Source organism: Pseudomonas sp. GW822-FHT06B12, assembly GCF_058799675.1.
This window is the reverse complement of sequence record NZ_JBXALR010000001.1, coordinates 566,760-624,430: the sequence shown is the minus strand read 5'-3', so window position 1 is coordinate 624,430 and position 57,671 is coordinate 566,760. Positions and strand designations below refer to the sequence as shown.

At 60.0% G+C, this 57,671-nt stretch carries 41 protein-coding genes (2 of these 41 cut by a window edge); 20 read left to right on the top strand and 21 right to left on the bottom strand.

The window, feature by feature from the left end:
• On the bottom strand, nt 1-483 hold the start of the coding sequence (locus AC1RKH_RS02930; RefSeq protein WP_493061036.1) for a Zn-dependent hydrolase. 801 nt of this gene lie to the left of the window's left edge; 483 of the gene's 1,284 nt are visible here — the first part of the coding sequence; its start codon is at nt 481-483; its stop codon lies beyond the left edge, outside the window.
• Between the two features lie 153 nt (nt 484-636).
• The gene (locus AC1RKH_RS02925) at nt 637-2,121 is read right to left on the bottom strand and encodes an NCS1 family nucleobase:cation symporter-1 (RefSeq protein ID WP_493061035.1); all 1,485 of its coding nucleotides are present in this window, start codon (nt 2,119-2,121) and stop codon (nt 637-639) included.
• A gap of 622 nt (nt 2,122-2,743) precedes the next feature.
• On the opposite strand from AC1RKH_RS02925, the gene hydA reads away from it, so the two are divergent.
• The 3 genes from hydA (at nt 2,744) to preA (ending at nt 6,988) form a co-directional block, all read left to right on the top strand.
• Nucleotides 2,744-4,183, top strand: a complete 1,440-nt coding sequence (hydA, locus tag AC1RKH_RS02920; RefSeq protein ID WP_493061034.1) for a dihydropyrimidinase — start codon at nt 2,744-2,746, stop codon at nt 4,181-4,183.
• Nucleotides 4,184-4,345: 162 nt separating this feature from the next.
• Nucleotides 4,346-5,713 (top strand): NAD(P)-dependent oxidoreductase, encoded by a 1,368-nt coding sequence (locus AC1RKH_RS02915; protein WP_493061033.1) that lies wholly within the window; start codon nt 4,346-4,348, stop codon nt 5,711-5,713.
• On the top strand, nt 5,714-6,988 hold the full coding sequence (gene preA / locus AC1RKH_RS02910) for an NAD-dependent dihydropyrimidine dehydrogenase subunit PreA (RefSeq protein WP_493061032.1): 1,275 nt from the start codon (nt 5,714-5,716) through the stop codon (nt 6,986-6,988).
• Nucleotides 6,989-7,113: 125 nt separating this feature from the next.
• Here the strand turns inward: preA and AC1RKH_RS02905 are convergent, their stop codons facing one another.
• Entirely contained in the window at nt 7,114-7,734 is a 621-nt protein-coding gene (locus tag AC1RKH_RS02905) for a TetR/AcrR family transcriptional regulator (RefSeq protein ID WP_477766819.1), read from the bottom strand.
• Nucleotides 7,735-7,859: 125 nt separating this feature from the next.
• Here AC1RKH_RS02905 and copC point away from each other — a divergent pair, with 125 nt between their 5' ends.
• Nucleotides 7,860-8,225, top strand: a complete 366-nt coding sequence (copC, locus tag AC1RKH_RS02900; RefSeq protein WP_493061031.1) for a copper homeostasis periplasmic binding protein CopC — start codon at nt 7,860-7,862, stop codon at nt 8,223-8,225.
• Between the two features lie 3 nt (nt 8,226-8,228).
• Nucleotides 8,229-9,107, top strand: a complete 879-nt coding sequence (gene copD, locus AC1RKH_RS02895; protein ID WP_493061030.1) for a copper homeostasis membrane protein CopD — start codon at nt 8,229-8,231, stop codon at nt 9,105-9,107.
• Nucleotides 9,108-9,172: 65 nt separating this feature from the next.
• On the opposite strand, the gene AC1RKH_RS02890 is transcribed toward copD, so the two are convergent.
• From AC1RKH_RS02890 to AC1RKH_RS02870, 5 genes are all read right to left on the bottom strand, one after another.
• The gene (locus tag AC1RKH_RS02890) at nt 9,173-10,324 is read right to left on the bottom strand and encodes an HlyD family secretion protein (RefSeq protein ID WP_493061029.1); all 1,152 of its coding nucleotides are present in this window, start codon (nt 10,322-10,324) and stop codon (nt 9,173-9,175) included.
• Nucleotides 10,321-11,988: an MFS transporter gene (locus AC1RKH_RS02885; protein ID WP_493061028.1), complete on the bottom strand. Its 1,668-nt coding sequence runs from the start codon at nt 11,986-11,988 to the stop codon at nt 10,321-10,323. Before AC1RKH_RS02885 ends, AC1RKH_RS02890 begins: the two co-directional genes overlap by 4 nt.
• 83 nt (nt 11,989-12,071) lie before the next feature.
• Complete coding sequence (locus AC1RKH_RS02880) at nt 12,072-12,872, bottom strand: sulfite exporter TauE/SafE family protein (RefSeq protein ID WP_493061027.1); 801 nt, start codon at nt 12,870-12,872, stop codon at nt 12,072-12,074.
• A 9-nt stretch (nt 12,873-12,881) separates the two neighbouring features.
• Nucleotides 12,882-14,126, bottom strand: a complete 1,245-nt coding sequence (locus AC1RKH_RS02875) for an NAD(P)/FAD-dependent oxidoreductase (RefSeq protein ID WP_493061026.1) — start codon at nt 14,124-14,126, stop codon at nt 12,882-12,884.
• Nucleotides 14,127-14,175: 49 nt separating this feature from the next.
• Nucleotides 14,176-14,511 (bottom strand): ArsR/SmtB family transcription factor, encoded by a 336-nt coding sequence (locus tag AC1RKH_RS02870; protein WP_123424882.1) that lies wholly within the window; start codon nt 14,509-14,511, stop codon nt 14,176-14,178.
• A 103-nt stretch (nt 14,512-14,614) separates the two neighbouring features.
• Between AC1RKH_RS02870 and AC1RKH_RS02865 the strand changes: the two genes are divergently transcribed.
• The 10 genes from AC1RKH_RS02865 (at nt 14,615) to AC1RKH_RS02820 (ending at nt 30,182) form a co-directional block, all read left to right on the top strand.
• Complete coding sequence (locus AC1RKH_RS02865) at nt 14,615-15,478, top strand: MBL fold metallo-hydrolase (RefSeq protein WP_493061025.1); 864 nt, start codon at nt 14,615-14,617, stop codon at nt 15,476-15,478.
• Nucleotides 15,479-16,033: 555 nt separating this feature from the next.
• Complete coding sequence (gene glgA / locus AC1RKH_RS02860) at nt 16,034-17,602, top strand: glycogen synthase GlgA (RefSeq protein WP_493061024.1); 1,569 nt, start codon at nt 16,034-16,036, stop codon at nt 17,600-17,602.
• Nucleotides 17,603-17,615: 13 nt separating this feature from the next.
• Nucleotides 17,616-19,421: a malto-oligosyltrehalose trehalohydrolase gene (gene treZ, locus AC1RKH_RS02855; protein WP_493061023.1), complete on the top strand. Its 1,806-nt coding sequence runs from the start codon at nt 17,616-17,618 to the stop codon at nt 19,419-19,421.
• Nucleotides 19,418-21,499 (top strand): 4-alpha-glucanotransferase, encoded by a 2,082-nt coding sequence (malQ, locus tag AC1RKH_RS02850; RefSeq protein WP_493061022.1) that lies wholly within the window; start codon nt 19,418-19,420, stop codon nt 21,497-21,499. The genes treZ and malQ overlap by 4 nt, the downstream gene beginning before the upstream one ends.
• On the top strand, nt 21,496-24,282 hold the full coding sequence (locus AC1RKH_RS02845; protein ID WP_493061021.1) for a malto-oligosyltrehalose synthase: 2,787 nt from the start codon (nt 21,496-21,498) through the stop codon (nt 24,280-24,282). Before malQ ends, AC1RKH_RS02845 begins: the two co-directional genes overlap by 4 nt.
• Nucleotides 24,283-24,303: 21 nt before the next feature.
• A complete protein-coding gene (locus tag AC1RKH_RS02840; RefSeq protein ID WP_493061020.1) occupies nt 24,304-24,618 on the top strand; it encodes a DUF2934 domain-containing protein in 315 nt (104 codons plus the stop codon).
• Nucleotides 24,619-24,740: 122 nt separating this feature from the next.
• The gene (glgX, locus tag AC1RKH_RS02835; protein WP_493061019.1) at nt 24,741-26,900 is read left to right on the top strand and encodes a glycogen debranching protein GlgX; all 2,160 of its coding nucleotides are present in this window, start codon (nt 24,741-24,743) and stop codon (nt 26,898-26,900) included.
• Nucleotides 26,901-27,143: 243 nt separating this feature from the next.
• On the top strand, nt 27,144-27,902 hold the full coding sequence (locus AC1RKH_RS02830; protein WP_493061018.1) for a PIG-L deacetylase family protein: 759 nt from the start codon (nt 27,144-27,146) through the stop codon (nt 27,900-27,902).
• Between the two features lie 97 nt (nt 27,903-27,999).
• On the top strand, nt 28,000-28,800 hold the full coding sequence (locus AC1RKH_RS02825) for an endonuclease/exonuclease/phosphatase family protein (RefSeq protein ID WP_404942516.1): 801 nt from the start codon (nt 28,000-28,002) through the stop codon (nt 28,798-28,800).
• A gap of 317 nt (nt 28,801-29,117) precedes the next feature.
• Nucleotides 29,118-30,182: an autotransporter domain-containing protein gene (locus tag AC1RKH_RS02820; RefSeq protein WP_493061017.1), complete on the top strand. Its 1,065-nt coding sequence runs from the start codon at nt 29,118-29,120 to the stop codon at nt 30,180-30,182.
• 47 nt (nt 30,183-30,229) lie between these two features.
• On the opposite strand, the gene glgB is transcribed toward AC1RKH_RS02820, so the two are convergent.
• Genes glgB through AC1RKH_RS02805 form a run of 3 tightly spaced genes read right to left on the bottom strand, consistent with a single transcriptional unit; the run spans nt 30,230 to nt 37,834 of the window.
• Nucleotides 30,230-32,449, bottom strand: coding sequence for a 1,4-alpha-glucan branching protein GlgB (gene glgB, locus AC1RKH_RS02815; RefSeq protein ID WP_493061016.1), 2,220 nt, complete (start codon nt 32,447-32,449; stop codon nt 30,230-30,232).
• Nucleotides 32,450-32,459: 10 nt separating this feature from the next.
• Nucleotides 32,460-35,801, bottom strand: coding sequence for a maltose alpha-D-glucosyltransferase (gene treS / locus AC1RKH_RS02810; RefSeq protein ID WP_493061015.1), 3,342 nt, complete (start codon nt 35,799-35,801; stop codon nt 32,460-32,462).
• A 38-nt stretch (nt 35,802-35,839) separates the two neighbouring features.
• Nucleotides 35,840-37,834, bottom strand: coding sequence for an alpha-1,4-glucan--maltose-1-phosphate maltosyltransferase (locus AC1RKH_RS02805; protein ID WP_493061014.1), 1,995 nt, complete (start codon nt 37,832-37,834; stop codon nt 35,840-35,842).
• A gap of 222 nt (nt 37,835-38,056) precedes the next feature.
• On the opposite strand from AC1RKH_RS02805, the gene AC1RKH_RS02800 reads away from it, so the two are divergent.
• The 3 genes from AC1RKH_RS02800 (at nt 38,057) to mapR (ending at nt 41,405) form a co-directional block, all read left to right on the top strand.
• Nucleotides 38,057-38,290 carry a DUF3203 family protein gene (locus tag AC1RKH_RS02800; protein ID WP_493061013.1) on the top strand — a complete coding sequence of 78 codons (234 nt, stop codon included), beginning with the start codon at nt 38,057-38,059 and terminating at the stop codon, nt 38,288-38,290.
• Nucleotides 38,291-38,485: 195 nt separating this feature from the next.
• Nucleotides 38,486-39,898, top strand: coding sequence for a cytochrome c oxidase accessory protein CcoG (gene ccoG, locus AC1RKH_RS02795; protein WP_493061012.1), 1,413 nt, complete (start codon nt 38,486-38,488; stop codon nt 39,896-39,898).
• 97 nt (nt 39,899-39,995) lie between these two features.
• The gene (gene mapR / locus AC1RKH_RS02790; protein WP_493061011.1) at nt 39,996-41,405 is read left to right on the top strand and encodes a GntR family transcriptional regulator MpaR; all 1,410 of its coding nucleotides are present in this window, start codon (nt 39,996-39,998) and stop codon (nt 41,403-41,405) included.
• Nucleotides 41,406-41,538: 133 nt separating this feature from the next.
• Here the strand turns inward: mapR and AC1RKH_RS02785 are convergent, their stop codons facing one another.
• The 8 genes from AC1RKH_RS02785 to AC1RKH_RS02750 all read right to left on the bottom strand — a co-directional run bounded on the left by AC1RKH_RS02785 (nt 41,539) and on the right by AC1RKH_RS02750 (nt 55,227).
• Nucleotides 41,539-42,285, bottom strand: a complete 747-nt coding sequence (locus tag AC1RKH_RS02785) for an SDR family oxidoreductase (RefSeq protein WP_123424448.1) — start codon at nt 42,283-42,285, stop codon at nt 41,539-41,541.
• Between the two features lie 250 nt (nt 42,286-42,535).
• Nucleotides 42,536-44,617: a putative bifunctional diguanylate cyclase/phosphodiesterase gene (locus AC1RKH_RS02780; protein WP_493061010.1), complete on the bottom strand. Its 2,082-nt coding sequence runs from the start codon at nt 44,615-44,617 to the stop codon at nt 42,536-42,538.
• Nucleotides 44,618-44,855: 238 nt separating this feature from the next.
• The gene (locus tag AC1RKH_RS02775) at nt 44,856-46,337 is read right to left on the bottom strand and encodes an efflux transporter outer membrane subunit (protein WP_493061009.1); all 1,482 of its coding nucleotides are present in this window, start codon (nt 46,335-46,337) and stop codon (nt 44,856-44,858) included.
• Entirely contained in the window at nt 46,334-49,441 is a 3,108-nt protein-coding gene (locus AC1RKH_RS02770) for an efflux RND transporter permease subunit (RefSeq protein ID WP_493061008.1), read from the bottom strand. The genes AC1RKH_RS02775 and AC1RKH_RS02770 overlap by 4 nt, the downstream gene beginning before the upstream one ends.
• Entirely contained in the window at nt 49,438-52,542 is a 3,105-nt protein-coding gene (locus AC1RKH_RS02765; protein ID WP_493061007.1) for an MdtB/MuxB family multidrug efflux RND transporter permease subunit, read from the bottom strand. The genes AC1RKH_RS02770 and AC1RKH_RS02765 overlap by 4 nt, the downstream gene beginning before the upstream one ends.
• Nucleotides 52,539-53,852 (bottom strand): MdtA/MuxA family multidrug efflux RND transporter periplasmic adaptor subunit, encoded by a 1,314-nt coding sequence (locus AC1RKH_RS02760; protein WP_493061006.1) that lies wholly within the window; start codon nt 53,850-53,852, stop codon nt 52,539-52,541. Before AC1RKH_RS02760 ends, AC1RKH_RS02765 begins: the two co-directional genes overlap by 4 nt.
• A 177-nt stretch (nt 53,853-54,029) precedes the next feature.
• Nucleotides 54,030-54,530 carry a thiol peroxidase gene (gene tpx, locus AC1RKH_RS02755; protein ID WP_007940656.1) on the bottom strand — a complete coding sequence of 167 codons (501 nt, stop codon included), beginning with the start codon at nt 54,528-54,530 and terminating at the stop codon, nt 54,030-54,032.
• Nucleotides 54,531-54,783: 253 nt separating this feature from the next.
• Nucleotides 54,784-55,227 (bottom strand): SRPBCC family protein, encoded by a 444-nt coding sequence (locus AC1RKH_RS02750; protein ID WP_493061005.1) that lies wholly within the window; start codon nt 55,225-55,227, stop codon nt 54,784-54,786.
• Nucleotides 55,228-55,380: 153 nt separating this feature from the next.
• On the opposite strand from AC1RKH_RS02750, the gene AC1RKH_RS02745 reads away from it, so the two are divergent.
• Both AC1RKH_RS02745 and AC1RKH_RS02740 read left to right on the top strand, forming a co-directional pair.
• On the top strand, nt 55,381-55,575 hold the full coding sequence (locus AC1RKH_RS02745) for a hypothetical protein (protein ID WP_493061004.1): 195 nt from the start codon (nt 55,381-55,383) through the stop codon (nt 55,573-55,575).
• Nucleotides 55,576-55,608: 33 nt separating this feature from the next.
• The gene (locus tag AC1RKH_RS02740) at nt 55,609-57,015 is read left to right on the top strand and encodes a DUF1254 domain-containing protein (protein WP_493061003.1); all 1,407 of its coding nucleotides are present in this window, start codon (nt 55,609-55,611) and stop codon (nt 57,013-57,015) included.
• A gap of 92 nt (nt 57,016-57,107) precedes the next feature.
• Here AC1RKH_RS02740 and AC1RKH_RS02735 read toward each other — a convergent pair whose 3' ends face one another.
• Together AC1RKH_RS02735 and AC1RKH_RS02730 are read right to left on the bottom strand one after the other, a co-directional pair.
• Nucleotides 57,108-57,602 (bottom strand): DUF934 domain-containing protein, encoded by a 495-nt coding sequence (locus AC1RKH_RS02735; protein ID WP_493061002.1) that lies wholly within the window; start codon nt 57,600-57,602, stop codon nt 57,108-57,110.
• Nucleotides 57,599-57,671 carry the 3' portion of a nitrite/sulfite reductase gene (locus AC1RKH_RS02730; RefSeq protein WP_493061001.1) on the bottom strand. Its footprint extends 1,601 nt past the window's final position, so only the last 73 of its 1,674 coding nucleotides appear in the window; its start codon lies beyond the right edge, outside the window; the stop codon is at nt 57,599-57,601. The genes AC1RKH_RS02735 and AC1RKH_RS02730 overlap by 4 nt, the downstream gene beginning before the upstream one ends.

Below are 57,671 nucleotides of genomic sequence, written 5' to 3'. Positions count from 1 at the left end.
GGTTTCTTCGAGGGTGAACTTCTCGGCAAATACCCCGGAGCCCATCATGCACGGAGCGAAACGCGAGCCTTCTTCGTTGGTCCAGACCACCACTTCCAGCGGCGCTTCGGTTTCCACGCCCAGATCATTGAGGGTGCGCAGTACTTCAACGCCGGCCAGCACGCCGAAGCAGCCGTCGAACTTGCCGCCAGTGGGCTGGGTATCGATGTGGCTGCCGGTCATCACCGGTGGCAGTTGCGGATTGCGCCCGGCGCGGTGGGCGAAGATGTTGCCGACCGCATCGATGCTTACCGTGCAGCCCGCCTCCTCGCACCATCTGACAAAAATGTCGCGGGCCTGGCGGTCGAGGTCGGTCAGGGCCAGGCGACAGACACCGCCCTTGACCGTGGCGCCGAGTTTGGCCAGTTCCATGAGCGACTGCCAGAGGCGGTCGCGGTTGATGTGCTGATGGCTGGACTGCAGAACGTCTACGGCTGCGTTCATGGTGATCTCCTTCAGACTAATTTTTATGGGTTTCTTCAGGCATTTCCTTGGTGTATTTGAGGCCGTCATCGCGAGCAGGCTCGCTCCCACAGTGGATCTCCAGTGTTTACAAAACCCATGTGGGAGCGAGCTTGCTCGCGATGAGGCCATCCCTCACACCGCAGATTTCGCAACAGACGGACTTGTTCGCATCGAACACAAACCGTAGTACATCAAACCGCCAAGAGCCGAGCCGGTGAACCAGCCGTAACTGTAGAACCAGCTGAAGGCATCGCTGCCCAGCGACAGCAAGGTCAACACCACCGGCACGCCGAAGGCGATAAAGCCATTCAAGTTCCACGCCGGGTACACGTCATCACGGTACAGACCCGCCAGATCCAGTTGCTGCTTCTTGATCAGAAAGTAGTCCACCACCATGATCCCGGCAATCGGCCCAAGCAGGCTCGAGTAGCCGAGCAACCAGTTGGAATAGACCGTCTCCAGGCTGACATCGGAGACGATCAACCCAAGCTTCTTCAGCAGTTCATGCCCCATCAGCGCCAGCCCAACCAGGCCGGTCAGCATCACCGCTTTGGTGCGATTGATGACTTTGGGCGCCAGGTTCTGGAAGTCGTTGGTCGGCGAAACGATGTTGGCCGCGGTGTTGGTCGACAGTGTGGCGATGATGATCAGCGCCATGGCGACCGCCACCCAGACCGGACTCTGGATATGCCCGATCAGGCTGACCGGATCAGAGACGGTCACGCCCACCAGTTTCGCCGACGCGGCAGTCATCACCACGCCGAGCGAGGCAAACAGGAACATGGTCAGCGGCAAACCGAAAATCTGTCCAAGGATTTGGTCTTTCTGGCTTTTGGCGTAGCGGCTGAAGTCCGGGATGTTCAGCGACAAGGTCGCCCAGAACCCGACCATCGCGGTCAGCCCGGCAAGGAAGTAACTGGTCACGCTGGCACCTTCAGGACGTTTCGGTGGCTGGGCCAGTAACTCGGTCAGCGACACATTCGGCATGGCCCAAACCAGCAGGCCCAGCCCCACCGCTACCAACAGCGGTGCCGAGAGCGTTTCCAGCCATTTGATCGACTCGGCGCCGCGCAGTACCACCCACAGGTTCAGCGTCCAGAACATCATGAAGCCGATCACTTCGCCGGTGCCCCCGAGGGATTTCCAGCCCTCGAAAATCGAACCGAGAAACAGGTGAATCGCCAGCCCGCCAAACATCGTCTGGATGCCGAACCAGCCGCAGGCCACCAGCGCACGGATCAGGCACGGTATGTTGGAGCCGATCACCCCAAAGGATGAACGCAGCAACACTGGAAACGGAATGCCGTATTTGGTGCCGGCGAAAGCGTTGAGGGTCAGCGGAATCAGCACAATGACGTTGGCCAGCAGAATCGCCAGCAACGCCTCGCCAACCGTCAGACCGAAATACGCGGTGAGCACCCCGCCGAGGGTGTAGGTCGGCACGCAAACCGACATGCCGATCCATAGTGCGGTGATGTGCCATTTGTTCCAGGTTCGTTCGTGCACCTTGGTCGGCGCAATGTCGTGGTTGTACCGGGGACTGTCGAGGACGTCGCTGCCGGCGTCCAGTTCGTACAAACCTTCGCGCTCGGTGACTTGCGATCTGTTCTGTTGCATGGCCGCTCCACTGTTCTTTTGATTATTTTGCTCATCGGGCTGGCCAGCGGTTGGACCGCGAGCCGGACGATGGCCGGAGAACTGACGACTTTTACCGACCGGCCAAGGTGTCAGCGGCACTAATCAATAAGCATGCCGGACACTCTGCCGCCGACCTGGGTACGTCGGTAAAATCCATGTAAACAACTGATGTGTATCAGTTTTATTTAAACAACAATCAAGCCCGCGAATACTTGCTTGGGCACTCAGGCAAAATGCCAGGCAAGTTGTCCGAACCGTCAGGACTCAATCTGGTGCGCTACATTTATTTTGTATTTTTTCTATCAACCACAGGCACACCTCAAATAGCTGATTTCACATAGGAAATCTTGACCATATTTCGATCCTGTCAAGTGCGTCAAAATGGTGAGAGGCCTCACCATTTTGGTGATTTGTACATTTATCCGTTAAATATCAATACGTTAATACAGTTATAAGCTTATAAAAAATATTCTTGCCCAATCCGATATCTCCAGCTAGCGTTTATTCCTGACAGCGCTGACAGGAATACAACTTCCTTAGCCTGCTACATATAAAACACTTAGAACCGGCACCAGCCGGTCAAGCCTGCGAGGAACTCGGAATGTCTCTGTTGATCCGTGGCGCCACCGTTATTACCCATGATGAAAGTTATCGCGCCGATGTCTTGTGCGCCGACGGCGTGATCAAAGCCATCGGTAATAATCTTGATACTCCCGCAGGCTGCGAAGTGCTCGACGGCAGTGGCCAATACCTGATGCCAGGCGGCATCGACCCGCATACGCACATGCAACTGCCCTTCATGGGCACCGTCGCCAGCGAAGACTTTTTCAGCGGCACGGCGGCAGGCTTGGCCGGTGGCACCACTTCGATCATCGACTTCGTCATTCCCAATCCGCAGCAGTCGCTGCTGGAAGCCTTCCATCAGTGGCGTGGCTGGGCTGAAAAATCAGCGTCCGACTACGGCTTTCACGTCGCCATCACCTGGTGGAGCGAACAGGTTCGCGAAGAAATGGCCGAGCTGGTACGCCTGCACGGGGTCAACAGCTTCAAACATTTCATGGCGTACAAGAATGCGATCATGGCGGCTGACGACACGCTGGTCGCGAGTTTCGAGCGCTGCCTGGAGCTCGGCGCAGTGCCGACCGTGCATGCAGAAAACGGCGAGCTGGTTTATCACCTGCAACGCAAGCTGATGGCCCAGGGCATCACCGGCCCTGAAGCGCACCCGCTGTCGCGGCCCTCCCAGGTGGAAGGCGAAGCCGCGAGCCGGGCGATCCGTATCGCGGAAACTCTCGGCACACCGCTGTACCTGGTGCACGTCTCGACCAAGGAAGCACTCGACGAAATCACTTACGCCCGCAGCAAGGGTCAACCGGTCTACGGCGAAGTATTGGCCGGGCATTTGCTGCTGGATGACAGCGTCTACCAGCATCCGGACTGGCAAACCGCTGCCGGTTACGTGATGAGCCCGCCCTTCCGTCCGCGCGGCCATCAGGAAGCACTTTGGCATGGTCTGCAATCGGGCAACCTGCACACCACCGCCACCGACCACTGCTGTTTCTGTGCCGAACAGAAAGCCGCGGGCCGTGACGATTTCAGCAAGATCCCCAACGGCACCGCCGGCATCGAAGACCGCATGGCAGTGCTCTGGGATGAAGGGGTCAACAGCGGGCGCCTGTCGATGCAGGATTTTGTCGCGCTGACCTCCACCAATACCGCAAAAATCTTCAACCTCTACCCGCGCAAAGGTGCGATCCGCGTCGGCGCCGATGCTGATCTGGTGCTGTGGGACCCACAAGGTACGCGCACCATTTCTGCCAAGACCCATCACCAAAATGTCGACTTCAACATCTTTGAAGGCAAGACCGTGCGCGGCGTGCCTAGCCACACCATCAGCCAGGGTCGGCTGGTCTGGGCCGACGGCGACCTGCGCGCCGAACGCGGTGCCGGACGCTATATCGAACGCCCGGCCTACCCGGCGGTGTTCGATTTGCTGAGCAAGCGGGCTGAGTTGCACAGGCCGATAGCTGTGAAACGCTGAAAGCGGCCTTCGGCCTATCGCGAGCAGGCTCGCTCCCACAGGGTTTTGTGAGCGCTAGAGATCCAGTGTGGGAGCGAGCTTGCTCGCGATGGCGTCATCACTGACAACAAAAAACCAATGCCCATCAGAGGCAGCACCTCAAATAACCGTGAGGCCAACACCGTGATCAAGACTCTGAACCACTTGCCCCATCCCGTTGAGGATGCGGCCACCCTCGCCGGCCATTTCACCGATCTGGCGCCACCGCTCAACGACCGTCAGGCGCATCTGGAAGCCTCGCGCTGTCTGTATTGCTACGACGCGCCGTGCGTCAACGCATGTCCGAGCGAGATCGACATCCCCTCGTTCATTCGCAACATCCATCAAGAGAACGTCCAGGGCGCCGCACAAAAAATCCTCTCGGCGAACATCCTGGGTGGCAGTTGCGCCCGGGTCTGTCCGACAGAAATCCTTTGCCAGCACGCCTGTGTACGCAACAACGCCGAGGAATGCGCGCCAGTGCTGATCGGTCTGTTGCAGCGCTACGCCATCGACAACGCGCACTTCAGCGAGCACCCGTTCAAACGCGCAGCGGCCACCGGTAAACGGATTGCCGTGGTCGGCGCCGGGCCTGCCGGTTTGTCCTGCGCGCACCGCAGTGCCATGCAGGGTCACGAGGTGGTGATTTTCGAAGCTCGGGAAAAGGCTGGCGGCCTTAATGAATACGGGATCGCCAAGTACAAACTGGTGGATGACTTTGCTCAGCATGAGCTGGATTTCCTGCTGGAAATCGGCGGAATCGAAATCCGCCATGGGCAAAAACTCGGCGAAAACCTGAGCCTCAGCGAACTGCATCAGCAGTTCGATGCGGTGTTCCTGGGCCTCGGCCTGGCCGCCAGCAAACATCTCGGGTTGACGGACGAGGACGCCCCAGGGCTGCTGGCCGCTACCGATTACATCCGCGAACTGCGCCAGGCCGACGACCTGACGCAACTGCCGCTGGCCGACCATTGCATCGTCCTCGGTGCCGGCAACACGGCGATCGACATGGCTGTGCAAATGGCCCGCCTCGGGGCACACGATGTGAACCTGGTGTATCGCCGTGGCGTTGAGGACATGGGCGCGACCGCTCATGAGCAGGACATCGCCAAGGCCAATCAGGTACGGCTGATGACCTGGGCGCAACCGCAGGAAGTTTTGCTCGACGACAAAGGCCAGGTGCGCGGTATGCGTTTCGCCCGCACGTGCATGGAAAACGGCCGACTGATCAACACCGGGGAAACTTTCGAACTGATCGCCGATGCAATCTTCAAAGCCATCGGTCAGCGCTTCGACGACAGCGCGCTGAGTGATCCGCTGGCTCGCGAGTTGAAACGCCAGGGCGAACGGATTCAGGTGGATGAGCAGATGCGTACCAGCATCCCCGGCGTGTATGCCGGAGGCGATTGCACCAGCCTCGATCAGGACCTCACCGTGCAGGCCGTGCAGCACGGCAAACTCGCGGCGCAAGCGATCCATGCCCAACTCATGCTCAACGTGGAGGCTGCGTAAATGGCCGATCTCTCGATTGTCTTTGCCGGTATAAAAGCCCCCAATCCATTCTGGCTGGCCTCCGCGCCGCCCACCGACAAGGCCTACAACGTGGTCCGCGCCTTCGAGGCCGGTTGGGGTGGTGTGGTCTGGAAAACCCTCGGCGAGGACCCGGCGGCGGTCAACGTGTCGTCGCGTTACTCCGCGCATTTTGGCGCTAACCGTGAAGTCATGGGCTTCAACAACATCGAGCTGATCACCGACCGCTCGCTGGAAATCAACCTGCGGGAAATCACTCAGGTCAAAAAGGACTGGCCGGATCGCGCAATGATCGTCTCGCTGATGGTGCCCTGCGTCGAAGAGTCCTGGAAAAACATTCTGCCGCTGGTAGAAGCCACCGGCGCCGATGGCATCGAGCTGAACTTCGGTTGTCCCCACGGCATGCCGGAACGTGGCATGGGTGCCGCTGTCGGTCAGGTGCCGGAATACGTCGAGCAGGTCACCCGCTGGTGCAAGACCTATTGCTCACTGCCGGTGATCGTCAAACTGACACCGAACATCACCGACATCCGCGTCGCTGCTCGAGCGGCCTACCGTGGCGGTGCCGATGCAGTGTCGCTGATCAACACCATCAACTCGATCACCAGCATTGACCTGGATCGCATGGTTGCGCATCCGATGGTTGGCAGCCAAAGCACCCACGGCGGCTACTGCGGTTCAGCGGTCAAACCGATTGCGTTGAACATGGTCGCCGAAATCGCCCGCGACCCGCAGACCCAAGGCCTGCCCATCTGCGGGATCGGCGGTATTGGCAGTTGGCGTGACGCGGCGGAATTCATGGCCCTGGGCAGTGGCGCGGTGCAGGTGTGCACGGCGGCGATGCTGCATGGCTTTCGGATCGTTGACGAAATGAAGGACGGGCTATCGCGCTGGATGGACAGCCAAGGCTATTCCAGCGTTCAGGATTTTTCCGGGCGTGCAGTGGGCAATACCACGGACTGGAAGTACCTGGACATCAACTATCAGGTAATCGCCAGGATCGACCAGCAAGCCTGCATCGGCTGCGGCCGTTGTCACATCGCCTGCGAAGACACCTCACACCAGGCCATCGCCAGCCTGAAACAACCGGACGGCACCCATAAATATGAAGTGATCGACGACGAATGCGTGGGCTGCAACCTGTGCCAGATCACCTGCCCGGTGCAGGACTGCATCGAGATGGTGCCGGTCGATAACGGGAAAGCGTTTCTGGACTGGGACCATGATCCGAGGAATCCCTATCACGTCGCCGGTTGAGATCCGCGTCGCCTGATCAGACGCCATCGCGAGCAAGCTCGCTCCCACATTGGATCTCCAGCGTTCACCAGATCCATGTGGGAGCGAGCTTGCTCGCGATGAGGTCGGCAGCTACATCGCAAATCTTACGGCTCCAACCCGATCCCCCGCAGAATCACGCTCGTCACCGTCTGCACAGCGCGCTCGAACTGCATGTCCGACAGCGCCTGGTGATCGTTGAGGATGTTGATCTGATGATCAAAGTCGGCGTAATGCTGGGTCGAGGCCCAGATCATGTACAGCAGGCTTGAAGGCTCAACCGGCAGGATGCGTTTGTCTTCCACCCATTGGCGAATTTTCGCTTCCTTCATCTTGGCCCAGTCGTACAGGCTGGCGTCCAGCGCCTCACCCAGGGTCGGCGCTCCGTGGATGATTTCATTGGCCCAGACCTTGGAGCCATACGGCCGGCTGCGGGAATGGTTCATCTTGGCGCGGATATAGCTGCTGAGCACCACCCGTGGGTCATCGAACATCTCGAAGCACAAAGCGTCCTGCTTCCAGACTTCGAGCAAATCGAACAGCACCGCGCTGTACAGCTCAGCTTTGGTGCTGAAGTAGTAATGCAGATTGGAGCGCGGCAGCTGCACTTCTTTAGCGATGTCGGCCATCGCGGTGCTGCCAAAACCTTTCTCGGCGAAGACCTTCTCGGCGGCCAGCAGGATTTTCTCGACGTTACTGCGGCGGATCTCGATCTTGTGATTGCCCATAAGGGCTCCCTGACAACAGCATTGACCAAGACTAGCATTCACCACCTGCGAAACGAAACGTCGTACAGCGCGCGAGGCGAAGGTAAACTGGCGCCTCTTCCAATCTGCCTGAAAGGGACTTAACGATGCAATTGAAGAAAACCCTGACCACCGTCGCCCTGCTCGGCTCGCTGTTCGCCGCCTCCTCGGTATTTGCCCACGCCCACTTGAAAAGCGCGACGCCGGCCGCCGACAGCAGCGTTGCCGCACCTGCCGAATTGCGCCTGGTGTTCTCCGAAGGGGTTGAAGCCAGTTTCACCAAAGTCGATATCAGCAAGGATGGCGCAGCCGTTGCCGTGAAAAGCATCGCCACCGAAAGCGCCGATAAAAAGACCCTGGTCGTCACCCCCGCCGCGCCTCTGACCGCCGGCACCTACAAGGTCGAATGGCATGCAGTGTCGGTCGACACCCATAAAAGCGATGGCAAGTACAGCTTCAAGGTGAGTCCGTAATCGATGTCGAGCGCGCTGGTCCTGTGCCGCTTCCTGCATTTCGCCGTCGTGCTGATGCTGTTCGGGGCCTGTATTTTCAGGCCCCTGTTGTTACGCCATGAACCGCTGACCCAAGCGCTCGCGACACTCGATCAACGCCTCGCCGGGCTGAGCCGATTGCTCGCCGGATTTGCCTTGCTCACCGGGGTTTGCTGGCTGCTGCTGATCACCGCCAGCATGGCCGGTTCGCTGCCGGCGGCGTTCGATTGGCCGACAGTGCAACTGGTGCTGAGCAACACTTTCTTCGGGCAGGTCTGGAGCTGGCACCTGCTGTTCAACGGACTGCTGGTGGCCTGTCTGCTGAGCCCGCTGAAAAACTCGTTTGTGCTGCGCCTGAGCTTGTGCAGCCTGTTGCTGATCACTCTGGCTCCGGTCGGTCACGGCGCTATGCTCGATGGCTTGAGTGGCCAATTGCTGATCCTCAATCAAGTGATTCACCTGACCTGCGTTGGCGCCTGGCTGGGCGGGTTGATGCTGCTGGTGATGATTCTGCTGCGCCCGGCCACTTATGCTGTCGGGCCGATACTGCAACGCTTCAGCGGGGTCGGTTTTGGACTGGTGGCGGGCTTGCTGGTAACCGGTCTGATCAACGTCCGGGTGTTGACCGGGGCGTTTTGGCCTACGCCGCTGCTGTCCGGGTTCGCACTGATTTTGCTGGTCAAGGTGCTGTTGGTCAGCGCGATGCTTGGCCTGGCGCTGTTCAATCGCTTGAAAATCAAGGACTGCGAACAACGCCTGTCGACGCTGCGCACCAGCGTGATGCTGGAATGGTTGCTGGGGGTAGCGGCCGTGGCGGCGGTTTCCCTGCTCGGCACCTTACCGCCAATGGTGACCGCCTCGTAGGAGCTGCCGCAGGCTGCGATCTTTTTAGAAGATCAAAAGATCGCAGCCTTCGGCAGCTCCTACATTTACGGATTGTCGGCGACGGCATCGCCTTGCCCGGAAGTATCGATACTCACCACCACCGACATCCCCGGCCGCAGGCGTTCGCTCTGCGCCTGATCCGCATCGACGGTGATGCGCACCGGCACGCGCTGGGCGATTTTGACGAAGTTGCCGGTGGCGTTGTCGGCCTGTAACAGGCTGAACTCAGAACCGGTAGCCGGTGAAATGCGTTGTACCCGACCGTGAAACTTCTGGTGGTTCAGGGCATCGACGGTGAAGGTAACCGGCTGGCCGATGTGGATGTTGTTCATCTGGGTTTCTTTCATGTTGGCGATCACCCACAACTGACTCGGCACCAATGCCATCAACTGCGCGCCAGAATTGACGTAAGCGCCGAGACGCACGCCAATCTGGCCAAGCTGGCCGTCCTGCGGAGCGATCACGCGGGTATTGGACAGATCGATCCGTGCCAGCTCAACCGCCGCTTCGGCACTGGCCACCGCGGCCTCCAGCGAACCTCGATTGACGATCACCGTTTGCAGATCCTGCCGGGCGATTTCCAGACTCGCCTGGGCCTGAGCCACCGCTGCGATGGTTTGCGCATTAGCGGCGCGGGTAACGTCCAGCTCACGCTTTGACACCGAGCCGTCGCTGATCAACGCTTCGTTACGCCGCAGATCCGCAGCACTTTTCTGCACCTGAGCCTGGCTGTCGGTCAGCGCCGCCTGACGCAGTTTGATGGTCGCCTCGGCGCTGTTGCGTTGCTGCACCGCATTGACCAGCGCGGCTTTCTGCACCGCCAGTTGCGCCAGCGACTGGTCCAGACGTTGCTTGTAGATCCGGTCATCCAGCCGCACCAGCAGGTCCCCGGTCTTGACGAACTGGAAGTCCTGCACCGGCACTTCAAACACATAGCCACTGAGTTGCGGACCGATGATCGTCACCTGGCCGCGAACCAGCGCATTTTCGGTGCTTTCAATAGCGCTGCCGAACGGCGGCAACTGCCAGGCATACAGCACGATCAGCACCCCGACGATGGCAATCGCGGCAAAGCCCAGTGACGAAATGATCCGCACCGGCAGCGAACGCGGCTCGGTGCCGGGTGTTTTAGGGGGTGCCACGCCCTCGGGCGTCGAGGCGATGGCGTTGGTGGTTGTGGTGATCGGATCGGTCATGAAGAAGAGGCACCGCTGGAGGGAACGGAAGTCGGACTGGCCGGCGCGGGAGCGACAGCTTTGGTCGTGCTCAGCAGCCACAGGCTGCGAATGAAGATCCAGAGCATGGTCAGCATCGCGATCACCGCGATCAGCATGAACACATCGTTGTAGGCCATGACATACGCCTCCCGGGTCGCGGCCGCTGCCAGGGTGCGCATGCCCTGGGTGGTGCGGGCCGACGGGTCGGCGATGCTCGACGCGTAACTTGCGCTAGTGCCTTGCAGACGGCTGAGCACTTGCGGGTCGATCAGGGTCAGGCGCTCGACGATATGGCTGGAATGAAATTTTTCCCGGGCGATCTGGAACGTCCCCAACAGCGCAGCGCCAATCAAGCCGCCGAGGTTCTGGCAAATCCCGAACAGCACTGAAAAACTCACCAGATTGCGCGGGTTGGTCAACACATTGCGGGTACCGAGTACCATCGTCGGCCCGAGGAAAAACGTCCCGCCAAAGGCCAGCAGAAACTGGCTGAGGTACATGTTTTCCGGGCGTGTCAGGTTGCTCGAGAAACTGTCCATCACCGAACCGGTGGCCATCAGCGCCAGGGAAATGATCAATGGCATCAACAGGTGCGAGGGATTGATCGTCAGCGCGCTGGTGGCAAGGCCGGCGACGCTGCCCAACAACATGACCACGTAAAGGCTGTGCATCTGCTGGCTGCCCAGGTTCAGGGTTTGCAGCAAACCCACGGCCCCGGTGGACTGTTCGGTAAGCACCATACGAATGAGGATCACCGCCAATGCCAGGCGAATCATCACCCCGCTGCCCAGCCAGCGGGTCATCAGCATCGGGTTGCTGCGGTTATGTTCGATGGCCAGACCGGCCATGATCAACACGATCGAGGCGGCCGAGGCAACGCCGATCCATGGGGCTTCGAGCCACCAGTCGATACGACCCAACGACAATACCGCGCAAAGCAGCGCCACCCCGCCCGCCAACAAAGTGAAGGTCAGGAAGTCGAGTTTTTCGAAGGTTTTGAAACGGTCGCCCGGCGGCAACTTGAGCATGAACACGCAGCCCAATGAGGCCAGCGCCAGGCCCAGTTCAAACAGATAGAGCCCGCGCCATTCGGCGATCTGCAACAAGTCTTCGGAGAACAGCCGAGCCAGTGGCAAGGCCAGTTGCGAGGTGCCAAGGCCCAGCACCAGCGCCTTCATGCGCCACTTCGCCGGAAAAGCCTGAACCATGTAATACAAACCCAGCGAACTCAGCGCCGCACCGACCATGCCGTGGGCGGCGCGCACCGCAATCGCCGAACTCAGGTCATTGACGAACAAATGGCCGAAGGTCACCAGCGCATACAGCACCAGGAATACTTCGGTGAACGCCCGCAAGCCGAACTGCTGACGAAACTTCACCAGCAGCAGGTTCATCGAGACGTTGGTCATCACGTACGCCGCCGGCAGCCAGGCCATCTCGGCGGTCGTCGCTCCCAACGCCCCTTGCAGGTAAGGCAGATTGGCGACCACCAGCGCGTTGCCCAAACCACCGGTCAACGCCACCAGCAACCCGACCAACGCATAGGCCAGCCGCTTTGGTGTCGGGTGCAAAGGGGTCGAGGGGGAACCGGGCAGGCTTGGCCGTTCGTGGGGCTGCCAGTTGCGCGGGGCGTAGTGGTCCATTCAGTGGCCTTGTCATCGATATGGAAGGCAGTAAACCTGAGCCAGAGATTTCTTGCCAGTTCGCTGCACAGCCACCACTGATTTCAAGCTTTGAGCAACATGTAACCGGCCACAATCAGGCACACGCTGGCAAACCCCACTTGAAGTGCCCGGGCCGGAACCCGAGCGCACAATCGCCGCCCCACTACCATCCCGACAATGCTGGCGACGATAAAAGCCGCGCCCAGGGCATCAATGGTCACACCGGCATGAAAGGCCCCGATCACTCCGATCGCCGAGATCAAACTGATGACCATCAGGGACGTGGCGACAATGCCGCGCATCTGTACGTCAGTCAGTTGCTTGAACGCCGGGACGATCAGGAAGCCGCCGCCGACCCCGAGCAAGCCTGAAACCACTCCGGTCACCGCGCCCAGCGCTGCCAGGGTCGCGGTGCATTTGGCGGTCCAGGAAAAGCGCCCGGTCTGTTGGTCGAGCATGCAGTTCTTCTGGCCCCAGTTGGCGTGGCCATGATCGCTCGGACCAGCTTCCTGCTTTTCTCGCCGCAGCATCCGCCAGGCCACCATGACCATCAGCTGGCTGAAGAGGATCATCAGGACTTTTTCCGGCAACTGATGGGCGAAGTAGATGCCCACCGGGGAAAACACCGCACCCAGTAACGCTATCAACAGCGCCGCGCGGTAACGCACCAGCCCATGGCGCAAGCCGTCGATGGCACCAACCGCCGCCGCACTGCCCACTGCAAACAACGCCACCGGCGCCGCGTGGGTCATGCTCCAGCCCAGCCCGAGCACCAGGGCCGGTACCGCAAGAATGCCCCCGCCCGCGCCAGTCAGCCCCAGGATCAGGCCCATTACCACACCAAACAACGTTGCCAGCAGCATAGGGTTCTCTCAATCGACCTTGGACACACGGGTCAGCCACTCGCGACCTTTGAGCATGCCGTTCCAGTAAAACCACGGCAGCAACGTCGCCTTGAGAAACCACGCCGAACGCCGTGCCACGGTCGGCTCGAGAGGAAACGTCGGCAGCAGCTTACCGGCATAGCCGAACTCGGCGAGTATCACCTTGCCCTTCTCCACCGTCAGCGGGCAGGAACCGTAACCGTCGTATTTCAGCGGCAAGGGTTGCTGCTGGCGCAAAGCCAACAGATTCTGCGCAACCACGACGATTTGCTTGCGCACTGCAGCGGCGGTCTTGGCATTGCTGGTGGAGCAGACATCGCCGAGGGCGAACACGTCCGGATAACGCACGTGCTGCAAACTGTGAACGTCCACTTCGCACCAGCCAGCGGCATCGGCCAGCGAACTTTGACGGATGAAGTCCGGCGACACCTGCGGTGGCACCACGTGCAGCAGATCGAATTTTTTCGCTTGCAGCGTTACCGCTCCGGCCGCGTCCTTGACCTCGAACCAGGCGGTTTGCGCCGGCCCGTCTACCTTCACCAGATTCGAATTGAACGCCAGTCGAGCACGGTATTTCTCGATGTACTTCATCAGCGGCGGAACGAAAGTCGCCACGCCGAACAACGCGGCACCGGCGAGGTTGAACTCGACGTCGAGGTTCTTCAGCACACCTTGTCGGAGCCAGTGATCACACGACAGGTACAGCGCCTTTTGCGGCGCCCCGGCGCATTTGATCGGGATCGCCGGCTGGGTAAAGATCGCCTTGCCACCGCGCAGACCTTTAACCAGTTGCCAGGTATAGGCCGCGTGCCGGTAGCTGTAGTTGGACGTGACACCGTGCTGCCCAAGGGTTTCTTGCAGGCCTTCGATTTTCTCCCAGGCCAGGCGCAAGCCAGGACAGACGATCAGGTTCTGATAGGTGACGCTGCGCCCGTCATCGAGGGTCAGCAGACGGCTCTCGGGGGCGATGTTGCTGACCGCAGCCTGCAACCATTGGGCCTGACGCGGCATCACTGCGGACATCGGCCGTACGGTGTTTTTCAAATCATGGGCGCCACCGCCGACCAAAGTCCAGGCGGGTTGGTAATAGTGCTGGTCGCAGGGCTCGATGACGGTGACGCTCAAGCCCGGATCGCGCTTGAGCAGGCTGGCGACGAAGCCGATACCCGCGGTACCGCCGCCTATCACCACGATGTCGGCACTGATGGTCTGGCCCCAGTGTTGATCCTTCATAAGTTATTGCCTCTATGGCTACACGCAAGGGTCGTTGCCCGGTCAGGCGTCACGCCCAGCTTTTTATCACCGCGCCGCAATACAGCCCGGAGAGTGTTTTCATCACCTGAATCACTTCGTGACTGGCCAGGCCGTAGAAAATGTATTTGCCTTCACGCCGAGTGCTCACCAACCCTTCGTCGCGTAAAATACCCAACTGCTGGGACAGCGTCGGCTGACGCACGCCGGTCATGGTTTCCAACTCGCCGACGTTGCGCTCGCCCTGGGTCAACTGGCAGAGAATCAGCAGGCGGTCCTCATTGGCCAAGGCCTTGAGCAGCGCACAGGCCTTGGAGGCCGAGGCACGCAGTTGCGCCACTTCACCTTCGCTAAGACTGGATTGCATTTGCAGATAACCTTAGTCGTCACTTAAGCTGCAGACATTATGTTTAAACATAAAGTGTTGCAACCCTTTGTGTCTTTCTGTCATCCAGCCGAGGCCCGCCACCATGCCAGCGTTGATCCAAGCCTTCCTTGACGACGCCTCGTCGACTTACACCTATGTGATCTATGAACACGACGGCGGCCCGTGCGCGATTGTCGATTCGGTGCTCGATTACCACCCGACGTCCGGTCGGACCGCCACCACTCAGGCTGACCGGGTGATCACTTTCGTCCGTGAACACCAGTTGCAAACCCAATGGCTGCTGGAAACCCACGCCCACGCCGATCATCTGTCCGCCGCGCCGTATCTGCGCCGCGAGCTGGGTGGCAAGATCGCCATCGGCCAATCCATCAGCAAGGTACAAAATGTCTTCAAGCGTCTGTTCAACCTTGAGCCGGAGTTCCGCAGCGACGGTTCGCAGTTCGACCACTTGTTTGCACCGGACGAAGAGTTTTCCATCGGCAACCTCAAGGCCAAGGCGCTGCATGTGCCAGGGCACACCCCGGCAGACATGGCCTATCTGATCGACGAAGAATTGATTCTGGTAGGCGATACGCTGTTCATGCCCGACGTCGGCACCGCCCGCTGCGACTTCCCCGGCGGTAACGCCAATCAGCTGTTCGCCTCGATGCACAAACTGCTGGCCTTCCCCGCCGACACCCGCCTCTACGTCTGTCACGACTACCCGCCAGCTGGCCGCACTTCCCAGTGCATGACCACCGTCGGCGAGCAACGCAAAAGCAATATCCATGTGCATGACGGTATCGACGAAGCAGCCTTCGTCGAAATGCGCACCCGGCGCGATGGGGGCTTATGCATGCCGACGCTGATGCTGCCGGCGATTCAAGTGAATGTGCGAGCCGGAAACTTCCCGCCGGCGGAAGACAACGGCATTGTCTACCTGAAGATCCCGATGAATCAGTTCTGATTCAACACAGTACCTGCGCAGCAACGCTGGCCATACCGTCACTACCGGATCTGCCATGTCTGAGAGTGGTACCGGTGCTTTGATATAAGCCAGCTTACCGCACCGATATGGTGCACAAGATTCCTTTGCTGCGCCCCACTCTCTGGCAACCCTCTCCCTCTTTTCGTGCCATGGCTGCGAAAAACCTGCACTTCGTCGGTGCGGATCAACCTCGTAAGCCCGGAAATCACTAGGTCAGAACCGATTGTCGAACAATTTCAAAACGTCACACACTCCGCTCTAAGTTCTGACCTAGACTCCATTTCGTGACTGGAAACCGGCCGGTCATTTTGTGGGGAAAAACTCGAAACTTTCTGCCGAAGTAACGGGTCAGGTTAAAGGTGGGGCCGCAGCACTGGTGCAATCCTTGCAACGACCACTACAGCCTTCGAGATTCAGCGCATCGACCAGCGATTGCTGTTCATTGCGTAGCGCTTTTGCGCCCGGCCACAGGAACTGGCCACCTGCATCATGGGGTGAGATGCCTGAAACAGATCAATAAAACGGGAGAAACACATGAACAGTGCCGCTTTAGAAATCCACGGAGAGCGTTCTCACCAGCAAATCGGCGAGCCGACCTCGATGTCGGTTCTTGCCCCGGGTGCGAAAACGGTACTGCCCGCTCCACGCCAGAATCCGAACAAAAAGAAAGTGCTGTTTGTCACCTCGGAAATCGCCGATCTGGTGAAAACCGGCGGCCTGGGTGACGTGTCTGCGGCATTGCCGCGCGCCATGGCTCATTTGCATGATGTTCGGGTGTTGATCCCCGGTTATCCGCAAGTGATGCACAGCGAAAACCCGATCCATATCATCGGCGAGTTGGGTGGTCATGCCGCCTTGCCACCCTGCAAGATTGGCCGCATGGACATGCCGGACGGGCTGGTCATCTACGTGTTGATCTGCCCCGAACTGTACGAACGTGAAGGCTCGCCTTACGGCGCCAACAATGGCCGCGACTGGCCGGATAACCATATTCGTTTCGCCCGCCTGGGTCTGGCCGCCGCTGACATCGCCGCCAACCTGGCACACATTCACTGGTGCCCGGACCTGGTGCACGCCCACGATTGGCCCGCAGGCTTGGCTCCGGCCTACATGCACTGGCGTGGTCAGCGCACACCAACCCTGTTCACCATTCATAACCTCGCGTACCAAGGTGTAGTGAGCCTGGCGTCCTGCCCCGAACTGGGTATTCCCGAACATGCCCTGCAACAGGAAGGCATGGAGTTCTACGGCAAACTGTCGTTCCTCAAGGCTGGTATGGCCTATTCGAGCCATATCACCACCGTCAGCGCGACCTACGCCCAGGAAATCACCACCCCGGCCTTCGGCTGCGGTCTCGATGGCTTCCTCGCCAGCAAGACCCAGCAAGGTCTGCTCAGCGGCATCCCGAATGGCATCGACGAAAGTTGGGATGCAGCGACCGATCCCCACCTGTTTTGCCCGTTCAGCATCGGCGACTGGGACGGTAAAGCGGTGAATGCCGCCCACGTACGCGAGCTGTTCGGTCTGAAGGACTCCAAGGGCCCGCTGTTCGCCGTGGTCTCGCGACTGGTCTACCAAAAAGGTCTGGACCTGACCGAAGCCGTGTCCGAGTTCATCGTGTCTTCAGGAGGGCAAATCGCGATCATCGGCCGTGGCGAGCCGGAAGAAGAGCAAGCCATGCGCGCCCTGGCCCTGCGTTTTCCGGGGCAAATCGGTGTGCGCATCGGCTTTAACGAAACCGATGCGCGGCGGATGTTCGCCGGCAGTGACTTCCTGTTGATGCCTTCACGCTACGAACCCTGCGGCTTGAGCCAGATGTATGCGCAGCGTTTCGGCTCGTTGCCGGTAGCGCGCAACACCGGCGGCCTGGCCGACACCATCGAAAATGGCGTCACCGGTTTTCTCTTCGATGAGTCCACCGTTGCCAGCTACGAGGAAGCCTTGCGCCGGGCGTTCAAGGTGTTCGCCTTCCCGGCCCTGTTGAACGCCATGCGCTGCCGGGCCATGGCCGCGCCGTTCAACTGGTGCAAGGCGGTCGAACCCTACGCTGAACTTTATGAACAACTTGTCGCAAAGGCATTGGGTAAGTCGGTCAAGCAGTAAGAGGGGTTCTTGAATGCCGTTACGGACTCCGGAAACCTGGCCTCACGGCGCCGTCATGCTGGATGCCCAACACACCCGTTTCGCCCTGTGGGCGCCGGATGCGTTTTATGTGAGTGTCGAGCTCGAAGACGGGCAATCACTGCCGATGCTGCCCCAGGAGGACGGCTGGTTCGTGATCGAGACCCGTTGCCCAGCTGGCACTTGCTATCGCTACAACATCGATGGCGAACGGGACGTGCCGGATCCCGCTTCCCGGGCACAAGCCGGCGGTCTGAAGTCACCGAGCGTGGTGGTCGATCCGCACGCTTACCGTTGGCAGCACCTCCTCTGGCACGGCCGGCCCTGGCATGAAGCGGTGATCTACGAACTGCATGTGGGTGTGCTGGGCGGTTTTGCCGAGGTCGAAAAACACCTGCCACGACTGGCCGAGCTGGGCGTTACAGCAATCGAACTGATGCCCTTGGCGCAGTTTCCCGGTGAGCGCAACTGGGGCTACGACGGCGTGCTGCCCTACGCACCGCAGTCTTCATATGGCACGCCCGAAGCGCTCAAGCATCTGATTGATACCGCCCATGGCCTGGGTCTGGCGGTGATCATTGACGTGGTTTACAACCACTTCGGCCCGGACGGCAATTACCTGCATCACTATGCCAAGGGCTTTTTCCGCGAAGACCTGCACACACCTTGGGGCGCAGCCATTGATTTCCGGCGTCGCGAGGTGCGCGACTTCTTCATCGACAATGCGTTGATGTGGCTGCTTGAGTACCGTTTCGACGGTTTGCGCCTGGATGCGGTACACGCCATCGAGGATCCTGATTTCCTTCAGGAACTGGCAGCCCGGGTACGTCAGCACATCGATCCGCCACGTCATGTCTGGCTCACCATGGAAAACGAGCACAACCAGGCCAGCCTGCTGGAACAGGGCTTCGACGCACAGTGGAACGACGATGGGCACAATGCGCTGCACGTGCTGCTGACCGGAGAAACCGAGGCCTATTACGCTGACTTCGCCGAGCAACCCACCGAGCAACTGGCCCGCTGCCTGAGCCAGGGTTTCGCCTATCAGGGCCACACCAATCGCCACGGGCATGCCCGAGGCGAACCCAGCGGGCATTTGCCGCCCAGTGCCTTCGTGCTGTTCCTGCAGAATCACGACCAGATCGGCAACCGTGCCTTTGGCGAGCGCCTCCATCAGTTGACCGCGCCTCAGGCACTGCACGCGGCGACGGTGCTTTTGCTGTTGTCGCCGATGATCCCGTTGCTGTTCATGGGCGACGAATGTGCCGCTGAGCAGCCGTTTCTGTTTTTCACCAGCCACCACGGCGAACTGGCCAGGTTGGTGCGAGAAGGTCGGCGCAACGAATTCGCGGCCTTCAGTGCCTTTGCCGATCCGCACATCCGCGAGCAGATTCCCGATCCGAACGCATCACACACCTTCAACGCTTCGCGTCCGACACTGACGGCAGCTGGAGCGGTGACCAGGCAAGCGACCCAGACACTCTATCGACAACTACTGCTGATCCGTCATCAACACATCATCCCGCGCCTGCCCGGCGCTCATGCCCTGGGCGCCACGGTGCTGGCAACAGGCGCGGTGAGCGCGCGCTGGCACATGGGCGACGGCAGCCTGTTGTGCATCGACCTGAACCTCAGCGCGGAGCCTGTGCCCCATTCGCCACAACCCCACGCCCAACTACTTTTCGACTGCCCGCTGCAGTCCTTCGAATACCTGCAACAAGGCACCCTCGCCCCGTACTGCGCGCTTGTCAGCCTGACGGCAGCTGCGCCCTTGCTACCCCCCACTGGAGAGCGTCCATGAGCGATGCGCAACTGGAAATCCTCGCCAGCCGAGCAGGTCTGGCAGTCGACTGGATCGACGCCAACGGCCGCCCACAGAAAGTCGCTCCGGCGGCGCTGCGAGCGGTCCTCAACGGGCTCGGCCACCCGGCCGATAGCGCTCGGGAAATCGACGCCAGCCTGCTGGAACTGCAACAGAACCAACAGAACAAACACTTGCCGCCCTTGATGACCGTCGACGTCGGAGCCGGGCTCGCCCTTGCGCATTACTTTGCCCCTGAAACGCCCTGTGAGATTCATCTGGAAGATGGCGCGATCCTCAATCTGAAACTTGATGCCAACGCGATGCTGCCGGGATTGATCCCGGTCGGCTACCAGGACGTTCGCATCGCCGGCCAATGCTTCACGCTCGCCGTGGCCCCCTTGCAGTGTCATAGCGTGGCCACCGCCGTTGACAACCAGACACCCCGGGCCTGGGGCCTGAGCGTGCAACTGTATTCGTTGCGGCGCCCTGGTGACGGTGGCTTCGGCGACATGCAGGCACTGGAAAACCTCGCCCGCGTGGCCGGTGAGCGCGGCGCCGACGCGTTAGCGATCAGCCCGCTGCACGCGATGTTCAGCAACGACACGCAACGCTACAGTCCCTACTCGCCCTCCAGCCGTTTGTTTCTCAACAGTCTGTACGCCTCACCGGGGGAAATTCTCGGCGAGCGCGCCTTGCGTCTGGCTATCGATGCCACCGAACTGGCCGACGAACTCAAACGCCTGGAAGGTCAACCGTTGATTGACTGGCCAACCGCCGCCAAGGCCAAACAGCAATTGCTGGAAGCGCTGTATGAGGGGTTTTCCCGGGGTGATCATCCATTGCACGAGGACTTCAGCAGCTTTCGCCACTGCGGTGGCGAAGCCCTGGAAAACCATTGCCGCTTCGAGGCCCTCCAGGAAGCCTGTGTCGCTCTGGGCGAAAGTCTTGACTGGCGCCTGTGGCCTGAACACTGGCGTAACCCGCGCAGTGCCGAGCTGACCACCTTTGCCGAGCAAAATGCCGGGCGCATCGGCTTCTACGCCTTTTGCCAATGGCTGATCGCCCGCAGTTTGCAACGTGCGCAAACCGTTGCGCGCAGCAGTGGCATGGGTATCGGTCTGATCGCCGACCTGGCCGTCGGCGCGGATGGCGGCGGCAGCCAGGCCTGGAGTCGTCAGGACGAATTACTCGCGGCCCTCACCGTCGGCGCACCGCCAGACATTCTCAACCGTACGGGGCAAGGCTGGGGAATTTCTGCGTTTTCCCCTGAAGGGCTGATCCGTAACGGCTTTCGCGCGTTCATCGAAATGCTGCGGGCCAATTTTGCCCATGCAGGCGGCCTGCGCATCGACCATGTCATGGGGCTGCAACGACTGTGGGTGATCCCCCTCGGCGCACCACCCAGCGACGGCGCGTACCTGTATTACCCGGTGGACGACCTGCTGCGGTTGCTGACCCTGGAGTCCCATCGGCATCAAGCGATCGTGCTCGGCGAAGACCTCGGCACCGTGCCCGATGGCCTGCGGGAAAAACTCATCGCCCGCTCGATTCTCGGCATGCGTGTGTTGCTGTTCGAACAGGATCACGGTGCACACTTCAAGCCGATTCTCGATTGGCCCGACAACGCGCTGGCCACCACCAGCACCCATGACCTGCCAACGCTCAACGGTTGGTGGCATGGCCGTGACATCGAATGGAATGCCCGGCTGAAGCTGATCGACAGCGACGGCGAACAGCAATGGCGCGAACACCGTCAGCGTGAGCGCGAAGGCCTGCGCCGGGCCTTGAGTCAGGACCCGCAAAACTTCCGCGAGGAAAGCCACGAGACCGACCAGGTGCTCGATGCCAGCGTGCGCTTCCTTGGCCATACCCGCGCACCGTTGGTGTTGCTGCCGCTGGAAGATGCGCTGGGTATCGATGAACAGGCCAACCTCCCCGGCACCACCGACAGTCACCCGAACTGGCGTCGGCGCTTCGCCAATGAAAGTGAAGCGCTGCTGGACGATGCCGATGCCGCACGACGCCTGGAGTTGCTCGCCTGCGCACGCCTTCAGGCGGCCGAGCGTGATCAGTGAGCGACGCGCAAACCCCGCCGGTCCGGGCGACGCTACGCGTGCAGTTTCATCACCGGTTCACCCTGGATGACGCCGTGCCGCTGGTGCCGTATTTCGCCAGTCTGGGGATCAGCCACCTGTATGCCTCGCCGCTGCTGAGCGCGCGGGCCGGGTCGATGCATGGCTACGACGTGGTCGACCCGAGCCGGGTCAATCCCGAGCTGGGTGGCGAGGCAGCCCTGCGGCGACTGGTCAGTGCACTGCGGGCACAGAACATGGGGCTGATTCTGGACATCGTGTCCAACCACATGGCCGTGGGTGGCGCCGACAATCCCTGGTGGCTGGACTTGCTGGAATGGGGTCGACTGAGTCCCTACGGCGAGTTTTTCGACATTCAATGGCACTCGCCAGACCCGCTGCTCGAAGGTCAGTTGTTACTGCCGTTTCTGGGCAGCGACTACGGCATCGCCCTACAGGACGGCACACTCTCGCTGCGCTTCGATCCAGGACGGGGCAGCTTCCATGTCGAACACTATGAGCACCACTTCCCGATCTGCCCTACCGATTACGCTGAACTGCTCAAGCCTGACGACTCGCTCGACGCCGAACGGGCACTGCAACTAAAAACCCTGGCCGATCAATTCACCACCCTGCGCTACCAGACCGACGCCCATTCCCATGCGCGTCCCTTGCAGCAAGCGCTGACAATACTGGCGACTGATCCGCCGATCCGGCGTTGCATCGAGCACAACCTCAGCCTCCACGACTCCCGCCAGCCCGAAGGTTTCAGCCGACTGCACGACCTGCTCGAACGCCAGAGCTATCGCTTGGCCAGTTGGCGCACGGCCGCCGACGACATCAACTGGCGGCGCTTCTTCGACATCAATGAACTCGCTGGGCTGCGGGTTGAACGCCCGGCTGTGTTCGAGGCCACCCACGCAAAGATTTTCGAGCTGATCGCTGAAGGTCTGGTGGATGGTTTGCGCATCGACCACATTGATGGACTCGCCGACCCGCGTAGTTACTGCCGCAAACTCAGGCGCCGGGTGAACGCCTTGTCGCCGGCGCGACACGTACCGATCTACGTCGAGAAGATCCTCGGCGACGGTGAAACGCTGCACCGCGACTGGCAGGTCGATGGCAGCACCGGTTATGAGTTCATGAATCAGTTGTCGTTGTTGCAACACGACCCGCAAGGTGCGCAGGTCCTTGGTGATGTGTGGAACCAGCACACCGAACGGCCCGCCGCGTTCATCGAAGAAGCACAGTTGGCGCGGCAGCAGATTCTCAACGGCTCGCTGGCCGGCGACTTCGAAAGTGTCGCACAGGCCTTGCTGCAAGTGGCTCGCGATGACCTGATGAGCCGGGATTTGACCCTCGGTGCAATCCGTCGGGCATTGCAGGAGCTGATCGTGCATTTCCCGGTGTACCGGACTTACATCAGCCCGCGAGGGCGCTCGGCACAAGACGAGGTGTTTTTTCAGCAAGCCATGATCGGCGCGCGCCAAACCTTGAGCGAAGCCGACTGGCCGGTGCTCGACAATCTGGCGCGCTGGCTCGGCGGGCAGCCCTGGCGCGAGCGCCCGGTAGGCCGTCAACGCAAGATCCTCAAGCACGCCTGCGTGCGCTTTCAGCAGCTGACCTCGCCGGCCGCCGCCAAAGCCGTGGAAGACACCGCGTTCTATCGCTCAGGCGTACTGTTGTCGCGTAATGATGTCGGCTTCAATGCCGAGCAGTTCAGCGCCCCGCTCGCCGACTTCCATACGGCTTGCAGCCAACGCCTCGCAGAGTTTCCGGACACGCTGCTGGCCACCGCCACTCATGACCACAAACGCGGCGAAGACAGCCGGGCACGTTTGGCGCTGCTCAGCGAGCGCAGTGCCTGGTATGCCGAACAGGTCGAAGACTGGCGGATACAGGCCACCGCCCTGCGCAGTGACCCGTCGACGCCCTCGGCCGCTGATGAGCTGATTCTCTACCAGACCTTGCTCGGCAGTTGGCCGCTGGAGCTGCATTGCGATGACCAACAGTCACTGACGGCCTACACCGAACGACTGTGGCAGTGGCAGCAAAAAGCCCTGCGCGAAGCCAAACTCCAGAGCAGTTGGAGCGCACCGAATGAGCCTTATGAACAGGCCGCGCGAGCATTCCTCGAACGTCTTATGCTCAGTCCCGAAGGCCTTCCATTACGCGGCGCCATCGCCGGTGCTGCGCAAGCGATTGCGTGCGGTGGCGCGCTCAATGGATTGGCGCAAACCTTGCTGCACATGACGGTGCCGGGGGTTCCGGATCTGTATCAGGGCAATGAGTTTTGGGACTTCAGCCTGGTGGACCCGGACAATCGGCGTGCGGTTGATTTCACTGTCCGCCAGCAAGCATTGCAAACTCCGGTGGACGCTGAACAGTTACTGCACAACTGGCGTGACGGGCACATCAAACAGGCTCTGATTGCTCGCACGCTGGCGGTCCGCGCGCAGTACCCGCAGCTGTTTCGGCGGGGCCGTTATCAAGCGTTGCAGGTGGTGGGCAGCGAGGCTGAACGGGTGTTGGCTTTCGCCCGCGAACTCAACGGCCAACGGGCGATTGTGCTGGTGCCGGTACGGGTCGCACCGCTGCTGGAAAGCAGTGCCACACCCCAGGTGCCTGCCCTGCTCTGGGGCGACACCCGAGTCAAACTGCCGTTCACCGCCCCTGGCGAAAAGCTGAAGGGACTTTTTACAACAGGTGCAGTCACACACCACAAGGAGTTGCTGATTAGCGCCGCGCTGGGAGACTTCCCGGTCAATCTGTTTATCCAGACTTGAGTTCAACTCAGGAGCATTGCGATGAGTACCGATGACAAACGCGTTCGTGAATTTGCCTATCAGATCTGGGAGTCCGAAGGGAAACCCGAAGGCCAGGAGGCGCGCCACTGGGAGATGGCCTGCAAGCTGGCAGAGGCTGAAGCCCTGGCCCCGAGCAAGCCTGCCAAGACCGCCAAAACCAACAGCGGCAAAACCAATAGCGGCAAAACAGCAGCCAGCAAGCCCCCGGCGGCCAAGCCCAAAGCCAAAACCGCCGCAGCCAAGGTCGCGACGCCGCCGGGTGAGAAGTCCGCGGCCGCGAAAAAGCCTCGAGCACCGCGCAAGCCGGCCAGTTGAGGGCGCCCACACACTCATCCTGATTGACCGCGTGGCGAGCAGGCTCGCCACTTCGGGGTGGCTCGGCCTTGAGAAACCAGCAATGCCGTCGCCAACACCCAAGCCCAATTGCAGGAGCAATTATGACCACGCCAAAGAAAGCCGCGCCAGAACCTCACGTCGAGGCCTCGCGAATCCGTGAAGGCTTGCCCTTCCCGCTCGGTGCGACCTGGGATGGCCTGGGGGTCAACTTCGCGATATTTTCCGCCAACGCGACCAAGGTCGAACTGTGCCTGTTCGACGATGCCGGTGACGTCGAGCTCGAACGTATAGAGTTGCCGGAATACACTGACGAAATCTTTCACGGTTACTTGCCGGACGCCCATCCGGGGCTGATCTATGGCTACCGGGTTTATGGGCCTTACGACCCGCAAAACGGTCACCGCTTCAACCACCACAAATTATTGATCGACCCCTACGCCAAGCAGTTGGTGGGGCAATTGAAGTGGTCCGAAGCCTTGTTTGGCTACACCATCGGCCACCCCGACGCCGACCTCAGTTTCGATACGCGCGACAGTGCGCCCTTCGTGCCCAAGTGCAAGGTCATCGACCCGGCGCACACCTGGGGTCACGACCATCGGGTCAGCGTGCCGTGGGATCGAACGATCATTTATGAGACTCACGTACGCGGCATCAGCATGCGTCACCCGTCCGTTCCGGAGGCGGTGCGCGGAACCTTCGCCGGGTTGATGGTCGATGACCTGCTGGAACACATCCGCAAGCTTGGTGTGTCCTCGGTGGAGCTCATGCCGATTCACGCCTTCGTTAATGACCAGCATCTGCTGCACAAGGGCATGACCAATTACTGGGGCTACAACAGCATCGCCTTCTTCGCCCCCGACCCGCGCTACCTGGCCAGTGGCAAGATCGCCGAGTTCAAGGAAATGGTTGCGCACCTGCACGAAGCCAACCTGGAAGTGATTCTCGACGTGGTCTACAACCACACCGCCGAGGGCAATGAACAAGGCCCGACCCTGTCGATGCGCGGCATCGACAATGTTTCCTACTACCGCGTGATGCCGGACGACAAGCGCTTCTATATCAACGATTCCGGCACCGGCAACACGCTGGACCTGAGCCACCCCTGCGTGCTGCAAATGGTCACCGATTCACTGCGTTACTGGGCCTCGGAAATGCACGTCGACGGTTTCCGCTTTGACCTGGCAACTATCCTCGGGCGTTATCACGACGGTTTCGATGAGCGTCACAGTTTCCTCGTCGCCTGCCGCCAGGACCCGATTCTGCGTCAGGTGAAATTGATCGCCGAGCCCTGGGATATTGGCCCTGGCGGCTATCAGGTGGGCGGTTTTCCGCCGGGCTGGGTCGAATGGAACGACCGCTTCCGCGACACGGTTCGCGCGTTCTGGAAAGGCGATGACGGCCAGCTCGCCGACTTTGCCGCGCGTATGACCGCCTCCGGTGAGATGTTCAATCAACGCGGTCGCCGACCCTACGCCTCGATGAATTTCGTCACCGCCCATGACGGTTTTACCTTGAACGACCTGGTCTCCTACAACGACAAGCACAACGAAGCCAACGACGAGAACAATCAGGACGGCAGCAATCACAACCTGTCCTGGAACCACGGCGTCGAAGGCCCCACCGACGATCCCGAAATCAATGAACTGCGCCAGCGGCAGATGCGCAACTTCTTCGCCACCCTGCTGCTGGCCCAGGGTACGCCGATGCTGGTGGCCGGCGACGAGTTTGCTCGAACCCAGCACGGCAACAACAACGCCTACTGTCAGGACAGCGAAATCGGCTGGGTCAACTGGGACTTGAGCGAAGACGGCAAAGCCTTGCTCAAGTTTGTCAAACGTCTGATCAAGCTGCGCCTGACCTATCCGGTTCTGCGTCGTGGACGCTTTCTGGTGGGTAATTACAACGAGGACATTGGCGTCAAGGACGTCACCTGGCTGGCACCGGACGGCAGCGAAATGTCCACCGAGCAATGGCACGACAGCCACGGACGATGCCTGGGCATGTTGCTCGATGGTCGCGCCCAGGAAACCGGAATCCGCCGTAAAGGCGCTGACGCCACTTTGCTGCTGGTGGTCAACGGCCATCACGACATCGTCAATTTTCTTCTGCCAGAAGTGCCTGACGGCGGTTTCTGGACCTGTTTGGTCGACACCAACCAGCCATCGATTCGGGGCCAGGAACGGTTCGATTTCAGTCACGAATACTCCGTGACCGGACGCTCGTTGCTGTTGTTCGAGTTACAACATGAGGACGAAGACTGATACCGCTTCCCATCGTCACGGGCAACGATCGTCGGCGCTTGAGTAAGCTACGTGACGAAAAAAATGCTCTTTGAAGGGGGACAGGGGCGACGAATGGTGATGTATGAGCAATACTCTGCTCACAGCAATCCAGGGTTTGGAGCGCTGTGCCCCGCGATTATCTGGTCGCGAGGGGTCTGCGACGGCGTGTTCCGCCAGCCACAATGCACGACTGCCGGCAAATCAGAACAAGGACGTATCACCATGAAATCCACCACCCTGCTCGACAGCAGTTTACCTGCGCAGATCTGGAACACTGCCCGACAGCTGGACAACGTTCCAGTCATCAACACCACCACTCTGGTCCCGGCAGGCGCTCGCGCCGTGGTGATCGCGCCGCACCCAGGCGACGAAGTGGTAACCTGCGGCGGCCTGTTGCAGCTGCTCTCTACTCTCGGCCATCCCTTGCAATTGATCTCGATTACCGATGGCAGCGCCAGTCATCCGGGCTCGAACCTGTGGTCGGAGAAACGCCTGAGTGTGTTCCGCCCTCAGGAAAGCGTCGAAGCCCTGCGCCGTCTCGGTTTGCCCATGCATAGCCTGAAATGGATTCGCGGCGGTTTTACCGACAACGGGCTGGCCGAACGTGAACTGCAATTGACTCAATTCATCGCGCGCTACCTGCGACCGGGTGACGTGGTGTTCACCACCTGGAGCGAGGACGGCATCATCGACCATGACACGGTGGGTCGGGCCGCCGCCAAAGCCGCCCTCATGGTCGGGGCAAGCTTCAATGAAGTGCCGGTCTGGTCCTGGCACTGGCCCGCACGCGATCAGGGACTGATTCCCTGGCACCGCGCCCGCAAAGTCCGTCTCGACACCTGGACCGTCGCGCGCAAGTGCCACGCCACCCATGCATACGCCAGCCAGCTGAATGGTGAACCGGAGATCGGCATCGCACCGAAGCTGCCCAGGGTTATTCTGGAACGGATGCGTCAACCCTATGAAATCGTTTTTGTGTGATCGTGAAAGGCGTGATGCCTTGGCCCTGTCCAAAATTCTGAACTGCCGGCCAATGCATCAGTCGCATAGATAACCCGCCCGATTCAGTGGAGAGCACGTGAGCCCCGATTCAGACCGGCACACCGCCAATCCAGATTCGATGAACAGGCCGCCGACCATTCATCGCCTCAGGGTTCTGACGATCAATACCCACAAGGGCTTCACGGCCCTCAACCGGCGCTTCATTCTTCCGGAACTGCGTGAAGCCGTGCGCAGCACCTCTGCCGACCTGGTGTTTTTACAGGAAGTGCTCGGCGAACATGATCGCCATGCCACGCGCCATGACCATTGGCCGCAGATCTCGCAGTACGAGTTCCTCGCCGACAGCATGTGGAGCGACTTCGCCTACGGCCGCAACGCGGTGTATCCCGACGGCCATCACGGCAATGCGCTGCTGTCCAAATACCCGATCCGCCACTATCGCAACCTCGATGTCTCCATCACCGGACCCGAGCGCCGCGGGCTGCTGCACTGCGTGCTCGATGTACCGGGGCACGCCGAAGTACACGCGATCTGTGTCCACCTGAGCCTGCTGGAAAGCCATCGCCAATTGCAACTGGCCCTGCTCTGTCAGCTGATCGAGTCACTGCCCGACGATGCCCCGGTGATCATCGCCGGCGACTTCAATGACTGGCAACTTCAAGGCAACGCCACGCTCGCGCAACGCGACGATCTGCACGAAGCCTTCGAGCTCCATCACGGACGCCCGGCCAAGACCTATCCGGCGCGCTTTCCACTGCTGCGACTGGACCGCATCTACCTGCGCAACGCCAGCAGTCACGAACCGAAGATTCTAGGGAACAAGCCGTGGACCCACCTCTCCGACCATTTGCCACTGGCGGTTGAAGTGCATTTCTAAGGTCTTCCGGACGTAAAAAAAGCCTCTAATTTGACGTCAGAAAATGATTTTCCGGATAAACAACAACTTAGATAATTGCCAATAATCAGTCGGTTGCAAAGCCTAATTTAGTCATACCGCTCATCGTTCAATTTCTTGACGCGGAGCCAGCGGTCTTCTTAGCTAAATCGTACTACCCCCGGAATTACCTTCTGGGGCAAGCCTCGGAAACCCGCTGCAGCGGGCCGCCGGGTTTTGCCTCAATGAAATCGGTCGCCCCTCATTCGGGGTAGGAGAGACGCCAAGAGATATGGCATGCGATTGCAAGGTAGACCTCCATGAACACCGCCTTCATCCAACACGAGATCAAATTCACTCTATACACCGTTTCCACCTCGCTGCTGCTGTGCACATCCATGGAGGTTCAGGCGTCGTCTGTCGAGGACGAGGCGATGCCCTGGTATCAGCAAGATGTCCCGGCGTTCACCCTGCCGGCGCCTGATGTGAGTAACAACATCCGTTTCACCCGAGATCCCGGCCGTGATAACCAGCTGCTGACAGTCGAGCAAGTCGCTCCTTCAGCCTGGGATCGGGTTTACGGCCAACCCGCCAGGAACGCAGAACGCGATGTCCTCAGCTCACAGTTTTCCGGTATGACCGGCGCCGAAGTCAAAGGCCCGGCGGTGCTTACCCTGCAAAGTAGCGGCGGCAGCACTCAGCGCGTGGGTCTGGTGGGCGGAACAAGCCAGTTTCAGAGCAGCAGCAATGGCCAGTTGATCAGTTCTGCCATCATCGATCCGAACAATACCCTCAACGTGCAAGGTCCCAGCCTTGGCGCTTATTGGAGCCTGACCGGCGCAAACGGCTGGCACGTGGACATGACCGCCAGCGGCGGTCGGGTCAATGGCTACAGCCTCAATGATCAGGGTCAGCGCCAAATCGCCGAAGGCAGCGCAATGACCCTCTCGGTGCAAGGTGGATTTCCCATCGGCATCAGCGAAAACTGGGTAATTGAACCCCAGGCGGAGTTGATCAACCAGCGTATTTCCCTGGACACCCCGTATGCAGGTAGCGGTAATGCCTCATCCAGCGACTTGACGTCCTGGAGCGGCAGGGTCGGTGCAAGCTTGAAAGGGAGTTATGACATCAAGGGCCTGCCGATCGAACCCTATGTTCGTACCAACTTCTGGCACACGGTCAATACCAGCGACACCGTGACCCTCGGTCAGGTCGACAAGCTCAGCAGCAGCCGAAACACCTCGTCGGTCGAACTGGGCCTGGGATTGGTAGCCAGAGTCACGCCCGCCGTCAGCCTGTATGTCAGCGGCGATTACAACAGTGCGACTGTCAACAACGACTTGAATGGATTGATAGGCAGTATTGGTGTGCGGATGCTCTGGTGACTCCCCCGAGCGTTCCCGCGCTTGCGCGCGGGAACGACCCCTCGCAATCAACCTTCCGGACGCAGAATCAACACCCCCAACGGCGGCAGATTCAGCACCAGCGACAACGCCTGGCCATGGCTGCCCTCCTCTTCGGTAGACACACCGCCGCCATTACCGTAATTGGAGCCGGCATAGATCCCTGCGTCGCTGTTTATCACCTCGCTCCAGCGCCCGGCAAACGGTACACCCACCCGATAGGCGGCACGCGGCACCGGCGTGAAGTTGGCAACCACCAACACTGGCCGCCCTTCCTTGCTCCAGCGCAGCCAGGCATAGACGCTATTCATTGCATCGTCACCGATCAGCCATTGGAAGCCCTGTGGCACATCGTCCTGATCGTGCAGTGCCGGTTCTTCGCGGTAGAGCTGATTGAGGTCGGTCACCAGTTTCTGCACGCCACGGTGTTCCGGGTATTGCAGCAAGTACCAGTCCAGTTGCTGATCGTGATTCCATTCGCGCCACTGGCCGAACTCACAGCCCATGAACAGCAGTTTCTTGCCTGGATGCGCCCACATGAAACTCAGGTAAGCGCGCAGGTTGGCGAACTTCTGCCAGCGATCTCCGGGCATCTTGTCGATCAGCGAATGCTTGCCATGTACCACTTCGTCGTGGGAAATCGGCAGGATGAAGCGCTCGGACCAGGCGTAAACCAGGCCAAAGCTCAGCTCGTTGTGATGATGGGCACGGTAGACCGGGTCCTGCTGAATGTAATGCAGCGAATCGTGCATCCAGCCCATGTTCCATTTGTAGTCGAAGCCCAATCCGCCTTGCTGCGTGCCTTGGCTGACACCCGGCCAGGCCGTGGACTCCTCGGCAATCACCAGCGCACCGGGGGCTTCGAGGTCGATCACATCGTTGAGGTGGCGGACAAAGTCGATGGCTTCGAGGTTCTCCCGACCACCATGGCGATTGGGTACCCACTCGCCAGCCTTGCGTGAATAGTCGCGATAGAGCATCGAGGCCACCGCATCGACCCGCAGCCCATCGACGTGGAAATGCTTGAGCCAGTGCAACGCCGACGCCAGCATGAAGCCATGCACTTCGGTGCGTCCGAGGTTGTAAATCAGCGTGTCCCAGTCCTGGTGAAAGCCTTCCTGCGGGTTGCCATACTCGTACAGCGCGGTGCCATCGAACTGCGCCAGGCCATGGGTATCGGTGGGAAAATGCGCCGGCACCCAATCGAGGATCACCCCGATGTTGGCCACGTGGCAGGCGTTGACGAACGCGGCGAAGTCATCCGGTGAACCGTAGCGGGCACTCGGGGCAAATTGCGATAACGGCTGATAACCCCAGGAACCGCCGAACGGGTGTTCCATGATCGGCATCAGTTCGATGTGGGTGAAACCGAGTTTCTGCACGTAAGGGATCAGATGCTCGGCCAACTCGCCCCAGTTGTATTGGCGCGCCACTTCACCGACGTCGTCCACTTCGCACTGCCAGGAACCCGCATGCAGTTCGTAAATCGACAGCGGCGCGCTCGTGCGGTGGCGCTCGCCGCGTGACTGCATCCAGTCCTGATCCTGCCAATCGATGCGCAACGGCGAGGCGACTTTCGAGGCCGTGTCCGGCGGTAGCTGTGTCGCCAATGCCATGGGGTCAGCCTTGAGCGGCAGAATCCCCTGGGCACCGAGAATTTCGTACTTGTACCCCTCACCCGCCTGCAAGCGCGGAACAAACAACTCCCAGACCCCGGACGGATGACGCAGCCGCATCGGGTGACGGCGACCATCCCAGACGTTGAAATCGCCGACCACCGAGACCCGCCGGGCATTCGGCGCCCACACCGCAAAACGCACACCATCGACGCCGTCGACGTTCTTCAACTGCGCTCCCAGGCAGGCACTGAGATCCCGGTGATTGCCCTCGGCGAACAGATACAAGTCCATCTCGCCCAACAACGGGCCGAAGCTGTAAGGATCCTCTGCGGTTTGCTCACCGCCAGCCCAACGGGTGCGCAACAGGTAAGCCTGGGTCCGGTCGAAATGCGCGACGAACAACCCCGGCACTTCGGTAGCGTTCAAGCTGCCGAGCTCTTCGCCGGAGTCACGGGCAATCACCTGCACGCTCAAAGCCTCCGGCAGGTAAGCGCGAATGAACTGACCGCCGGCCCCGTCAGCGTGTGGTCCGAGTATCGCAAAGGGATCCTGGTGCTCGGCACGCACCAGCGCCTCGATGTCTCGCGCTAGAGGCAGCAGCGCTTCTTTCACATGTCCCCGCTCCATCATGATGGCTCCTTCATAACTGCTCTCCACCGCTATAGGAAAAGGGTTTGAGTCCACTCAACAACCCGTACAGACCGTGCAATGGCACGGGCAACCAGGCGGGACGATTTTCGGCTTCATACACCACTTCATAGGCCGCCTTCTCCAGACTGAACAACGCCAGTGCGGCGTCTTCGGCCTCAGGGTCTTGCCATGCATGAGCAAGACTAGCTGCTGCCTGCCGATATGCCTGAACAAACGCTAGCGTGGACTCACGCAAATAACGTTCCGTTACCCGCTGACGTGCCGCCAGCGTCTGCGCGGTGCCGTCGACGCCCTGCCCGTTCAGCGCCATTGCCGCCGCATAATCGAACGAGCGCAGTACGCCGCCCACATCCTTGTAAGGACTGTGTTTAGCCCTTCGCTCATGCAACGGCCGCGCCGGTTCGCCTTCGAAATCGATCAGGTAGGCATCGCCCTTGATCACCAGTACCTGACCCAGGTGTAAATCACCGTGGACGCGCATCTGCAAACCACCCACCGCTTTCGCCGCCAATTCCTGAATGTGCTTGAGGATGGTTTTTTTCTGCTCCAGTAAACGCACCACCAACACCTGATCCCCCGGACTCAGCCCGGCCTGATGCTGCTTAAGCAACTGCAAGGCATGCTCCAGCTGCGCACCGATCGCTTTCGCCAATGCCTGCTGATCCTTGTGTGTGGTGACCCGCGAATTGAACGCCGAGTCGTCACTGGGTGCCGCCAATAGCACGTGCATTTCCCCAAGGCGCTGACCGAGCATGCCAGCGAAATCTTTCAATTCACCGAGCGCGTTGTAGTGCTGTTCCTGCTCGGACATCGCCTCGGCCAACTCATCGCGAATCGCCCGTTCAAGGTTGTTCTGGGTCCATTCCCAGGCATCGCCCTGATTGCTCAGATAACCTTGGGCGATCATCAACAGAGTGTCTTCGCCTTGCAGATCGCGACGGGTTACCGAGCCGAGCAACGGTGAAATGTGCTTGAACCCGGCAGCGCTCAGGTACGCGCCCATCTCCAGTTCCGGGTGCACGCCGCTGGCCACTTTGCGGATCAGCTTGAGCACTAGACTGCCACCAATCACCACGGAGCTGTTGGATTGCTCGGCCGACAGGTAGCGCACGTCAGAGTCAGCCCCCAGACCGAGTTCCGCCAGCTCGGCGGTCGGCTCGAAACGAATCTCGCCGTCACTTGCGGCCAGCACCGTGTGCCCCTGCATCGCCTGCAACACCGCGCGAATGAACGTGTCGAGACTGAAAGCGTCCGTCACCAGGCCGACCTGCCGTCCGCGCCGCACCCGCGCCAAGGCAAGCTGCTGCGGCAATGCAGCGCCGACCTGGTCTTCAGCCAGAAATCCGAACGGCAACTGATAACGATTGGTCTGACCATCGCTGGTGACATCGATTTCGCTGAACAGCACCGGATGCTGCGGATCACCAAAACGCACACCGTAGACGATGTGCACTGTTTCGATACTGGAGTCCTTGCCGTCGAACCAACGTCGATTGTGCAACCAGCTTGGCAACGCACTTTGCTCCAGAATGGTGCGTGACGGTGCTTCGAGCAGCTCTTCCATGCGCTTTTTCAGTACCAGGGTGGTGAAGTCCGGCAGGCTTTGCGCAGGTTCGACGTGCCAGCTCGGCATCTGGTTTTCCGCCGCCAGCACAAACCAGTAAAAACCATACGGCGCCAGGGTCAGCAGAAAGTTGAGCTGGCCAATCGGCGGGAAAGCGTTACCGCCGAGCATTTCCACGGGAACCATGCCAGCGAAGGCCGAAAGGTCCAGCTCGGCCGCCTGGGCACTGCGCGAAACATTGGCCACGCAGAGGATGATTTCGTGTTTGCCATCATCACCGGTGTATTCCCGTGTATAGGCAAGAATTCGCCGGTTGCTCGGCGAGAGCATTTTCAAGCTGCCTCGGCCAAACGCCTTGGACTGTTTGCGGATCGCCAGCATGCGCCGGGTCCAGTTCAGCAGTGAATGCGGGTCGACAGCCTGGGTTTCGACGTTCACCGACAGGTAACCGTAGAGCGGGTCCATGATCGGCGGCAGCACCAGACTCGCCGGGTCGGCGCGGGAGAATCCGCCATTACGGTCGATCGACCACTGCATCGGCGTGCGCACCCCATCGCGGTCACCCAAGTAGATGTTATCGCCCATGCCGATTTCGTCGCCGTAGTACAGAGTCGGTGTCCCCGGCATCGACAGCAGCAGGCTGTTGAGCAACTCGACGCGGCGCCGATCACGTTCCATCAGCGGTGCCAGGCGCCGGCGAATGCCGAGGTTGATCCGCGCGCGGCGGTCGGCCGCGTAGTAGTTCCACAGGTAATCGCGCTCCTTGTCGGTGACCATCTCCAGGGTCAGCTCATCATGGTTGCGCAGGAAAATCGCCCATTGGCAGTTGGCCGGGATCTCCGGCGTCTGGCGCAGGATATCGGTGATCGGAAAACGGTCTTCCTGGGCCAGCGCCATGTACATGCGTGGCATCAACGGGAAGTGGAAGGCCATGTGGCATTCGTCGCCGTCATCACCCTTGGTATCTCCGAAATACAACTGAGTGTCTTCCGGCCACTGGTTGGCTTCGGCCAGCAGCATGCGGTCCGGGTAGTGGGCGTCGATCTCGGCACGAATCCGCTTGAGCACGTCGTGGGTTTCGGGCAGGTTTTCGTTGTTGGTGCCGTCGCGCTCGATCAGGTAGGGGATTGCATCCAGGCGCAGGCCGTCGATGCCCAGGTCCAGCCAGTAGCGCATCACCGAGAGCACGGCTTTCATGACCTGCGGGTTGTCGAAGTTCAGGTCCGGTTGATGCGAATAAAAACGGTGCCAGAAGTACTGGCCGGCCACCGGGTCCCAGGTCCAGTTGGACTTCTCGGTGTCGAGAAAAATGATCCGTGTGCCGTCGTACTTTTGATCGTCATCGGACCAGACATAAAAGTCCCGCGCCTTTGATCCTGGCTTGGCCTTGCGCGCCCGCTGAAACCAGGGGTGTTGATCCGAGGTGTGGTTGATGACCAACTCGGTGATCACCCGCAAACCGCGTTGATGGGCCTCGGAAATAAAGCGCCTGACGTCGGCCAGGGTCCCGTAATCGCGGTGCACGCCACGGTATTCGGCAATGTCGTAGCCGTCATCGCGACGTGGCGAGGGGTAGAACGGCAGCAGCCAGATGGTGTTGACGCCCAGATCGGCGATGTAGTCCAGCTTGGCGATCAAACCGGGAAAGTCGCCAATCCCGTCGTTATTGGAGTCGAAATAAGACTTTACGTGAACCTGATAGATCACCGCATCCTTGTACCAGAGCGGGTCGTTGCTGAAGGTGGCTGACCTGGGTTTCTTCGCCATTGGAAACTCCTGAGTACAGTGAGGACCTGTGGGTGCGGCTAAACCGATATCCGCCATATCCCGAACGGCTGGTTCCACGGTTCGATACGCATCCATTGGGTTTTGCCATACCAGGTCCAGCGGTGGCCGTTCATCAGGTCTTCCCCCTGAGTCACGGCGTCGTCGGGCAAGCCCATCTCCCACAGCGGCAATTCGAAATGTGCCTCCTGGGCGTTGAACGGGTCGAGGCTGACCGCCACCAGAATGAAGTTACTGCCATCGGCAGTGCGCTTACCGAAGTACAGAATGTTGTCGTTCCACACCGTGTAGACCTGCAAACCCAAATGGCTGTGCAGCGCCGGATTCTGTCGGCGAATGCGGTTGAGCTGGGCAATCTCGGCGATGATGTTGCCTGGCGCGTTGAAGTCCCGGACGCGGATTTCATACTTCTCGGAATCGAGGTACTCCTCCTTGCCCGGCACTGGCGCCGACTCGCACAGCTCAAACCCCGAATACATACCCCACAGGCCCGAACCCATGGTCGCCAGCGCCGCCCGAATCAAGAAACCGGCGCGGCCCGAGTCGTGGAGAAAACCCGGATTGATGTCGGGTGTATTGACGAAAAAGTTTGGTCGGAAACACTCACGCCAAGGAGACTGGTTCAGCTCGGTGAAATAAGTCGCCAGCTCGTGCTTGGTGTTGCGCCAAGTGAAGTAGGTGTAGCTCTGGGAGTAACCGACCTTGCCCAGACGCGCCATCATCGCCGGGGTGGTGAACGCTTCGGCGAGGAAAATCACCTCGGGATACAGCGCCCGCACATCAGCGATCAACCACTGCCAGAACGGCAGAGGTTTGGTGTGGGGATTGTCGACGCGGAACATCGTCACCCCCTCCTTGACCCAGCCGACCACAATGTCCCGCAACTCCAGCCACAGACTGGGGATCGCCTCGCTGGCGTAGAAGTCGACGTTAACGATGTCCTGGTATTTCTTCGGTGGATTCTCGGCGTATTTGATGGTGCCGTCCGGCCGCCAGTTGAACCAGCCCGGGTGCTGCTTCAGCCACGGGTGATCCTGGGAACATTGAATGGCGAAATCCAGGGCGATCTCCAGCCCATGCGCGGCGGCCGCCGCAACCAGACGACGGAAGTCCTCGCGACTGCCCAACTGCGGATGAATCGCCTCGTGCCCGCCCTCGACACCGCCAATGGCATACGGGCTGCCGTGATCATCAGGGCCGGCGGTCAGGGAGTTGTTGGGGCCTTTGCGATAGCTGCGACCAATCGGGTGGATCGGCGGGAAGTACAGCACGTCAAAGCCCATGTCCTGGATCATCGCCAGACGTGAATGCACATCGTTGAATGTACCGTGACGCGCCGGATCGTCGGTGATCGAGCGAGGAAACAGCTCGTACCAACTGGCGAACTGCGCACGTTCGCGCTCGACGTCCAGCGGGTACTCCGGACTCAGACTGAGATAGGGACGGTTATCGGCCTCGGCCATCAACCCGGCACTGCGCGGGTGCAGAAACAGCGCAACCTGCTCGATTTCGAGCAGACCGACCAGCTCATGGTGCAACGCCGCGAGCTTCTCACTCAACTGACCGTCACTGCGCTCCACCGCTTGCAGCACTTGGGTGCGCCCTTCTTGCAGCTCCAGACTGACCGGCACGCCCGCAACATGCTTTTTCTCCAGCTCATGACAGAAGCTGGCGAACTGATCGATCCAGGCCTCGATGCAAAACCGGTACTGCCCAGGCAGTGCCACATTGAACTGGCCTTGCCAGGCGTTATTGCCCAGATCGGTCATCACTTCGCATTGCCAGATCGAATCAGCCTCGGCGCGCCAGCGCACGCGCACCGCCAGCGTGTCGTGGCCGTCGGCAAAAACCTTGCTGGTGACTGTCACCGCCTGCCCTTCGATGGCCTTGGCCGCAAACTGGCCGCCATCAATCACCGGCATCGTGTTTTCAATAATAATCCGCGGCAGCAGCAAGGCCTGCGACAGTGGCAGTTGCGGGTTGTACTGCAGTTCAGTCGGTTTTTCAGTCGTCATCGAGCATCGCCCCTTACGCCCCATGGACGCGCTTGTGCTTGATCGTGTTCAGCTGCGTTTGGTCTTTCAGCATGACGTCTCTTAGGTTCCGAGCGCCTGGCCTTGCTAAAAGTTCAGATCGTTACACCTTAGTCATGGTCTATGACCGCTAATCGGTTACGCAGAACGATGAGCAAGACCTGTGCCCTAACCTTTTAGATCCCGCAGAAAAGGGTGACCCCCATGACCGTGCGTATAGAAAACCAGGTCTGCTTCTTCATTACCGAGAACCGCGAAGAGATTCGCCTTGCTGCCGATGTCACCATCATCACCGACGCGGACAAAGCCATGTCGGCGGTGGACCTCGACGGTCTGCGCGTGTACATCACCGAAGCAGAAGCCGACGCATTAACCGTAGCAGGTGCCACCGATGGTCGCCGGCACCTGAAGCTCGCCAACAGTGATTCGGTGATTTGACTGACGCAGATCACAGACCACCGCAGACGCCTGATATAGGCACGATTGCCGCGCCTGCCGGGGTGCATCAAGTTGTCGCAGCGCCGGATAAAAAAACCATCTGATCCGCTTTTTAATCCAATAGCTGAGTCTGTTATGCAAACAGTTCAGTGGTCATAGTTCATCTGCCTGATGGAGGCTGATGAGCGAAAGACCATGAGCGATAGAATCCCCGTCCGATTAGTAGAAACATTCGAGCCTTCGCGTCCAAAGATGAAGGCCAAGTCCAGCGACAACCAGATTCACACCCGCAGCTTCACCGGTTTGTTCCGCACCTTGCGTCTGAGCGGTGCGGGTTTTCTGTTTCTGGCATTTTTCGGCACCGTATGGCTGAACTGGGGTGGCCGACAGGCGGTGCTCTGGGACTTGTCGGAAAGCAAATTCCACATCTTCGGCGCGACCTTCTGGCCACAGGATTTCATCCTGCTCTCGGCGCTGCTGATCATCTGCGCGTTCGGCCTGTTCGCGATCACCGTGTTCGCCGGGCGAGTCTGGTGCGGCTATACCTGCCCGCAGAGTTCCTTCACCTGGCTGTTCATGTGGTGCGAAAAAGTCACCGAGGGCGAGCGCAACCAGCGGATCAAGCTGCAAGCCGCACCCTGGGGCCTGAACAAACTGCTGCGTCGCTCGGCCAAACACACGATGTGGCTGGCCATCAGCGTGCTGACCGGCCTGACCTTTGTCGGCTACTTCACCCCCATTCGCCCACTGGCCAATGAACTGCTGACCCTGCAAATGGGTGGGGTCAGTCTGTTCTGGGTGCTGTTCTTCACTGGCGCGACCTACATCAATGCGGGTTGGCTGCGCGAAGCCGTGTGCATGCACATGTGCCCGTATGCGCGGTTTCAGAGCGTGATGTTCGACAAAGACACCTTGACCATCTCCTACGACGCCGCCCGTGGCGAAAGCCGTGGCCCGCGCAAGCGCGAGGTGAAGCCGGCCGACGTGGGGCTGGGCGATTGCATCGACTGTCATGTGTGCGTGCAGGTCTGCCCGACCGGCATCGACATCCGCGACGGTTTGCAGATGGAATGTATCGGCTGCGCGGCGTGTATCGATGCCTGCGATTCGATCATGGACAAAATGGGCTACGCCCGTGGCCTGATCAGCTATACCTCCGAGCATGAATTGCAAGGTGGCAAGACCCACCTGCTCAGGCCTCGGTTGATCGGCTACAGCGCGGTGCTGGTGGTGATGATCGGTGCGTTGGTACTGGCGCTGATGGAGCGACCGATGGTTTCGCTGGACGTCAGCAAGGACCGTGGCCTGTTTCGCGAAAACAGCCAGGGGCAGATCGAAAACATCTACAGCCTCAAAGTCATCAACAAAACCCAGCTGCGGCAGGACTATCGTTTGTCCCTGGTGGACGGCGATGGCTTCCAGTTGCAGGGCAGGACCGAGCTGAGCCTGGCACCGGGAGAGATTGTTGATGTGCCGGTGTCGGTGGCCATGACCACTGACAAGCCAAGCAGCAGTTCGCAGAAGATCAGCTTCAAGATCACCGACAGCGATGAACCTTCGGTGAACAGCGTGGCGCAAAGCCGTTTTGTTGCACCGTTGAATCGTTGAGCCTTTAAGATGCCGAGCCTAAAAGATCGTCCGAACGCGGCCCGAACCTTCGGCAGCTCCTACATTGTTTTCTGAATGACACCAACCCGGGCACTTGATGAAACGCTACGAAAAATTCGCTGACGACATTGCTGAACTGATCCGCTCCGGGGTGCTCGGCCCTGGCCAGCGCGTACCCTCGGTACGTTACGCCAGCCAGACATACGGGGTCAGCCCGTCCACCGTGTTTCAGGCCTACTACCTGCTGGAACGTCGCGGGCTGATCCGCGCCCGGCCGCGCTCCGGCTACTTCGTCAACACCCACGCACCGAGTCCGTTCTCGGAGCCGGTGATCAGCAGCCAGGTCAGCGAGTCCACCGAAGTCGACGTCAGCGAACTGGTGTTCTCGGTGCTCGACTCGATCAAGGACCCGAACACCGTACCCTTTGGCTCGGCCTTCCCGAGCCCGACGCTGTTCCCGTTGCAACGACTCTCTCGCTCGTTGGCCAGTGCCGCCCGGGAAATGGACCCGCGGATGGTGGTGACCGACATGTCGCCGGGCAATCCGCAATTGCGCCGGCAAATCGCCCTGCGCTACATGGTCGGCGGCCTGATGTTGCCCATGGAAGAATTGCTGATCACCAACGGCGCCCTCGAAGCATTGAACCTGTGCCTGCAAGCGGTGACCGAACCCGGCGACCTGGTGGCCATTGAAGCACCGGCGTTCTACGCCAGCCTGCAAGTGCTTGAGCGACTCAAGCTCAAAGCGGTGGAAATCCCTGTGCACCCGCGTGACGGCATCGACCTCGGTGTGCTGGCGCAAACCCTTGAACGCCACCCGATCAAAGCCTGTTGGTGCATGACCAGTTTCCAGAACCCAATGGGCGCGACCATGCCCGAGGCCAAGAAACAGGAACTGGTGGAATTGTTGCGCAGCCATCAGGTGCCGCTGATCGAAGACGACGTCTACGCCGAACTCTATTACGGCCAGCAAGCGCCGAAACCGGCCAAAGCCTTCGACACCGAGGGATTGGTGATGCACTGCGGCTCGTTCGCCAAAAGCCTCGCCCCCGGTTACCGCATCGGCTGGGTTGCCGCCGGGCGCTATGCGCAGAAAATCGAACGCCTGAAGCTGATGACCTCGCTCTGCGCCTCGATGCCGGCCCAGGCGGCTATCGCCGATTACCTGCAACACGGCGGCTACGACCGTCACCTGCGCAAACTGCGCTACGCCCTCGAAGAACAGCAAAGCGCCATGCTGGCCGCCATCGCCCGCTACTTCCCGACACAGACCCGCGTCAGCCAACCGGCCGGCGGCTACTTCCTGTGGCTGGAACTGCCAGCGCAAATGGATTCGTTGAAGCTGTTCCAGATGGCGCTGGCCCAAGGGATCAGCATTGCGCCGGGACCGATCTTTTCACCGACCCAGCGGTTCAGGAACTGTATTCGGTTGAATTACGGCAGCCCATGGACCGAGGATGCCGAGAAGGCGATGGAGACGTTGGGGCGGATTGTTAGATCCTTCTGATAGCTCTATGTCGTTTGATGGATTGCCATCGCGAGCAAGCTCGCTCCCACACTGGATCGATACGTACACAAAACCAATGTGGGAGCGAGCTTGCTCGCGAAGAGGCCAGGCCTGACAACGAAAATCTAAAACCTCAGCGCCCGCCACCCAGGTCCACAAACGTCCCTGTCGCATACGACGCTTTATCCGACAGCAACCAGATAATCGCCTCGGCCACTTCATCCGGGCGGCCGCCGCGGGCCATGGGAATGCCTGACTCAAGCTTGCTGACCCGATCCGGGTCGCCGCTCAGGGCGTGGAAGTCGGTGTAGATATAGCCGGGACGTACGGCGTTGACCCGGATGCCTTCGCCGGCGACTTCTTTGGACAAGCCAATGGTGAACGTATCCAGCGCGCCCTTGGAGGCTGCGTAATCGACGTATTCACCCGGTGAGCCGAGGCGCGAGGCGACCGAGGACACGTTGACGATGCTACCGCCCTGCCCGCCATGTTTGGGTGACATGCGCAGCAGCGCATGCTTGGCGCAGAGGATCGGCGCCAGGACGTTGGTTTTCAATATTTTCAGAATGCGGAACTCGGACATTTCGTCGACCCGCGACTTTTGCCCAACGGTACCGGCATTGTTCACCAGCGCAGTGACTCGACCTAACTCGGTGTCGACGCGATGGAACAGGCTGATCACTTCGTCTTCGATACTGACGTCAGCGCGTACCGCAATCGCCTGGGCGCCAAGCGCGCGGACTTGTTCGAGCACGTGTTGCGCAGCCTGTTCGTCGGCCTGGTAGTTGATGCAGATTCGATAGCCCTGCTCAGCGGCCAGGAGCGCCGTGGCCGCACCAATACCACGACCGCCGCCGGTGATGACGATGACTTTGTCCATGCTGATTCCCCCATTCAAACCCGAAGCCTTGCGCCGAAAGGATACCTGCCAGCGTCGGGTTTTGCATGGGCGCTCATCGAGTGGGACGAGCAACACAACTCCCGTAGCAGCTGCCGAAGGCTGCGTTCGGCAGCGAAGCGGCCGTGAATTCAGACGCTGCGGTGTTTCAGGGTGACCGTGCATACAGGCTTTACGACTGCTTCGCAGCCGAACGCAGCCTCGCAGGCTCGGCAGCTGCTACGGGTGGAGTTCAGCCTGTTGCCAATTGCTCGGCCCGGTGAATGTCGACCATGAACCTGTCGGCCGGCAACGGGTGGCCGAGCAGGTAGCCCTGCAACGAATCACAGCCGAGCTGAGTCAGGAAGTCCTGTTGCACATCGGTTTCCACGCCTTCGGCGACGATGCGTAAACCCAATGCCTGACCTAGAGCGACGATGGCCGAGACAATCGCCGCATCATCACTGTCGCGCTCCAGGTCGCGGACAAAACCACGGTCGATCTTCAGCTCATTGGCCGGCAGGCGCTTGAGGTACATCAAACTCGAATAACCGGTGCCAAAGTCGTCAATGGACAGGTCAACGCCCATTTCCGAGAGCTGCTGGAGCACTGTCATGCTCGCATCGGCATCGCTCATTGCGGTGGTTTCGGTGATTTCCAGAGTCAGGCTGTTGGCCGGTAAACCGTGGGTGGCCAGGGCGTTGGCGACGCTTTGGACCAGCCCGACATGACAGAACTGCAACGCCGAGAGATTCACCGCAATGCGCCAGTTGGTGTAACCCTGGACGTGCCAGATGCGCATTTGCCGGCACGCCTCATTGAGCACCCAATCGCCGATCGGGATGATCAGCCCGGTTTTCTCCGCAAGCTCGATGAACTTGTCCGGCAGCAGCATGCCCTGGGTTGGATGCTCCCAACGCAACAAGGCCTCGGCACCGATTGGCAGGCCATTGCTGGCGTCAAACTTGGGTTGGTAGTGCAAGCTGAATTGCTGTTGCTCGAGCGCATTACGCAAATCCTGAAGCATTTGCAGTTGCTTGCGGGCGTTGGTGTTCATCGAGGCATCGAAGAAGCTGTAGCCGTTCTTGCCCGCGCCCTTGGCGTGATACATCGCCGCGTCGGCGTTCATCAGCAGTTCTTGCGGAGTCTGTCCGTTGCCAGGGTAAACGGCAATGCCAACGCTCGCAGAGATCTGCAAGTCGTGCTCAGCGACCCGGAAGGCGCGCGAGATCAAGGCAACCTGACGCGCCGCCAGACGCAAGGCATCGTCGGGTTCGGCGAGTTGCACCAGCAAGACGAATTCATCACCGCCAATTCGCGCCAGCGTGTCCTGGCTGCGCAGGTCCTCGCGCAAACGTACGCCGACTTCGCGCAGCAACTGGTCGCCCATGTGGTGACCAAAAGCATCGTTGACCGGTTTAAAACCGTCCAGGTCGATGAACATCAACGCGAAACAACCGCCCTGCTCCTGCACCACATGCATAGCCTGGTCGATGCGATCGGCCAGCAATACACGATTCGGCAACCCGGTCAGGGTGTCGTGCAACGCCAGTTGGGTGAGTTCGCGGTTGGCCAGGGTCAGTGAGTAGGCCAACGCGGCAGTGCGTGCTTCAAGACGTGCATCGAGGATCGAAGTCAACAACGCGATGCTCAACACCGCCAGGGTAGTGATCAGTACCAGGTTGTCCAGGCCCTTACCGCTCAAACCGTCGAGTGCGGCACCACAAAAGCTGCCCTCGGGAAATTGCGCTGCTGCCATCCCGGTGTAGTGCATGCCAACAATGGCGAAGCCCATGACGACGGCTGCGCCGCCACGAGCGAAGCGCACATACGGGGTGTTCTGGCGCAAACGAAAGGCGATCCACAACGCCGCGGCAGAAGCGCCGACCGCAATCACCAACGAGGCGCCAAACAATGTCGGGTCGTAATCAATGCCTGGCTGCATGCGCATGGCGGCCATGCCGGTGTAGTGCATACCGCTGATGCCCGCGCCCATGATCAATGCGCCAAACGCCAGTTGCCAGCCCGGCAAACGCGGCTGACTGACCAGCCACAGCGCGAACCCGCAGGACAGAATAGCGATCACCAGCGACAAAAAGGTGATGCCGATATCGTACCCGAGGATCAGCGGCAGCCTGAACGCCAGCATGCCAATGAAATGCATCGACCATACGCCCACCCCCATGGCCAACGCACCACCCGCCGTCCATAGATGAACCGCCCGACCTTTGGCCGTTGCGATGCGTCCGGTCAGGTCCAGGGCGGTATAGGAGGCAAGAATCGCCACACAGAGGGAGATCAGAACCAGGGCGGGGGAATAGCTACCGATGAGCATCAGAACTTCTCGTGGTCGCCCCGTCGATCTGCATCCATGCTGGTGGGGGCAAAGTGCGCGATTGTACTGATTCCATCAACGAACGCACTCACAAAGTAACCAATAGGCCATTAGCGCGACGGACAGTCTGAAATTTTCTTTTAGAGGCTGACGTCAAAAGATCGCAGCCTTCGGCAGCTCCTATGGGGGGCGACGTGTATCCATGTATCCCGGGGGGTCTGCGATCTTTTCAAAACGCCTACGGCTGGGTATGGCCATCCCAGCCACCACCCAACGCGGCGATCAAATTCACGCTGGCAATCAACCGGCTTTGCTGCAAGGTCAGTACGCTACGCTCGTTGCTCAGGGCCGTGGCCTGGACCACCACTACGTCGAGGTAGGCGATCAACCCGGCCTTGTATTGGTTCAGGGTCAGGCGCAACGACTCGCGAGCCGAGTCCAGTGCTTGCTGACGCACCGCTGCCTCGTCTTCCATCACCTTGAGCTGCACCAGGTAGTTTTCGACTTCGCGGAACCCGTCGAGCACGGTTTGCCGATACTTGGCCACGGTCTGGTCGTATACCGCCTCGCTGCGGTCGACTTCCGCCGAGCGCTGGCCGCCATCGAACAAGGTCATGGCAAGCTTGGGGCCCACCGACCAGAAACGGTTCGGCAAGCTGATCAGGTTGGAGTAGGTACTGCTGCTGTAACCGCCGGCCATACTCAAAGTGAGGTCCGGGTAGTAAGCGGCTTTGGCCACGCCGATGTTGGCGTTGGCGGCGATCACCGAACGCTCGGCCGAGGCGATGTCCGGGCGCCGTTCCAGCAGTTGCGAAGGCAGGCTCAGCGGAACCTGCGGCAATGCTGGAATGGTCTGGGCTTCGGCCAGATTGAATTCAGCCGGTGGCAAACCGATCAGCACCGCAATCGCGTTCTCGAACTGCGCACGCTGCCAGATCAGATCGACCATGTCGGCCTGAGTACTTTTCAGCTGGGTTTGCGCCTGGGCCACCGCGTCCTTGCCGGACACGCCGGCGCGGTACTGGTTTTCGGTCATTTGCAGCGAACGCTGATAATTCTCGACCGTGGCTTGCAGCAGGCGCTTTTGCTGGTCGATCACCCGCAATTGCAGGTAGTTCTGCACCAGCTCCGATTGTTGACTCAGGCGCATCGCGGCCAGGTCGGCAAAACTCGCTTCGGCGCTGGCCTTATCGGCTTCCAGACCGCGACGCAACTTGCCCCAGACGTCCGCTTCCCAACTCACCCCAAGCTGGGTGTTATAGGTGTCGCGGATGCCGCTGCTGGTACTGCTCAGGCTTGAACTGCTGCTACCGGTGCCCTGACTCGAACGGGTTTTCCCGGCGCTCAGATCAACCGTTGGAAAAAACGCACCTCGGGCACTGCGGACCAACGCCTGAGCCTGACGGTATTGGGCTTCGGACTGGGCAACGGTCTGGTTGGCACTGTTGAGTTTCTCGACCAGCCCGTTGAGCTGTTGATCACCGTACAGTTCCCACCAGGCGCCACGGGCCAATGAGTCACTCGGCGTCGCCTGACGCCAGCCTTCTGCCTGCTTGTACTGTGCCGGCTCGGCCACTGGCGGACGCTGATAATCCGGACCAATAGCGCAGGCACTGAGCATCAAGACGCTGAGCGAAAGACTCAGCAAGCGCGAGCCGCGGGCCGAAACCAGGCGCCGGGCCATCGGTGCGTCGAGGTTGAACAGGCAACGGTCAGTCATAGCGGAGTTTCCAGAGAAGCATCGGTACGAACCCCACGCCAGCGGTTGACCCGATGGCGCAAACGGTCGAGATAAAGGTAAACCACCGGGGTGGTGAAAAGCGTCAGCACCTGGCTGAAAATCAGCCCGCCAATAATGGTCAGACCCAATGGCTGGCGCATTTCCGCGCCTTCGGCGGTGCTGAGCAACAAGGGCAAGGCACCCAGAATCGCCGCCAGGGTGGTCATCAGAATCGGCCGCAGACGCAACAGGCACGCACTGCGAATCGACTCCAGCGGTTCCATGCCCTGATGGCGTTCAAGCTGTAGCGCGAGGTCGATCATCAGAATGGCGTTTTTCTTCACCACACCGATCAACAGAAACAGCCCGAGCAGCGAAATCAGGCTGAACTCGCCGCCCAGCACATAGATCGACAACAACGCACCGACGCCCGCCGAAGGCAATGTCGAAAGGATGGTCAACGGGTGCACGTAACTTTCGTACAGCACGCCCAACACCAGATACACCGCCACCAGTGCGCCGAGGATCATCCACGGCTGACTCTTCTGGGTTGCGGCAAAGGCGTCGGCGGTACCGGCCATCTTGGCGATCACTTCTTCCGGCAGCCCCAACTTGGCAATCGCCCGTTCGATGGCGGCCGAGCCTTGTTCAACGGTGACGCCTTCGGCCATATCAAACGAGACGCTTTCGGAAGCGAACTGCCCTTCATGGCTGACCCGGTCGTTTTCCAGGCTGTTTTCATAGTGGGCAATCGCCGACAGCGGAATACGCGCGCCGGCAGCGGTGATCACCTGAACCTGATTGCGGGTGATCGGGTCCTGGGCGTATTTCGGATTGACCTCCATCACCACCTGATACTGGTTCAGGCTGTCGTAAATGGTCGATATCTGCCGTTGGCTATAAGCGTTGTTCAACACCGCCGTGACCATGGACATATCTATCCCCAAGCGTTTGGCCTGATCGCGGTCGACCACCAGCGTCACCTGCGCGGCACCTCGCCCTTCGCGGGCGTCGATGGCGGTCAGTTCGGGCAGCGCCTTGAGCGCCGCGACGACTTTCGGGTACCACTCGCGCAACGCCGATAGATCACCGCTTTGCAGGATGTAGGTGTATTGCGAGGTGGTCTGTTCGCGGCCACCACCAAACTGCAAGTCCTGGTCGGCCATCAGCATCAATTGGGCACCCGGGACCTTGGGCATTTCCTTGCGCATGCGTTCAATGACTTTCTGCGCAGAAATGTTGCGTTCCTTGATCGGCTTCAGACGCACCAGCATGAAGGCGTTGTTGGTGCCGTTGGTACCACCAATGAAACCGGCGACACTTTCCACGGCATCGTCTTTCAACACCGCACGGCGGAAGACCTCCATTTTCGGCTGCATGACGTTGAACGACAGGCCGTTGTCACCACGGACAAAACCGATCAGTTGGCCGGTGTCCTGCTGCGGCAGAAAGGTCTTGGGCACCACCACATACAAGGCGACGTTCACGCCAATAGTGATAAACAGGCTGAGCAGCGTTAGCCGCCGATGACGCAACACCCAATCCAGACTGCTGGCATAGTGTTTGACCATCCAGTCGTTGGCGCGCCGGCTGGCGCGTTGCAAACGGTTTTCCTCGCCTGGCGTGTGGGGCTTCAGCCAGCGGGCACAGAGCATCGGCGTCAGGGTCAGCGAGACCACCAGCGACACGACGATCGATGCCGCCAAGGTGATCGAGAACTCACGAAACAGGCTCTCGATGATCCCGCCCATGAACAGAATCGACAGGAACACCGCCACCAGCGAGACGTTCATCGACAGCAAGGTAAAACCGACTTCCTTGGCGCCCAGGTACGCCGCCTTCATCGGCGCAATGCCTTCGTCGATGTGCCGCGAGATGTTTTCCAACACCACGATGGCATCGTCCACCACCAGCCCGGTGGCCAGAATCAGCGCCATCAGCGACAGGTTGTTCAGCGAAAATCCATAGAGGTACATCACCGCGAACGTACCGACCAGCGACACCGGCACTGCCAGCGTCGGGATCAACGACGCGCGGAAGTTACCGAGGAACAGGAATACCACCAGAATCACCAGCGCCACGGCAATCAGCAGGGTCATTTCCGCTTCGTGCAGGGTCGCCTTGATCACTGGTGAACGGTCCATCGCCAGGTTCAGCTTGACGCTGGCCGGCAACACCGCCTGCAAGGCCGGCAGCTGTGCCTTGATATCGTTGACCGTTTTAATGATGTTGGCGCCAGCCTGACGGTTGATCACCAACAGCACCGCCGCGTCATCGTTGAAGAAACCGCTGTTGTAGCGGTCTTCAACGCTGTCGCGGACCTTGGCCACATCACTCAGGCGCAACGCCGAGCCATTCTGGTAGCGAATGATCAGCGGTTCATAATCCTTGGCCTTCTCCAACTGGTCGTTGGCCTGTACCTGCCACATCCGCTGATCGTCTCCGATCGAGCCTTTGGGCCGGCGCACGTTGGCGTTGGCGATGGTGTTGCGCACGTCATCCAGCGCTACGCCGTACTGGTTCAGCAGTTGTGGCTCAAGTTCGATACGTACCGCTGGCAACGAGCTACCACCGATTTGCACTTCGCCGACACCCGGCACCTGAGACAGGCTTTGCGAAAGGATGGTCGAGGCCAGGTCGTAAAGCTGACCTTTTTCCAGCACATCCGAGGTCAGCGACAGCACCATGATCGGCGCCTGGGACGGGTTGACCTTCTTATAGGTCGGCATGCTGCGCATCCCGCTGGGCAGCAGGTTGCGCGAGGCGTTGATCGCCGCTTGCACTTCACGCGCCGCGCCATTGATGTCGCGGTCCATGTCAAATTGCAGGATCACCCGGGTCGAACCCTGGCTGGAACGGCTGCTCATGGTGTTGACCCCGGCGATGGCGCCGAAGGATCGTTCCAACGGCGTCGCCACGGTGGACGCCATGACCTCGGGGCTCGCACCCGGCAGGCTTGCCGACACCACGATCACCGGGAAGTCCATTTGCGGCAGCGGCGACACTGGCAGCAAGCCGAAACTCACACCGCCCAGCAGCATGATCGCCAGGCTCAGCAACATGGTCGCTACCGGCCGACGGATGAAAGGTCCGGACAGGTTCATGGCTGTTCTACCGGCTCCAGACGCTCAGGCGCACGCCGCCAGCGCCGACCGAGGCGGTCGAAATACAGGTAGATAACCGGCGTGGTAAACAGCGTCAGCACCTGGCTCACCAACAAACCGCCAACCATCACCAGACCCAATGGCTGACGCAGTTCAGCACCGGAGCCTGTGGCGAGCATCAACGGCACAGCGCCGAACAACGCGGCCAGCGTGGTCATCAGAATCGGCCGGAAACGCAGCAGCGCGGCCTGGTAAATCGCCGTGGCAGGGTCCATGCCCTGATTGCGTTCGGCATCGAGGGCGAAGTCGATCATCATGATCGCGTTCTTCTTGACGATACCGATCAGCAAGATGATGCCGATGATCGCGATCATGCCCAGGTCATTGCCACTGAGGATCAACGCCAGCAAGGCGCCGACAGCCGCCGACGGCAAGGTCGAGAGAATGGTGATCGGGTGAATGTAGCTCTCGTAAAGCACGCCGAGCACGATGTACATGGTCACCACCGCCGCCAGAATCAGCAGCAAGGTGCTCGACAGCGAGGCCTCGAACGCCTGAGCCGCACCCTGAAACTGCGTCTGCACGCCGAGCGGCATGCCGATATCCGCCTGCACCTTGTTGATCAGCTCGACGGCCTGGCCCAACGCCACGCCGGGCGCAAGGTTGAAGGACATCATCACCGCCGGGAACTGGCCGATGTGCGCAATCGCCAATTGCGCCTGGCGCTCTTCGACATGGGCCAGACTGGACAACCGCACCTGACCACCGCTGGTAGTCTTGACGTGAATCTGCTCCAGCGCCTGCGGGCCGATCTTCTGGCCATCCTGTGCCTGCAGCACCACGCGGTACTGGCTGGCCTGGGTGTAAATGGTCGAGATCTGGCGCTGGCCGAAAGCGTCGTACAGTGCGTCGGTGATGTTCGACACCGAAACCCCGATCCGCGAAGCCGCATCGCGGTCGATCACCAGGTAGACCTGCAAGCCCTTGTCCTGCAAATCACTGGCAACGTCGGTCAGCTCTGGCTGCTTGGCCAGCGCCTCGACCAGTCGTCCGCTCCACAGGCTGAGCAGCTCGACATCCGGTGACGACATGCTGAATTGATACTGCGTACGGCTGACCCGGTCTTCGATGGTCAAGTCCTGCACCGGCTGCATGAACAGGCGAATGCCCACCAGTTTGTCCAGCTGCGGTTGCAACCGGGTGATCACCTGGGCCGCGCTCAGATCGCGGTCTTTGTGCGGCTTGAGGTTGATCAGCAATCGCCCGCTGTTCAGGGTCGCGTTGTCGCCGTCGACGCCAATGTAGGACGAAAGGCTTTGCACCGCCGGGTCGGCCAGAATGACCTTGGCCAGTTCCTGCTGACGCTGGCTCATGGCGGCAAAGGAAACCGACTGCGGCGCCTCGGAAATGCCCTGGATCACCCCGGTGTCCTGCACTGGAAAAAAGCCCTTCGGCACCACGATATACAGGAACACCGTCAGGCCCAGAGTGGCGATGGCCACCAGCAGGGTCAGCGGCTGATGCTTGAGCACCCACTGCAACTTGCGCCCGTAGGCGGCGATCAGCCAGTCGATCCACGCACCGCTGGCCCGGTAGAAGCGGCCCTGCTCTTCTGGTTTGGGTTCACGCTTGAGCAACCGCGCGCACATCATTGGCGTCAAGGTCAGGGAAACCACCAGGGAAATCAGGATCGCCACCGCCAGGGTAATCGCAAACTCGCGGAACAGCCGCCCAACGACGTCGGCCATGAACAACAGCGGAATCAGAACCGCAATCAGCGACAGCGTCAGCGAGATCAAGGTGAAACCGATCTGTTTGGCGCCCTTGAGCGCCGCCTGCAACGGGCTGTCGCCCTCCTCGATGAAGCGCGAAATGTTTTCCAGCATGACGATCGCGTCGTCCACCACAAAACCGGTGGCGATGGTCAGCGCCATTAACGTCAGGTTATTGACCGAGAAACCGGCCAGGTACATCACGCCAAAAGTACCGATCAGCGACAAGGGCACCGCAATCGACGGAATGAGGGTCGCGCTGGCACGGCGCAAGAACAGGAACGTCACCATCACCACCAGGGCGATGGCGATCAGCAGTTCGTGCTGCACGTCGGTCACCGACGCACGGATGGTCTGGGTACGGTCGGTCAACACGGTAACGTCGAGGCCGGCCGGCAGGTTATCGGTGATGCTCGGCAATAAAGCCTTGATCCGGTCGACCACCTCGATCACGTTGGCACCCGGTTGGCGCTGGATGTTCAGCAGCACAGCCTGGTTTTCGTTGGCCCACGCGGCGAGACGATCGTTCTCGGCACCGTCGACGATCTGCGCGACATCCTTGAGCCGCAACGGCGCGCCGTTCTTATAGGCCAGGATCAGTTCGGCGTAGTCCTTGGGCGAGGTCAACTGATCGTTGGCATCGAGCATCGAGACCCGGGTCGGACCGTCGAAGTTACCTTTGGGCTGGTTGACGTTGGACGCGCCGATCAAGGTGCGCACGTCCGAGAGGTTCAAGCCGTTGGCCGCCAGGGCTTCAGGATTGACCTTGATTCGCACGGCCTGACGTTGGCCGCCGGCAATGCTGACCATGCCGACGCCACTGATCTGGGCGATTTTCTGCGCCATGCGCGTGTCGACCAGGTCATTGAGCTTGGGCAGCAACATGGTTTTGGAGGTGATCGCCAAGGTCAGCACCGGGGTGTCCGCCGGGTTGACCTTGTTGTACACCGGCGGTGCCGGCAAGTCCTTGGGCAGCAGATTGGTCGCCGCGTTGATCGCCGCCTGCACCTGCTGCTCGGCGACGTCCATGTTGATGTCGAGGCTGAAGCGCAGGGTCAGCACCGAGGCACCGCCGGAACTGGTCGAGGCCATTTGGGTCAGGCCGGGCATTTGCCCGAACTGACGCTCAAGTGGCGCGGTGACCGCACTGGTCATCACATCTGGACTGGCGCCCGGGTACAGGGTCATGACCCGAATGGTCGGGTAATCGACCTGAGGCAGTGCCGATACCGGCAGCAACTTGTAGGCAATCAGGCCGGCCAAAACGATGGCCAGCATGCTCAGGGTAGTGGCTACCGGGCGAAGGATGAACAGACGCGAGATGTTCATGCGCGGCCCTTGTGCGCCTTGCCAGTGGCTTTCGGATCAGTCGCGGCGTTTGCCGATGGGCCCTGGCTTTCGGTCGGGGTCGCTGGCACGGCGTTGCTGTCGTTGACCACCTCGACTTCACTGCCCTCCTTGAGGCGATCGGTGCCTTCCAGAACCACCCGATCACCCGCTTTCAAGCCTTCCTTGATCACCGTGTTGTCGCCATCGCTGGCGCCGATTTTCAACGGGCGAATGGTGACTTTTTTGTCACCGTCCAGGGCATAGGCGAAGGTGCCGTTAGTGCCGAACTGAATAGCCGCCGAAGGCGCCAGCACCACCCCTTTGAGGGTGTCGGCCAGCAGTCGGACGTTGACGAACTGATTCGGAAACAGCGCCAGATCGCGGTTGTCGTAGCGTGCCTTGAACTTCAGCGTGCCGGTGGTGGTGTCGATCTGGTTGTCCAGGCTCTGCAAGACACCGCTGGCCTGCAATTGGGTATCGCCCCGATCCCAGGCCTCAACCGGTAGTTTGGCACCTGAGTGGTAGCGGGCCAGTACGGTCTCGAGACTGTTTTCCGGCAAGGTGAAGACCACGCTGATCGGCTGGGTCTGGGTGATGACCGCCAGGAACGTGGTGTCATTGGCGGCCACCAGGTTGCCGACGTCCAGCTGCCGCAGACCGACGCGCCCGGTAATCGGGGCGCGGATTTTGGTGAATTCCAGATTGAGTTTGGCGTCATTGACCGCCGCCTGATTGGTCTTGACCGTGCCCTGGTACTGGCCGACCAGTGCTGCCGCGGTGTCGAGGGTCTGCTTGGCGATGCTGTCTTGCGCATACAAGCCGCGATAGCGCTCTACATCCACCAGTGCGTTTTTCAACTGTGCCTGGTTCTGCAACAACGTGCCTTCGGCCTGGAGCAAGGCATTCTGGTAAGGACGCGGGTCAATCTCGGCGAGCAGGTCGCCGGCCTTGACCATCTGCCCTTCTTCGAACGCAATCTTCACCAATTCGCCGCCCACGCGGCTGCGCACATTAATGGTGTTCAGTGCAGTGACCGTGCCCAGCGCTTTGTAGTACAGCGGGAAATCACCCACGACGGCTGGCGCGACCCGAACCGGGACCGGTCCTGTGGCACCACCGAAACCCGGACGCATCCCGCCAGACTTGCCGACATGCCCCGCCGCTGCTTTTGCTGCAGGGGCGTCTTTGTGAGCCGTACCGCCTGGCCAGAACTTCCAGCACAGGCCGGCAATGACCAACAGGACCAGCAGGCCGAATAGCCAGCGACGGGGATGACGGGAAGCAGAGGATTGCATTGAATGATCAACCATTGGGCGCGTGTGGGCATCTTTATACGGAAGGCTGAAAGATAAGCACTGACGGAGTTTAAGCAAAGCGCCTTTACCGGCAATTTACCTTCAGCCTGTTTTGCGAGTATTTGCTAAACCACTGAAGCACAAATGAAAACGGCCTGGACAGAGCCAGGCCGTTAACAATTGTAAAACCTGTTACTTCAGAACGGCCAACGCAGCTTCGTAGTTTGGCTCTTCTGCGATTTCTTTAACCAGTTCGCTGTGCAACACGTTGTCGTTTTCGTCGAGTACGACCACTGCACGGGCGGTCAGACCTTTGAGTGGGCCGTCGGCGATGGCAACGCCGTAGTTTTCGATGAACTCGGCACCGCGCAGGGTCGACAGGTTCTGGACGTTTTCCAGACCTTCAGCGCCGCAGAAACGTGCCTGGGCAAACGGCAGGTCAGCCGAGATGCACAGGACAACGGTGTTGGCCACGTCGTTGGCCTGGGCATTGAACTTGCGTACCGAAGTAGCGCAGGTCGGAGTGTCGATGCTTGGGAAGATGTTCAGCACTTTGCGCTTGCCGGCGAAGCTTGCCAGGGTCACGTCGGACAGATTGCCGGCAACCAGGGAAAAGGCTGGCGCCTTGGAACCGGCTTGTGGCAGTTGGCCGTTGACTTGAACCGGATTGCCTTTGAGAGTGACTTGAGCCATGAACGGAGTCCTTCTGACGTTGTGGTGGAAAATGTTGAAGAGGCCGAAGTTAACCACGAAATTGCGCAACGACCTATGGCCAGATACAAATTGTGATATGTCGTCGCCCAAACTGGATACAACTCTAACAACCAACACAACACCCTGTGGGAGCGAGCCTGCTCGCGAAAGCGGACTGTCAGTCAACATCATTGCTGAATGTTAAGCCACATCGCGAGCAGGCTCGCTCCCACAGGACCGCATACAGGCTACTTCAACCCAGCAACCGAAGCATATTGCGGTGCCGGGCGCGGAAAATCCGCTGCATGTAGGCATTGACCATCAACCACTCCAAAAGTGCACCGCCAATGGCCGCGTAGGTCACCCGGTCGGTGTACAGCGTCCCGCCCTCCACCGCCGCGACCCGGTGTTCATGGCGAAATGCAGCCATCGGCCCCTTGAGCATTTCATCGATGAAATGGCTGTCGCTGACCTCGCGAATCGCCACGGTCCAGGTCGCCGGAATGCAGCCGAACATCCAGTGACGGAAACTGAACTGGCGACCGGCAGCAATACGCAAGTCGTTCACGTCGATGTTGCCCAATGGTGTCACCCGTTCAGGGAAGATTTTCGGGAAGTTGCTGCCCTCAAGGCAAAAATCGAGAACTTGCGTGGGCGTACGCCCTTTGATCAGTGTGGTGAGTTCCAGAACAGGCATTGGCGGCGACCTTCCTTTGAGCGCGAATGCCGGTAGATTAGCATTCGCCACTTGAAGTCTTACAATGGACAGTCGAACGCAAAGGCAATGGCCTGCCGCAGTTCACTGTGTTCGCCGGGATCAACGTTACCTTCGGAAAGTAAGGAGATTGTTATGCGTACTTTGATTCGCGTGATCGGTTTCAGTGTGATGGCATTGTCTGCCAGTTGCGGTGTTGGCGCTCAGGCGCAGAGCCTCGATACACAACATGACCGGGTAACGACCCCGAGTGACGTGCGCCTTTGTGCAGTAACCAAAACTTTTTTCGACAAAAGCTGGAAACTCGACGACATTACGGCCCTGCAATAACACCTGAATCGCGCTCATCCATAGGACTGTGCAATGACCATCGAAAAACCGTCCCGCCTGCTGCTCGCCGGCCTCTCTCTATTATTGAGCGCAAGCGCCTGGGCAGATTTCAGCGCCAGCCCCGAAGAAGCCCGGGGGATCGCCAAAGAGGCTTACCTCTATGGCTTCCCGGTAGTGGAAATGTATAAGACCCTGTACACCCAGGCGGTGGACAAGAACGGCCCGAACTTCAAGGCACCGCTCAACCATATCGGCAATACGGCAAGGGCGTTCACCCCCAAGGACACCGCGCTCGTCAGCCCCAACCCCGACACTCCCAGTTCATTGCTCTGGATGGACCTGCGCGCGGAGCCTGTGGTTGTGACCCTGCCGCAGATCGCCGAAGAGCGTTACTACTCGGTACAACTGGTCGACCTCTACACCCAGAACTTTGCTTACCTGGGCACCCGCAGCACGGGTAACAAGGGCGGGACCTTCATGATTGCCGGTCCCAATTGGCAAGGTCAGCAACCGCTGAAGATCGATCGCCTGGTACGTAGCGAAAGCAATATTGCCTATGCGCTGTACCGTACCCAGCTGTTTGATGAAAAGGACCTGGAGAAGGTCAAGAAAATCCAGCACGGCTACAAGGTTCAGACGCTGAGCCAGTACCTGGGGCAACCGGCTCCGGCCGCGGCGCCAAAAATCGACTGGCCCAAGCCGACTCCGACCATGAGTGACAGCCCGGAGCTGTTCCGCTACCTGAACTTCATGCTCGGCTTCGCCCCGGCGCAAGACGTTGAAAAAGACCTGCTGGCACGCTTCGCGAAAATCGGCATTGTTGGCGGCCAGCCGTACGACCTCAAGACCCTCACCGCCGAACAACGCAAGGCTCTCGAAGACGGTATCGCCGATGCCAAGGCCGAGTACGCGGCGTTCAAGAAAGACAAGATCGATACCCATCAGGTCAGCAACGGTGACTTGTTCGGTACCCGCGACCACTTGAACAACAATTATCTGTACCGCTACGCCGGCGCCAACATGGGGATCTTTGGCAACTCCGCCGATGAAGCAGCCAAATTCAGTTATCTCGTCGACAGCCTGGGCAAACCGGCCAACGGCGCGAGACACAGCTACACCGTGCACTTTGACAAGGATCAACTGCCTCCGGCCGACGCGTTCTGGTCGCTGACCATGTACGACGGAAAGACCAAGCTGCTGGTGCCCAACCACAAGAAACGCTACCTGCTCAACTCGCGCATGCTGTCCACCTTCAAGCGCGACCCGGACGGCGGCCTGACTCTTTACCTGCAGCACTCCGAACCGCTCAAGGATCAGCGCAGCAATTGGTTGCCGGCACCGCATGGTCCGTTCTACGCCGTGCTGCGCCTGTACCTGCCACAGCCTCAAGTCGGTAACGGTCAATGGAAACTGCCACCGTTGACGCCGATCAACCCGTAAACCCGGAAACCCGGCGTTGAAGTGATACGCAAACCGTGTGCACCCACGCAACCGTGGGCGCACACGTCAACCGGGGCTGTCAGACATCATGATCAGCGTCGGCGAAACAACGGTCGAGGCTCGATCACCGAGCGACCGTAATGCACGCTCATCCCCACCAGCCCCTTGAGGGCATCTTCAGCGCATTTGTCTTCACGCACTGCAAAAGCATCGAAACCACATTGGCGCATATGGCTGAGCTGGTCGCGCAGTACATCGCCAATCGCCCGCAACTCCCCCGCCCAGCCCAAACGCGTGCGCAACAGGTAAGCCTGGCTGTAGGCCCGGCCATCGCGAAAACTCGGAAAATCCAGCGCGATCACCGGTAACAGCTTGAGCCATGGCTTGAGACTTTCGACCTCGTCGTCCGGCCCCAGCCACACTGCATCTCGCGACGGATGATGTTCGATACGGCGCTTCAGCCACAGGGCCAGCGGCAAGATCAGCGGCCCCGCTGGCAGTTCGCTGTCGATATCCCTGACCAACGTCCACGAATCATCGTCGACTTTGAGCGCCAGACCTTCGCGCAATTGCAGCAGATTGTTCATGCCACCACCTCCAGACTCTTGGGATAGATCCGCTCCTTGAACGGTTCCAGGCCGATGCGCTGCACGGTA

Excerpts from the sequence above, each read along its gene's own strand:
- AC1RKH_RS02925 (WP_493061035.1), bottom strand. The coding sequence starts at position 2,121 with ATGCAACAGAACAGATCGCAAGTCACCGAGCGCGAAGGTTTGTACGAA.
- hydA (WP_493061034.1), top strand. The coding sequence starts at position 2,744 with ATGTCTCTGTTGATCCGTGGCGCCACCGTTATTACCCATGATGAAAGT.
- preA (WP_493061032.1), top strand. The coding sequence starts at position 5,714 with ATGGCCGATCTCTCGATTGTCTTTGCCGGTATAAAAGCCCCCAATCCA.
- AC1RKH_RS02905 (WP_477766819.1), bottom strand. The coding sequence starts at position 7,734 with ATGGGCAATCACAAGATCGAGATCCGCCGCAGTAACGTCGAGAAAATC.
- copC (WP_493061031.1), top strand. The coding sequence starts at position 7,860 with ATGCAATTGAAGAAAACCCTGACCACCGTCGCCCTGCTCGGCTCGCTG.
- copD (WP_493061030.1), top strand. The coding sequence starts at position 8,229 with ATGTCGAGCGCGCTGGTCCTGTGCCGCTTCCTGCATTTCGCCGTCGTG.
- AC1RKH_RS02890 (WP_493061029.1), bottom strand. The coding sequence starts at position 10,324 with ATGACCGATCCGATCACCACAACCACCAACGCCATCGCCTCGACGCCC.
- AC1RKH_RS02885 (WP_493061028.1), bottom strand. The coding sequence starts at position 11,988 with ATGGACCACTACGCCCCGCGCAACTGGCAGCCCCACGAACGGCCAAGC.
- AC1RKH_RS02880 (WP_493061027.1), bottom strand. The coding sequence starts at position 12,872 with ATGCTGCTGGCAACGTTGTTTGGTGTGGTAATGGGCCTGATCCTGGGG.
- AC1RKH_RS02875 (WP_493061026.1), bottom strand. The coding sequence starts at position 14,126 with ATGAAGGATCAACACTGGGGCCAGACCATCAGTGCCGACATCGTGGTG.
- AC1RKH_RS02870 (WP_123424882.1), bottom strand. The coding sequence starts at position 14,511 with ATGCAATCCAGTCTTAGCGAAGGTGAAGTGGCGCAACTGCGTGCCTCG.
- AC1RKH_RS02865 (WP_493061025.1), top strand. The coding sequence starts at position 14,615 with ATGCCAGCGTTGATCCAAGCCTTCCTTGACGACGCCTCGTCGACTTAC.
- glgA (WP_493061024.1), top strand. The coding sequence starts at position 16,034 with ATGAACAGTGCCGCTTTAGAAATCCACGGAGAGCGTTCTCACCAGCAA.
- treZ (WP_493061023.1), top strand. The coding sequence starts at position 17,616 with ATGCCGTTACGGACTCCGGAAACCTGGCCTCACGGCGCCGTCATGCTG.
- malQ (WP_493061022.1), top strand. The coding sequence starts at position 19,418 with ATGAGCGATGCGCAACTGGAAATCCTCGCCAGCCGAGCAGGTCTGGCA.
- AC1RKH_RS02840 (WP_493061020.1), top strand. The coding sequence starts at position 24,304 with ATGAGTACCGATGACAAACGCGTTCGTGAATTTGCCTATCAGATCTGG.
- glgX (WP_493061019.1), top strand. The coding sequence starts at position 24,741 with ATGACCACGCCAAAGAAAGCCGCGCCAGAACCTCACGTCGAGGCCTCG.
- AC1RKH_RS02830 (WP_493061018.1), top strand. The coding sequence starts at position 27,144 with ATGAAATCCACCACCCTGCTCGACAGCAGTTTACCTGCGCAGATCTGG.
- AC1RKH_RS02820 (WP_493061017.1), top strand. The coding sequence starts at position 29,118 with ATGAACACCGCCTTCATCCAACACGAGATCAAATTCACTCTATACACC.
- glgB (WP_493061016.1), bottom strand. The coding sequence starts at position 32,449 with ATGATGGAGCGGGGACATGTGAAAGAAGCGCTGCTGCCTCTAGCGCGA.
- treS (WP_493061015.1), bottom strand. The coding sequence starts at position 35,801 with ATGGCGAAGAAACCCAGGTCAGCCACCTTCAGCAACGACCCGCTCTGG.
- AC1RKH_RS02805 (WP_493061014.1), bottom strand. The coding sequence starts at position 37,834 with ATGACGACTGAAAAACCGACTGAACTGCAGTACAACCCGCAACTGCCA.
- AC1RKH_RS02800 (WP_493061013.1), top strand. The coding sequence starts at position 38,057 with ATGACCGTGCGTATAGAAAACCAGGTCTGCTTCTTCATTACCGAGAAC.
- ccoG (WP_493061012.1), top strand. The coding sequence starts at position 38,486 with ATGAGCGATAGAATCCCCGTCCGATTAGTAGAAACATTCGAGCCTTCG.
- mapR (WP_493061011.1), top strand. The coding sequence starts at position 39,996 with ATGAAACGCTACGAAAAATTCGCTGACGACATTGCTGAACTGATCCGC.
- AC1RKH_RS02785 (WP_123424448.1), bottom strand. The coding sequence starts at position 42,285 with ATGGACAAAGTCATCGTCATCACCGGCGGCGGTCGTGGTATTGGTGCG.
- AC1RKH_RS02780 (WP_493061010.1), bottom strand. The coding sequence starts at position 44,617 with ATGCTCATCGGTAGCTATTCCCCCGCCCTGGTTCTGATCTCCCTCTGT.
- AC1RKH_RS02775 (WP_493061009.1), bottom strand. The coding sequence starts at position 46,337 with ATGACTGACCGTTGCCTGTTCAACCTCGACGCACCGATGGCCCGGCGC.
- AC1RKH_RS02770 (WP_493061008.1), bottom strand. The coding sequence starts at position 49,441 with ATGAACCTGTCCGGACCTTTCATCCGTCGGCCGGTAGCGACCATGTTG.
- AC1RKH_RS02765 (WP_493061007.1), bottom strand. The coding sequence starts at position 52,542 with ATGAACATCTCGCGTCTGTTCATCCTTCGCCCGGTAGCCACTACCCTG.
- AC1RKH_RS02760 (WP_493061006.1), bottom strand. The coding sequence starts at position 53,852 with ATGGTTGATCATTCAATGCAATCCTCTGCTTCCCGTCATCCCCGTCGC.
- tpx (WP_007940656.1), bottom strand. The coding sequence starts at position 54,530 with ATGGCTCAAGTCACTCTCAAAGGCAATCCGGTTCAAGTCAACGGCCAA.
- AC1RKH_RS02750 (WP_493061005.1), bottom strand. The coding sequence starts at position 55,227 with ATGCCTGTTCTGGAACTCACCACACTGATCAAAGGGCGTACGCCCACG.
- AC1RKH_RS02745 (WP_493061004.1), top strand. The coding sequence starts at position 55,381 with ATGCGTACTTTGATTCGCGTGATCGGTTTCAGTGTGATGGCATTGTCT.
- AC1RKH_RS02740 (WP_493061003.1), top strand. The coding sequence starts at position 55,609 with ATGACCATCGAAAAACCGTCCCGCCTGCTGCTCGCCGGCCTCTCTCTA.
- AC1RKH_RS02735 (WP_493061002.1), bottom strand. The coding sequence starts at position 57,602 with ATGAACAATCTGCTGCAATTGCGCGAAGGTCTGGCGCTCAAAGTCGAC.